Origin of the sequence: Streptomyces sp. L-9-10 (assembly GCF_004151105.1) — a bacterium.
Taxonomy (GTDB): domain Bacteria; phylum Actinomycetota; class Actinomycetes; order Streptomycetales; family Streptomycetaceae; genus Streptomyces.
In genome coordinates, this window is the sequence record NZ_PHRF01000146.1 from 112,342 (window position 1) to 170,012 (window position 57,671).

Annotated in this window: 43 protein-coding genes and 3 pseudogenes (2 of these 46 only partly in view); 19 read left to right on the forward strand and 27 right to left on the reverse strand. The window is 70.3% G+C overall.

Annotation, left to right across the window (positions count from 1 at the left end; genetic code table 11):
- Nucleotides 1-343, reverse strand: partial view of a helix-turn-helix domain-containing protein gene (locus CU044_RS30985; RefSeq protein ID WP_129772051.1) — the 5' portion only. It extends 14 nt beyond the left edge of the window; the window shows 343 of its 357 coding nt (coding positions 1-343); it begins with the start codon at nt 341-343; its stop codon lies beyond the left edge, outside the window.
- 63 nt (nt 344-406) lie between these two features.
- Between CU044_RS30985 and CU044_RS30990 the strand changes: the two genes are divergently transcribed.
- Nucleotides 407-1,273 (forward strand): NmrA family NAD(P)-binding protein, encoded by an 867-nt coding sequence (locus CU044_RS30990; RefSeq protein ID WP_129772052.1) that lies wholly within the window; start codon nt 407-409, stop codon nt 1,271-1,273.
- A 309-nt stretch (nt 1,274-1,582) separates the two neighbouring features.
- Here CU044_RS30990 and CU044_RS30995 read toward each other — a convergent pair whose 3' ends face one another.
- The 3 genes from CU044_RS30995 to CU044_RS31005 are packed head-to-tail and all read right to left on the reverse strand — an operon-like array spanning nt 1,583 to nt 15,557.
- A complete protein-coding gene (locus tag CU044_RS30995; RefSeq protein ID WP_240045960.1) occupies nt 1,583-2,353 on the reverse strand; it encodes a hypothetical protein in 771 nt (256 codons plus the stop codon).
- Entirely contained in the window at nt 2,350-4,224 is a 1,875-nt protein-coding gene (locus tag CU044_RS31000; protein ID WP_205124125.1) for a class I adenylate-forming enzyme family protein, read from the reverse strand. Before CU044_RS31000 ends, CU044_RS30995 begins: the two co-directional genes overlap by 4 nt.
- Nucleotides 4,221-15,557, reverse strand: a complete 11,337-nt coding sequence (locus CU044_RS31005) for a non-ribosomal peptide synthetase (RefSeq protein ID WP_165372017.1) — start codon at nt 15,555-15,557, stop codon at nt 4,221-4,223. The genes CU044_RS31000 and CU044_RS31005 overlap by 4 nt, the downstream gene beginning before the upstream one ends.
- A 516-nt stretch (nt 15,558-16,073) precedes the next feature.
- Here CU044_RS31005 and CU044_RS38880 point away from each other — a divergent pair.
- Nucleotides 16,074-16,475, forward strand: coding sequence for a tautomerase family protein (locus CU044_RS38880; protein WP_165372018.1), 402 nt, complete (start codon nt 16,074-16,076; stop codon nt 16,473-16,475).
- A gap of 26 nt (nt 16,476-16,501) precedes the next feature.
- Here the strand turns inward: CU044_RS38880 and CU044_RS31015 are convergent, their stop codons facing one another.
- The gene (locus tag CU044_RS31015) at nt 16,502-17,041 is read right to left on the reverse strand and encodes a TetR/AcrR family transcriptional regulator (protein WP_129772055.1); all 540 of its coding nucleotides are present in this window, start codon (nt 17,039-17,041) and stop codon (nt 16,502-16,504) included.
- Between the two features lie 294 nt (nt 17,042-17,335).
- Here CU044_RS31015 and CU044_RS31020 point away from each other — a divergent pair, with 294 nt between their 5' ends.
- Nucleotides 17,336-18,805, forward strand: a complete 1,470-nt coding sequence (locus CU044_RS31020) for an aldehyde dehydrogenase (protein ID WP_129772056.1) — start codon at nt 17,336-17,338, stop codon at nt 18,803-18,805.
- A 24-nt stretch (nt 18,806-18,829) separates the two neighbouring features.
- On the opposite strand, the gene CU044_RS31025 is transcribed toward CU044_RS31020, so the two are convergent.
- Both CU044_RS31025 and CU044_RS31030 read right to left on the reverse strand, forming a co-directional pair.
- Nucleotides 18,830-19,168: a DUF1330 domain-containing protein gene (locus tag CU044_RS31025; RefSeq protein ID WP_129772057.1), complete on the reverse strand. Its 339-nt coding sequence runs from the start codon at nt 19,166-19,168 to the stop codon at nt 18,830-18,832.
- A gap of 109 nt (nt 19,169-19,277) precedes the next feature.
- A complete protein-coding gene (locus CU044_RS31030; RefSeq protein WP_129772058.1) occupies nt 19,278-20,321 on the reverse strand; it encodes an NAD(P)-dependent alcohol dehydrogenase in 1,044 nt (347 codons plus the stop codon).
- Nucleotides 20,322-20,457: 136 nt separating this feature from the next.
- Between CU044_RS31030 and CU044_RS31035 the strand changes: the two genes are divergently transcribed.
- Nucleotides 20,458-21,381, forward strand: a complete 924-nt coding sequence (locus CU044_RS31035; protein WP_129772107.1) for a helix-turn-helix transcriptional regulator — start codon at nt 20,458-20,460, stop codon at nt 21,379-21,381.
- Nucleotides 21,382-21,467: 86 nt separating this feature from the next.
- On the opposite strand, the pseudogene CU044_RS31040 reads toward CU044_RS31035, so the two are convergent.
- Nucleotides 21,468-21,665 (reverse strand): annotated as a pseudogene (locus CU044_RS31040) (AbgT family transporter); the annotation flags it as partial.
- Nucleotides 21,666-21,672: 7 nt separating this feature from the next.
- Here CU044_RS31040 and CU044_RS31045 point away from each other — a divergent pair.
- Nucleotides 21,673-22,035 (forward strand): annotated as a pseudogene (locus CU044_RS31045) (Lrp/AsnC ligand binding domain-containing protein); the annotation flags it as partial.
- Nucleotides 22,036-22,091: 56 nt separating this feature from the next.
- Here the strand turns inward: CU044_RS31045 and CU044_RS31050 are convergent.
- Nucleotides 22,092-22,763, reverse strand: coding sequence for a TetR/AcrR family transcriptional regulator (locus tag CU044_RS31050; protein ID WP_129772060.1), 672 nt, complete (start codon nt 22,761-22,763; stop codon nt 22,092-22,094).
- Between the two features lie 335 nt (nt 22,764-23,098).
- On the opposite strand from CU044_RS31050, the gene CU044_RS31055 reads away from it, so the two are divergent.
- Genes CU044_RS31055 through CU044_RS31065 form a run of 3 tightly spaced genes read left to right on the forward strand, consistent with a single transcriptional unit; the run spans nt 23,099 to nt 25,770 of the window.
- Nucleotides 23,099-23,296 (forward strand): ferredoxin, encoded by a 198-nt coding sequence (locus CU044_RS31055; protein ID WP_129772061.1) that lies wholly within the window; start codon nt 23,099-23,101, stop codon nt 23,294-23,296.
- On the forward strand, nt 23,293-24,501 hold the full coding sequence (locus CU044_RS31060; protein ID WP_129772062.1) for an FAD-dependent oxidoreductase: 1,209 nt from the start codon (nt 23,293-23,295) through the stop codon (nt 24,499-24,501). The genes CU044_RS31055 and CU044_RS31060 overlap by 4 nt, the downstream gene beginning before the upstream one ends.
- Nucleotides 24,502-24,540: 39 nt before the next feature.
- Nucleotides 24,541-25,770 (forward strand): cytochrome P450, encoded by a 1,230-nt coding sequence (locus CU044_RS31065; protein WP_129772063.1) that lies wholly within the window; start codon nt 24,541-24,543, stop codon nt 25,768-25,770.
- Between the two features lie 152 nt (nt 25,771-25,922).
- On the opposite strand, the gene CU044_RS31070 is transcribed toward CU044_RS31065, so the two are convergent.
- Complete coding sequence (locus CU044_RS31070) at nt 25,923-26,357, reverse strand: hypothetical protein (protein WP_129772064.1); 435 nt, start codon at nt 26,355-26,357, stop codon at nt 25,923-25,925.
- Between the two features lie 266 nt (nt 26,358-26,623).
- On the opposite strand from CU044_RS31070, the gene CU044_RS31075 reads away from it, so the two are divergent.
- Nucleotides 26,624-27,832 (forward strand): phospholipase D-like domain-containing protein, encoded by a 1,209-nt coding sequence (locus CU044_RS31075; protein ID WP_129772065.1) that lies wholly within the window; start codon nt 26,624-26,626, stop codon nt 27,830-27,832.
- 43 nt (nt 27,833-27,875) lie between these two features.
- Here CU044_RS31075 and CU044_RS31080 read toward each other — a convergent pair whose 3' ends face one another.
- The gene (locus CU044_RS31080; protein WP_129772066.1) at nt 27,876-28,763 is read right to left on the reverse strand and encodes a SigB/SigF/SigG family RNA polymerase sigma factor; all 888 of its coding nucleotides are present in this window, start codon (nt 28,761-28,763) and stop codon (nt 27,876-27,878) included.
- Nucleotides 28,764-29,140: 377 nt separating this feature from the next.
- Between CU044_RS31080 and CU044_RS31085 the strand changes: the two genes are divergently transcribed.
- Nucleotides 29,141-31,951, forward strand: coding sequence for an AAA family ATPase (locus tag CU044_RS31085; RefSeq protein WP_165372019.1), 2,811 nt, complete (start codon nt 29,141-29,143; stop codon nt 31,949-31,951).
- Nucleotides 31,952-32,053: 102 nt separating this feature from the next.
- On the opposite strand, the gene CU044_RS31090 is transcribed toward CU044_RS31085, so the two are convergent.
- Nucleotides 32,054-32,479 carry an ATP-binding protein gene (locus CU044_RS31090; RefSeq protein ID WP_240045962.1) on the reverse strand — a complete coding sequence of 142 codons (426 nt, stop codon included), beginning with the start codon at nt 32,477-32,479 and terminating at the stop codon, nt 32,054-32,056.
- 395 nt (nt 32,480-32,874) lie between these two features.
- Between CU044_RS31090 and CU044_RS31095 the strand changes: the two genes are divergently transcribed.
- A complete protein-coding gene (locus tag CU044_RS31095) occupies nt 32,875-33,603 on the forward strand; it encodes an NAD(P)H-binding protein (RefSeq protein ID WP_129772069.1) in 729 nt (242 codons plus the stop codon).
- An 84-nt stretch (nt 33,604-33,687) separates the two neighbouring features.
- On the opposite strand, the gene CU044_RS31100 is transcribed toward CU044_RS31095, so the two are convergent.
- The 4 genes from CU044_RS31100 to CU044_RS31115 all read right to left on the reverse strand — a co-directional run bounded on the left by CU044_RS31100 (nt 33,688) and on the right by CU044_RS31115 (nt 36,381).
- Nucleotides 33,688-34,077, reverse strand: a complete 390-nt coding sequence (locus CU044_RS31100) for a hypothetical protein (protein ID WP_205124126.1) — start codon at nt 34,075-34,077, stop codon at nt 33,688-33,690.
- A 122-nt stretch (nt 34,078-34,199) separates the two neighbouring features.
- Nucleotides 34,200-34,772: a dihydrofolate reductase family protein gene (locus CU044_RS31105; protein ID WP_129772070.1), complete on the reverse strand. Its 573-nt coding sequence runs from the start codon at nt 34,770-34,772 to the stop codon at nt 34,200-34,202.
- A gap of 185 nt (nt 34,773-34,957) precedes the next feature.
- Nucleotides 34,958-35,695 (reverse strand): SRPBCC domain-containing protein, encoded by a 738-nt coding sequence (locus CU044_RS31110; protein WP_129772071.1) that lies wholly within the window; start codon nt 35,693-35,695, stop codon nt 34,958-34,960.
- On the reverse strand, nt 35,692-36,381 hold the full coding sequence (locus CU044_RS31115; protein WP_129772072.1) for a helix-turn-helix domain-containing protein: 690 nt from the start codon (nt 36,379-36,381) through the stop codon (nt 35,692-35,694). Before CU044_RS31115 ends, CU044_RS31110 begins: the two co-directional genes overlap by 4 nt.
- Nucleotides 36,382-36,654: 273 nt before the next feature.
- On the opposite strand from CU044_RS31115, the gene CU044_RS31120 reads away from it, so the two are divergent.
- Nucleotides 36,655-37,482, forward strand: a complete 828-nt coding sequence (locus CU044_RS31120) for an alpha/beta hydrolase (protein WP_129772073.1) — start codon at nt 36,655-36,657, stop codon at nt 37,480-37,482.
- A 32-nt stretch (nt 37,483-37,514) separates the two neighbouring features.
- Here the strand turns inward: CU044_RS31120 and CU044_RS31125 are convergent, their stop codons facing one another.
- Both CU044_RS31125 and CU044_RS31130 read right to left on the reverse strand, forming a co-directional pair.
- On the reverse strand, nt 37,515-38,756 hold the full coding sequence (locus tag CU044_RS31125) for a PP2C family protein-serine/threonine phosphatase (RefSeq protein ID WP_129772074.1): 1,242 nt from the start codon (nt 38,754-38,756) through the stop codon (nt 37,515-37,517).
- Nucleotides 38,757-39,082: 326 nt separating this feature from the next.
- A complete protein-coding gene (locus CU044_RS31130) occupies nt 39,083-39,556 on the reverse strand; it encodes a MarR family winged helix-turn-helix transcriptional regulator (RefSeq protein WP_129772075.1) in 474 nt (157 codons plus the stop codon).
- 114 nt (nt 39,557-39,670) lie between these two features.
- Between CU044_RS31130 and CU044_RS31135 the strand changes: the two genes are divergently transcribed.
- Complete coding sequence (locus CU044_RS31135; protein WP_129772076.1) at nt 39,671-40,753, forward strand: epoxide hydrolase family protein; 1,083 nt, start codon at nt 39,671-39,673, stop codon at nt 40,751-40,753.
- Between the two features lie 51 nt (nt 40,754-40,804).
- Here CU044_RS31135 and CU044_RS31140 read toward each other — a convergent pair whose 3' ends face one another.
- From CU044_RS31140 to CU044_RS31160, 5 genes are all read right to left on the reverse strand, one after another.
- Nucleotides 40,805-41,896: a polyprenyl synthetase family protein gene (locus tag CU044_RS31140; protein ID WP_240045963.1), complete on the reverse strand. Its 1,092-nt coding sequence runs from the start codon at nt 41,894-41,896 to the stop codon at nt 40,805-40,807.
- Complete coding sequence (gene ispG / locus CU044_RS31145; RefSeq protein WP_129772077.1) at nt 41,893-43,041, reverse strand: flavodoxin-dependent (E)-4-hydroxy-3-methylbut-2-enyl-diphosphate synthase; 1,149 nt, start codon at nt 43,039-43,041, stop codon at nt 41,893-41,895. Before ispG ends, CU044_RS31140 begins: the two co-directional genes overlap by 4 nt.
- On the reverse strand, nt 43,038-44,885 hold the full coding sequence (locus CU044_RS31150; RefSeq protein WP_129772078.1) for a 1-deoxy-D-xylulose-5-phosphate synthase: 1,848 nt from the start codon (nt 44,883-44,885) through the stop codon (nt 43,038-43,040). Before CU044_RS31150 ends, ispG begins: the two co-directional genes overlap by 4 nt.
- Before the next feature lie 386 nt (nt 44,886-45,271).
- Complete coding sequence (locus CU044_RS31155; RefSeq protein WP_129772079.1) at nt 45,272-49,588, reverse strand: trypsin-like peptidase domain-containing protein; 4,317 nt, start codon at nt 49,586-49,588, stop codon at nt 45,272-45,274.
- 287 nt (nt 49,589-49,875) lie between these two features.
- Nucleotides 49,876-50,760 (reverse strand): helix-turn-helix transcriptional regulator, encoded by an 885-nt coding sequence (locus CU044_RS31160; protein WP_129772080.1) that lies wholly within the window; start codon nt 50,758-50,760, stop codon nt 49,876-49,878.
- Nucleotides 50,761-50,904: 144 nt separating this feature from the next.
- Between CU044_RS31160 and CU044_RS31165 the strand changes: the two genes are divergently transcribed.
- Nucleotides 50,905-51,921: an aldo/keto reductase gene (locus CU044_RS31165; protein ID WP_129772081.1), complete on the forward strand. Its 1,017-nt coding sequence runs from the start codon at nt 50,905-50,907 to the stop codon at nt 51,919-51,921.
- Here the strand turns inward: CU044_RS31165 and CU044_RS31170 are convergent.
- On the reverse strand, nt 51,870-52,616 hold the full coding sequence (locus CU044_RS31170; RefSeq protein ID WP_345790164.1) for an AAA family ATPase: 747 nt from the start codon (nt 52,614-52,616) through the stop codon (nt 51,870-51,872). The genes CU044_RS31165 and CU044_RS31170 overlap by 52 nt on opposite strands.
- Between CU044_RS31170 and CU044_RS31175 the strand changes: the two are divergent.
- Nucleotides 52,507-53,477: pseudogene (locus tag CU044_RS31175) on the forward strand (helix-turn-helix domain-containing protein). The gene CU044_RS31170 and the pseudogene CU044_RS31175 sit on opposite strands and share 110 nt — an antisense overlap.
- Here the strand turns inward: CU044_RS31175 and CU044_RS31180 are convergent.
- Complete coding sequence (locus CU044_RS31180) at nt 53,461-53,877, reverse strand: MarR family transcriptional regulator (protein WP_129772082.1); 417 nt, start codon at nt 53,875-53,877, stop codon at nt 53,461-53,463. The pseudogene CU044_RS31175 and the gene CU044_RS31180 sit on opposite strands and share 17 nt — an antisense overlap.
- Before the next feature lie 115 nt (nt 53,878-53,992).
- Between CU044_RS31180 and CU044_RS31185 the strand changes: the two genes are divergently transcribed.
- The gene (locus CU044_RS31185; protein WP_129772083.1) at nt 53,993-54,907 is read left to right on the forward strand and encodes an alpha/beta hydrolase; all 915 of its coding nucleotides are present in this window, start codon (nt 53,993-53,995) and stop codon (nt 54,905-54,907) included.
- A 49-nt stretch (nt 54,908-54,956) separates the two neighbouring features.
- Nucleotides 54,957-55,352: a hypothetical protein gene (locus CU044_RS31190; RefSeq protein ID WP_193564116.1), complete on the forward strand. Its 396-nt coding sequence runs from the start codon at nt 54,957-54,959 to the stop codon at nt 55,350-55,352.
- 17 nt (nt 55,353-55,369) lie between these two features.
- On the opposite strand, the gene CU044_RS38885 is transcribed toward CU044_RS31190, so the two are convergent.
- On the reverse strand, nt 55,370-55,540 hold the full coding sequence (locus CU044_RS38885; RefSeq protein WP_165372020.1) for a hypothetical protein: 171 nt from the start codon (nt 55,538-55,540) through the stop codon (nt 55,370-55,372).
- Between the two features lie 210 nt (nt 55,541-55,750).
- Nucleotides 55,751-56,329, reverse strand: a complete 579-nt coding sequence (locus CU044_RS31195; protein WP_129772085.1) for a winged helix-turn-helix transcriptional regulator — start codon at nt 56,327-56,329, stop codon at nt 55,751-55,753.
- 124 nt (nt 56,330-56,453) lie between these two features.
- Between CU044_RS31195 and def the strand changes: the two genes are divergently transcribed.
- Nucleotides 56,454-57,116 carry a peptide deformylase gene (gene def, locus CU044_RS31200; RefSeq protein WP_129772111.1) on the forward strand — a complete coding sequence of 221 codons (663 nt, stop codon included), beginning with the start codon at nt 56,454-56,456 and terminating at the stop codon, nt 57,114-57,116.
- Nucleotides 57,117-57,568: 452 nt separating this feature from the next.
- On the forward strand, nt 57,569-57,671 hold the beginning of the coding sequence (locus CU044_RS31205) for a hypothetical protein (RefSeq protein WP_129772086.1). It continues 314 nt past the right edge of the window; the window shows 103 of its 417 coding nt (coding positions 1-103); the start codon lies at nt 57,569-57,571; its stop codon lies off the right edge, out of view.

Genomic DNA, 57,671 nt, shown 5'->3' on the forward strand with positions numbered 1-57,671 from the left:
CCTCTGCGTCGCCGACGACCTCGGACCGGGCATCGGGAACGGTCACGGCCCAGGCCGCCATGGCGTTCAGGACGTCGTGCAGTCCTTCGCCGAGGGGGGTGAGGCGGTACTCGACGCGTGGGGGGATCTGCGCGTAGGCGGTGCGGGTGACGATGCCGTGGGCCTCGAACTGGCGCAGTCGGCTGGTAAGGGTGTGCGGGCTGATGCCGGGCAGGGCGGCGCGCAATTCGGTGAAGCGGCGGGGACCGTGCAGGAGTTCGCGCACGATGAGGGTGGCCCACGGCCCGTTGAGCAGGGTGAGAAACCGGGCGACACCGCACTCGGGCAGGCGGGAGTTGGTCATTCTCCGACGATAGCCCATTAGTGCAGTTGATGTAACTGGTGCACTCCATGCACTAATAGGTGCATGAGTTATGTGATTCACGGCGCGACCGGCGCCCAGGGTGCCCCTGTTGCCGCGGCTCTGGCCGCTGCGGGCAAGAAGGTCATCGCTGTCACCCGCAGCGCTGACACTGATGTGAGCGGTGCCCGGGTGGTTGTCGCCGACTATGCGTCCACAGCGGAACTGACACGGGCCTACCGTGGCGCCGAGGCGGTGTTCGTTCATCTGCCACTGGCCTCGGAGGATGAGCGCCGGGCCTATGCGCGCAATATCGTCGCCGCCGTCCGTGCCGCCGGGGCGGCGCGCGTGGTGTTCTCGACCAGTGGTTCGCCGCTTGCCCCCGCTGACGGCGCCGATCCGGATGGTCGGGCCGGGAACGCCGTGGCGACGCTGGCGGGCGGCCTGGCGGACAGCGGGGTGTCCCATGCGGTGATCGCGCCCACGCTGTTCCTGGAGAACCTGCTCATGCCGTATATCGTCGAAGCGGTGCGCGAGCGGGGCGTGCTGCCCTACCCGATGCGGGCCGGCTTCCCCGTGTCATGGGCGTCACACCTGGACGTCGCCGATGTCGCGGTCGCTCTGCTGGAGCGGCCGGAGGTCACCGGAGTGGTGTCCGTAGGGCAGTCTCCGGCGATCACGGCGCCGGACCTGGCCGAGGCGTTCGGCGCCCGGCTCGGGCGGCGCGTGCGCTTCGAGGAAGTCAGCCCCGAGGACTTCCGCGCCTCCGTCGCGCCGCTCATCGGAGAGGGCGCCGCTGCCGATGTCGCGGACCTGTACAGGGCTCTCGGCATGTTCCCGGAGTATGCGATCGCCCTCGATCACTCTGCCCAGAAGCTGCTGGGCATCACCCCCCGGACCGCGAGCCGGTGGCTGGAGGACATCGGTTTCTGACCGGCCGCGTTCGCGGTCGCCGCGGCCGAGATCGGGGCGCCGGCGTCCGGGGCCCGGCCGTGGCGGCTGGTGCCGGTGGGCCGGCGGGTGAAGGCGTGGCGGACACGGCGCCCGGTGGAGCCGGACGCACTGGCCAGGCGGTCCGTGCGGGACGCGGTGCACGCACTGTGCCGTACGACGGAGGCGGCGTTCACCCCGCGCCTTCACCCCGCGCCTTCACCCCGCGCCTTCACCCTGCGCCTTCACCCTGCGAGAGACGGACCAGCCGCCCGCCCAGCCCTGAAACGTCCGCCTCCTACCGGCCGGTGGTCAGCGGGGTGCGCCGGCGTCCGGGGCCGTGGTGTCGGCGCAGGTGTCGGCCGGGCTCTTGTCCTTGGCGAGAAAGATGGTCTGCGCCATCATCCGGTACCCGGACATTTCCTCGCGCAGCGTTTCGATGGACTCCTCCGGGTGCACCGAGTCGATCACCGCGTTCGGGCCCACCGCGTTGAACTGGTGTGACACTCCTCGCGGTATCTGCATGTCCACCCAGGAGTTCGGCGGCACGATCACGTTGTGCCGGTCCCGGTGCACCCCGGCGGGCGTACCGGGCAGCGCGTCGGTGAAGGCGGTCAGCGGCCCGGTCCAACTCGGCGGCGCGGGGCGCACGGTGAGGGGCGACAGGCTCGAGACCCGGATCGTGGTCCCCGGACCGGTCATCATCCGCACGAAGCGCAGCCCGGTGTGCAGGTGCATGCGCGAGCAGAGGTCGCGTTCCGCGGTGTCGTAGAAGTCCATCAGATAGCGGTCGGCGAAGAAGCCCTCGAAGGGGGGCTCCAGCATGAACACGTGGCCTTCTTCGAACTCCTGCGCCTGCTTGAGCGCGCCGGCCGGGGCGGGGTGCTCCCGCTCCCCGTGGTGTGCCTCCCGGACCAGACCGGCGAGGGCGTCGACCACGGACAGCGCGACGTCCGGCGGCAGTCGCAGCACCGGGGTCAGCCGGTTGCGCCCGGGGTCCTGGTGCCGCCGGACGTCGAGGATCTCGTCCTCGTGGTCGGGAGACCGCTTCATGCGGCCGGTCGTCTCGGTGTCTCGGGTCATCCCGTCGCTCCAGTGGGTTCGTTCGGTGCGGAATCCGGCTGCCCTGCCCACAGGACGCCACCCAGATCATGTCGCCCGGCGCGCAGCACCGAACAGCCGGTGGTCGGGAAACCGCCCCGGCGCAGCCGGGCCAGGCGCGTCCAGCGATCGGTACGGCCGTCCTCGGCGGAACCGTCCAGGAAGGACATCAGGAGGCCCAGCGGCCAGGCGGGGTCGTCGGCCGCGGGGCCGTGCGGGAGTACGAGCAGCGAGCCGTCTCCGAAGCGGGCCTCGGTGCCCAGCGGTACCGGTGGCCCCTCGAACCCGTGGCGGGCCGCCACCTCCGCGGCGAGTTCGCCGTGCACCGCCAGGGGCCATTCGGTGAGCAGTGTCCGCCGCCACCGGGCCTTGGCCTGGGACAGCTCGGGGGCGTCCGCGCTGTGCCAGTGCTCGCGCAGGAAGTCGAAGGCGCCGAAGACGGCTTCCCCGTCATCGCGCGGGCGATCCCCGGCCCGCGAGGCCAGCACACGCAGGCCGGGATGCTCGGCCCCCGAGCGCAGCAGGGAGTGCGCGGTGGCCGCTGCGTAGCCCAGCAACCGTTCGTACCGGGCGGGGGCCAGCCGGCGCGCGACGAGGACCCGGCTCATGGCCTTGCGCCGGGGTTTGCCGGTGGACGTCGCCAGGAATCCGCCGAACTGGATCGCGGCCGGCCGCAGCGGCGTCCGCTCGTACAGTTCGCGTACGGCGGAGACAGGCTGTTCCGTGGCGATCAGCCCGATGTCCTGACCGAGCGTGGGTTCGCCCACCGCGACCGCCGCGAAGCGGCCGGACAGGCCCGCCCGGCGCCAGCCGTGTTCGAGGTCGAGCGGGTAGTGCTTCTCCCCGCCCCGGTTGATGCGCTCTCCGGCGCGGCCGCGCAGCACCAGCAGGCCGTCGCGCAGTTCGCCGAGGTCGCCGGTGCGCAGCCAGCCGTCGTCGGTGACCGTGGCGGCGGTCGCCCGGCCGTCCTGCCAGTAACCGGTCATGAGATCCGGCGTTCTGATCCACACCTCGCCGGATTCCAGGCGCAGTCCGGTGTCCGGCAGCGGCGCCCCGACCGGCGGCACGTGGTCCAGGTACTGCTCGCGGAAGCCGGCGTCGTCGAGCCGGGGCATGGTGAAGCTGAAGTTGACCGCCTCGGTCAGGCCGTAGCCCTGCCGGAGGCGTGGGCCGTACCGGCGGTGGAAGCGGCGGGCGAGATCGCTGCTCAGCGGGGCGGCCGCGGTGATCAGGTACTCCAGGCCGTCCGGCCAGTCGGGACCGGTCTCCAGCAGGTCCGCCAGCAGGGCGGGCACGATGGACGCGGTCCTGACTCCCGTGGCACTCAACGCGGCGAAGTAGGCGGCCGGGTCGAAGACGGCCTGAAGGGTCAGCGGCGCGCCGGTGAGGTGGGTGCCGAGCAGGGACATGACCAGTGCGTTGCAGTGGTACAGCGGGAGGCAGGTCCCGTGCGGACGGTCCGGTGTCAGTCCGTGCAGTGCCGCGGTCTTGGCCGCGTTGCCCAGTACCGCCCGCCGGCTGAGCATGACTCCCTTCTGCGGGCCGGTGGAGCCCGAGGTGAACATGATGAACGCGAGGCCGTCCGGGGCCGTGTCGCTGTCGAGGGCCGCGTTGGCGTCGGGCAGGCTGGTGCGGTGCAGCCCGTGGACGTCCACCAGGGCCGTCGCGGACACGCGTTCGGCGATGGCCGCCACCGCCCGGTCGGTGGAACGCGGGTGCAGCGGGACCGCGACGAGTCTCAGGTCGAAGCAGGCGAGCAGCGTGTCCGCGAGTTCGCGTCCGTTGGGCAGCCGGATCACCACCCGTGCGCCCACGGGCAGTTCGGCGAGGGCACCGGGACCGGTACGGATCAACGCAGCCTCCTCAGCAGGTCGCGGAGCAGGACTCCGACGTCGTCCACGTGCTGCGGCTGCATCACCCGGTGGTGGGCCGCGGAGGCGTGAGCGACGGTCAGGTCGCCCCCGGTGTGGGGCCGCCAGAGTTCGTGGTGGGGGACGCGGCGCGGCGTGCCCGCCGCCGCCTCGATGTACGTGGTGTCCCCCGGGTGGCGCGGTGGCCGGTAGGCCCGTGTGAGCCTGTCGTTGTGGCGCGACACCGTGATGAGGCGCCTGATGTCGTCCTCGGTGAACCGGGCGAACAGGCTCCCTTCGCGGCGCAGCAGTGACGCGACGGTGTCGAAGTCGAGGTCCGTCGCCGCGAAGCGCTCGTCGTCGAGACCGGCGGCCGTCAGCAGCACCCGGAAGACGCGCTGGTCGTCGATGGGCCGGTCCGGTCCGGTGGTGCCGCCGGCGACCGTGTCCACCAGGAACAGCGCTCCGGCCGGTTCGCCCAGTTCGTGCAGTCGGACGGCCATCGCGTGCGCCACCAGTCCGCCGAACGACCAGCCGACCAGGTGGTACGGGCCGCTGGGGCGGACCGCGCGCAGCAGGCCCACGTAACGCTCGGCCATCGCTTCGACGGAGTCGGGCAGATCGGCCACTCCCCCGGGGCCCTCGGCCTGGATGCCGTACACCGGGTGGTCCCGGTCGATGTGCCGCAGCAGACCCGAGTACAGCCAGCTGATCCCGCTGAGCGGATGGACGCAGAACACCGGTGCGGCCGGGCCGCCGGTGCGGAACGGCACCAGGTGCCCGGGTGCGCCGTCCGGCGACGCCCGGTCCAGGAGGCGGCTCAACGCGGCGGGGGTGGCCGCCTCGAAGACGTTCCGGATCGTCGGTTCCAGGCCGAGCACGGTCCGCACCCGGTCGGTCAGCCGCGCCGCCAGGAGCGAATGCCCGCCCAGTTCGAAGAAGTTGTCACCGGGGCCGACGCGGGGCAGGCCGAGCACCTCGGCGAAGAGTTCGCCCATCAGGTGCTCGCGCAGGTTCTCCGGCGGGACCACCTCGTCCTCGCCCCCGGGCGCCCAGTCCGGTTCGGGCAGCCGGTCGCGCAGCAGTTTTCCGTTGGCGCTCAGCGGAAGCCGGTCCAGCGCCAGCAGGCGGGCGGGCACCATGTGGTCCGGAAGATGCCGGGCCAGGTGCGCGCCCACCGAGGGCAGGTCGGCGTCGGCGGGTACGACGTATCCGACCAGCCGGCGGTCGTCGGCGTTCCGGTCGTGCACGGCCACCGCGGCGGCGTCGACGTCCTCGTGGCGGGCCAGTACGGCTTCGATCTCACCGAGCTCGACGCGATGACCGCGGATCTTCACCTGGTCGTCGGTCCGGCCGTGGAAGAGCAGCACCTCCCCCGCGGTCCACGACGCGAGATCGCCGGTGCGGTACATCCGGTTACCCGCGGAGCCGAAGGGGTCCGGGACGAATCGGGTCGCGGTCAGCGCCGGCCGGTGCAGATAGCCCGTGGCCACGCCCGCGCCGGCCACGTACAGTTCGCCGGTCACGCCCGGAGGTACCGGCCGCAGCCTGGCGTCGAGCACGTAGCACCGGGTGTTCCACAGCGGACGCCCGAGGGGCACCGTGGCGGTCGTCTCGCGGCCGACCGGGTGGGCGGTGGACCAGACCGTGGTCTCGGTCGGTCCGTAACAGGCCAGCAGTGACGCCGTGAGGCCGGTCAGTTCCGCGGCCAGCGGCGCGGGTACCGCTTCGCCGCCGATGACCGCGCGGATGTGGCGCAGCCGGTCCGGCCGCCGGGTCACCAGGGCCTGCCACAGCGACGGGGTCGCCTGCATCACGGTGACCCGGTGCCGGTCGAGCAGCGCGGACAGCTCGTCGGGTTCCCGCAGCGTGTCCTGGCCGGCGAGCACCATCGCCGCTCCGGTGACCAGTGGGAGGTACAGCTCGGGCTTGGACATGTCGAAGCCCGCGGGCGCGGCGGCCAGCACACGGTCGGCCGCACCGACCGCCAGCCGCTCGCGCAGGGCGAGCACCAGGTTCACCAGTGCGCTGTGGGGCACGACGACGCCCTTCGGCCGCCCGGTCGAACCCGAGGTGTAGGTCACGTACGCCGTGCCCTCCGGTACGAGCGCCGGCTGCCCGGGGCCGGCGGTGACCGTGAGCCCGCCGTCATCGCGTACCACCAGCGCGGGGCGGGCGTCCGCCAGGAGTGCCGCGATCCGTCGCGGTGGCAGTGCGGGGTCGAGGGGCAGACAGGCGGCGCCGGTCGACTGGACCGCGAGAAGGGCGGCGGGGAGGTCGGGGCCGCGCCGCAGCTCCAGTGCGACGAGGCTGCCAGGACCGGCCCCGCGGGCGCTGAGCTCGGCCGCGACGCGGTCCGCCCGCTCGGACAGCTCCCGGTAGGTGAGCACGGTCTCCCCGTGGTGGACGGCCGGTGCGTCGGGGGCGCGGAGCACGTGTGCCGCGAACAGTTCGGCCACCGTGGCCGCGGGCACGTCGTGGTCGGTGGCGTTCCGGCGCCCGGTCAGCTGCTCCCTCTCACCGGCGACGAGGATCGGCAGGTCGGAGATCAGGCGGTGCGGTTCCGCCGCGACCGCACGCAGCAGCCGTTCCAGCCGGGCGAGCAGCAGACGGGCGGAGGCGGGGGCGAACAGTTCGGTGTCGTACTCCAGCAGGCATTCGACACCGGCTTCGGCCCCGTTGTCCGCGTGGCGCTGGCGCAGGCTCCACAGCAGGTCCATGCGTGAGGCGCCGCCGTGGACGGCCACCGGCTCGGCCCGCAGCCGCGGCAGGTCGAACTCCACGGGCGGGGTGTCCTGGAAAGCCAGCATCACCTGGAACACGGGGTGGCTGGAGAGCGAGCGCGGCGGATTGACCGCCTCGACCACCTGCTCGAACGGCAGTTCCTGGTGGGCGAAGGCGTCGAGATCGGTGGTGCGGACCCGCTCCAGCAGTTCGGCGAACGTCGGGCCGCCGCCGAGGTCGGTGCGCAGCACCACGGTGTTGACGAAGCAGCCGACGGTGTGGTGCAGCGACGCGTCGTGCCGTCCGGCCACCGGGGTGCCGACGGAGATGTCCTCCCCGGCACCGAGCCGTGACAGCAGTACCGCGACCGCGGCGTGCACCACCATGAACAGGCTGGTCCCGGTGGACCGTGCGAGCCGGTTCAGCCGCGCGTGCAGCCCGGCGTCGAGGGTGAGGTCGACGGTCTCCCCGCGGTGGGCGGACACCGGCGGTCTGGCGTGGTCGGTCGGCAGCGGCAGTACCTCGGGGGCACCGCGCAGCGTTTCCGTCCAGTACGCGATCTCGGCACGGCGGTCGAGATCGCGCTGCCAGAGGGCGTAGTCCGCGTACTGCACGGGCCGGCTCGTCCACGACGGGGCCCGGTCCGTGAGGCGCGCCCGGTAGGCGGTGGACAGGTCGCGGGCCAGTGGGGCCAGTGACCAGCCGTCCGCGGCGATGTGGTGCAGCAGGATCAGCAGCACATGCCGCTCGGGGGCGGTCTCGCAGAGCAGGACCCGGACGGGGAGTTCGGTGCCGAGGTCGAAGACGTGTGCGGCGGCGTCGGCGAGCAGGCCGGGCAGCTCGCCCTCCGAGGCGGCCACTTCCTCGAACGGCGGCTCCTCCGCGGTGCGGATGTGCTGGCAGGGCTCGCCGTCGAGCTCGGTGACGGTGGTGCGCAGGCTCTCGTGCCGGTCGAGTACGTCGACGAGGGCCGCGCGAAGGTGCCTCACGGACAGCGGTCCGCTCAGCCGGACCGCGAAGGACATGTTGTAGACCGGGTTGGGGCCGGAGAGACGGCTGAAGAACCACAGTCGCCGCTGCGCGGCGGAGAGCGGGACCCGGTCCGGGCGGGCGGACGCGGCGATCCCGGCATGCGGTACGGCGGCCCGCTCCGGCAGGCGCACCGCCAGGTCGGCGACGACCGGGGCGTCGAACAGGGTGCGGATGCTCAGCTCGCAGCCGAGTTCCGCACGCAGCCGGTTGATCAGCCGGGTGGCCAGCAGCGAATGCCCGCCCAGGTCGAAGAAGCTGTCCTCCGCGCCGACCTCGGGGACCCCCAGTGTCTCGGCGAACAGCGCGCACAGGAGCCGTTCCCGCTCGTTCTCCGGCGGGCGGCTCACCGGCAGCGTGGACTCCGGTCTCGGCAGGGCCCGTCGGTCCAGCTTGCCGTTGCCGGTCAGCGGTATCCCGTCGACCGGCAGGATGAAGGAGGGGACCATGTGCGCGGGCAGGACCGTCCGGGCGTACGCGCGCAGTTCGGCCGCCGCCGGCTGCCTGCTCGTCACGACGTAGCCGAGCAGCCGGCCGCCATCGGCGTCCGCGTCGGCGAGCACCGCGGCGCGGTCCACGGCGGGGTGCCGTTCGAGGACCCGCTCGATCTCCCCGGGCTCGACCCGGTAGCCGCGGATCTTCACCTGCTGGTCCATCCGGCCCAGGTACTCCAGCGTGCCGTCGGGCCGGCGCCGCGCGAGGTCCCCGGAGCGGTACATCCGTTCGCCGGGCGCGCCGAAGGGATCGGCGACGAAACGACTCGCGGTGAGTCCGGGCCGTCCCAGATAACCCCGCGTCACCCCGGGGCCGGACACGTGGATCTCACCCGGGCAGCCCGGCGGGACGGGCCGCAGGGCGTGGTCCAGCAGGTGCAGTCGCACATCGGGCAGCGCGGTGCCGACGGTCCCGGCGGTCTCGTCGGGGTCGGTCAGCTCGGCGCAGGTCGAGTGCACGGTGGTCTCGGTGATCCCGTACATGTTGACGAGCACCGGCCGGCCGGGGCCGTGCCAGGAGCGGATGCGCGTCGGTTCCAGCTCCTCTCCGGCGAACACGACGACGCGCAGCGCGGGCAGATCCGGTGCCGTCTCCTCTTCGGCCCGCACGAGCTGGTAGAACGCCGACGGGGTCTGGCTCAGCGCGGTGACCCGCTCCCGGGCGAGCAGTTCCAGGAGTTCCCGTGGCGACCTGGCGACATCGTCCGGCACCACCACCAGGCGGCCCCCGCGGCCCAGCGCCGTCCACAGTTCCCACACCGACACGTCGAAGGCGTAGGAGTGGAACAGCGTGTGCACGTCGTCGTCACCGAAACCGAACCGGCCGTCGGCCACCGCGAGCAGCCGCCCGACGTTGTGGTGCGACACGACGACGCCCTTGGGGGCGCCGGTGGAGCCCGAGGTGTAGATCACGTAGGCGACGCCGCGGGGGTCCAGGGGCAGGCGGAGATCGTCCGCCGGGTACGCGGCGGCCGGATCGGTGCCGTCGAGCACGATCTGCGGACGGCGCGACGCGATCCGCGTGTTCGTCACGACGAGCACGGGGTCGGCGTCCGTCAGCGTCTGCCGTATCCGTTCCTCGGGATGGGCCGGGTCCAGGGGCAGGTAACCGGCCCCCGACTTCAGCACGGCCAGCACGGCGACCACGAGATCCGCGGACCGTTCCAGCGCCAGGGCCACCAGGCGTTCCGGTCCGGCGCCGCGCGCGATCAGGAGCCGCGCGAGGCGGTTCGCCCGCGCGTTGAGTTCCCCGTAGGAGAGGGTGGTGTCCCCCCAGGTGAGAGCCGGGGCCTCCGGCCGTCGGCGCACCTGTGCCTCGAACAGCGCGGGAAGCGCGACCGGGGCGGGGGCCGCTCCGGTGTCCGCCGGAATCTCCCGCTCGTCGGGCAGCAGCAGGTCGAGCTGCCCCAGTCGCGCCTCCGGGTGCGCGGTGATCCGGCGCAGCAGTACGCCGAGGCGGTCGAGCAGCCGCCGGGCTCCCTCCTCGTCGAGCAGGTCGGCGCTGTGGTCGAGGCGGAACCGCAGGCGGTCGCCCGGCATGGCGATCAGCGTGAGCGGGTAGTGCGTGCCGTCGCGCCCCTGGACGTCCCGGAGGTCCAGGCCGGGTACGAGCTGACGCAGTTCGTTCTCGTCGACCGGGTAGTTCTCGAACACCACGACGGTGTCGAACAGTTCGGCGTGCCCCGCGATCGACCGCAGTCGCGTCAGGTCGGCGTGCTGGTGGTCCAGCATGGACAGCTGCTGGGCCCGCAGTCCGGCGAGGGACTCGGTGACCGACCGGTACGGGTCGAGGCGGACCCGCACCGGGATGGTGTTGATCAGCAGGCCGACGATGTGCTCCGAACCGGGCAGCTCCGCCGGTCTGCCGGAGACCGTCGCGCCGAACACCACGTCGTCCCGTCCGGTCAGGGCGCCGAGCAGCACCGCCCACGCCAGCTGGACGACGACGTTGGCGGTCAGCCCGTGCCGGCGTGCCACGGCGCCGACGCGTGCGCTCGTGGCGTCGTCCAGCTCGGCGGTCAGCCGGTGGCGGGCCGCGGCCGAACCGCGCCGCCCGGCCCCGCCGACCAGTGTCGGACCGTCCACGGAGGACAGCAGCGCGCGCCAGGCGGCCTCGTCCGCGCGGGAGTCCCGGGTGGACAGCCAGTCGAGGAAGTCGCGGTACGGCGTCGCGGGCGGGAGTGTGCGGCCGGCGTAGAGCGAGAACAGCTCCCTGATCAGGATCGGCATCGACCAGCCGTCCAGCAGGAGGTGGTGCGTGGTCAGTACGAAGGTGTGCCGCTCGTCGGCCCTGTGTTGCAGGGCCCCGCGGACCAGTGGGGGGTCGGCGAGGTCGAACCGCCTTCTGCGGTCGGTGTCGAGGAAGCGTTCGAGGTCCTCGTGCGCGGGTATCTCCTGCCATTCCACGGTGGAGCCGGGGACGACCACCTGGACGGGACGTCCCGACGGGCTGTGCCGGACACCGGCGGAGAGCTGGGGGTGGCGCAGCAGCAGGCGGTGGAGTGCGTCGCGCAGCAGGGCGCGGTCCAGTGGTCCGCCGAGTTCGAAGACGAACTGGACGAGGTAGGGGTCGGCGCCGTCGTGGTCGTAGAGCGAGTGGAACAGCAGTCCCTGCGCCAGCGGGGGCAGCGGCAGTTCGCCGGTCGTCCGGGCGCGGCCCCGGTGCGCCAGCGCCGCCAGCACGTCGGACCACTGCCGCGCGAGCCCGGCGACCCGCGCCTCGTCGAGCAGTCCGCCCGGCCAGGACCAGTTCGCGACCAGTCGGGGGCCGTCGGGGTGGTCGGCGAGCACCACGTCCAGTTCCACGGGGTGGCTCATCGCCGGCCCGCCGCCGGTGGGGGCACCGATGACCGTGGCGTCGGCACCGGCCGCGGCGTCGGCCCTCACCGCCCAGTCGCCGCCACCGCCGACGTCGAAACGGCCCAGGTAGTTGAAGGCGAACTGCGGTGACGGCCGGGCGGCCAGCGCCGGTGCGCTCTGCGGGTTGAGGTGGCGCAGCAGACCGTAGGCCAGTCCGGCGCGCGGGGCGTCCCGTACACAGGCCCGGACCATGGCCACCGCACCGTCGAGTTCGGCCGGATGCGTCCGCGCGTCGGCCCAGGAGCAGCCCGGGTCGAGCACCACGGGGAACAGGGTGGTGAACCAGCCGACGGTGCGGGACAGGTCCAGGCCGTCGGCGAACTCCTCGCGGCCGTGGCCTTCGAGGTCCACCAGCAGCGCGTCCGGTCCGTCCCGCCAGTCGGCGGCGGCCAGGGCGAACGCGGTCAGCAGCAGTTCGTGCACCGAGCAGCCGAAGGCCGCGGTCGCGTCGGTCACCAGGCGCGCGGTGAGCGTGCCTGGCAGGGTGACGGAGTGCCGGCGCCGGGTGTCCTCGGTGTCCACCGCGGCGTCCAGCGCGCGGTCGGCGACGGGGGGATCGTCGGGCGTCTCCCGCCATCGGGGGAACGCGTCGAGCACGGACGTGTGGTGGGCGTACCGGGCCAGTGCCCGCGCCCATTGCGGGAAGGAGGTTCCCGTCGGTTGCAGCCGCGGTGTCCGCCCGTGCCGGACGGCTTCCCAAGCGGCCCGGAGGTCTTCCCGGATGATGCGCCAGGAGACGCCGTCGACACCGAGGTGGTGCGCGGTGAGGGTCAGCTCGCCCGGTTCCGCCGGTCCGGCGTCCCGCCAGCTCGCGTGCACCACCCGCCCGTCCTCCGGGGTGAGTGCCGTATCCGGCCGGTTCAGCTCGACCGCGACGTGGGGCAGCACCTCCAGAGCCCACAGTCCGCCCACCGTGGTGAGCGAAAACCGCAGCATGCCGTGGTGGTCGACCAGGGCCTGCACCACCGCGCGCATCCGCGCCTCGGTCATGCCCGCCGGAGTGCGCACGGTCAGGGACTGCACGAAGCCGTCGATCGGGCCGCCGCGTTCGCGCAGCCAGTGCATGATGGGCGTCAGCGGGACGGTGGGATCCTCCGCGTCGCCCGGCGTGACCCGGGGCCCGGGGCCCGGCCCGGCCTGGACGCCGGCGGCGAGGGCCGAGACGGTGGGCGTGCGGAACACGTCGGGGGTGCTGATGGCCAGACCGGCCCGCCGTGCCGCTCCGGCGAGCTGGATCGCCTTGATGCTGTCGCCGCCGAGCCGGAAGAAGTCCTGGTCGAGCGGAACGCTCTCCAGGCCGAGGATCTCGCCGAACAGCTCGGCCAGCCGGTGTTCCACGGGGGTGCGAGGAGCATCGGCGGCCTCCGTGCTCCCGGTGTCCGGAGCGGGCAGCGCGGCCCGGTCGAGCTTGCCGTTGCCGGTCAGCGGCAGCCGGTCCATCCGCACCACGGCCGAAGGCGCCATGTACGGGGGCAGCCGGCCCGCCACGCTGCCGAGCAGTGCCGCCGTGTCGCCCGAGGCCGCCACGTAGGAGACCAGCCGCCGCACCCCCGGCCGGTCCTCGCGCAGGATGGTCGCGGCCTGCCGCACGCCGGGCTCGGCCAGCAGCGCGGCGTCGATCTCGCCGAGTTCGATCCGGAAGCCGCGGAGTTTGATCTGTCCGTCGGCGCGTCCGGCGAACTCCAGCCGTCCGTCGCGGTTCCAGCGGGCCAGGTCGCCCGTGCGGTAGACGCGGGCGCCGGGCGGGCCGGACGGATCGGCCACGAAGCGCTCGGCGGTCGCGGCCGCGCGTCCGAGATAGCCGCGTGCGACCCCGGCGCCCCCGAGGTACAACTCCCCCACCACGCCGGGCGGTACGGGCCGCAGCGCGTCGTCGAGCAGCAGCACCCGCTTGCCGTCCAGCGGTGCGCCGATGGGGACCGTGCCGGTGTCCTCGGGCACGTCCTCGACGGCGAACCTGGTCGCGAAGACCGTGGTCTCGGTGGGTCCGTACCCGTTGACGACGGTCAGTTCCGGCAGCGCGGACCGTACGGCGCGCACCGCCGCGGGCGACACCACGTCGCCGCCGGTCCAGATCTGGCGCAGTCCGGCCAGGCAGGCGGGGTCCTCGGTGGCGATGGCGTTGAACAGCCCGGCGGTCAGCCACAGTCCGGTGATGCCGGTGACGGCCGTGATCCGGGACAGTCCGGCGGGGTCCAGCCGGCCCGGCGGGGCCACGATCACCTCACCGCCGGTCAGCAGTGGCACCCACAGTTCCAGGTTGAACGCGTCGAAGGCGTGCGGGGAGTGCAGCAGCACCCGGTCCGCGCCGCCTTCGGACCACCACCGGTCGGCGGCGAGCCCGGCGAGATCGCCCTGGGTGATCGCGACGCCCTTGGGCCGTCCCGTGGAGCCGGACGTGAACATGACGGACGCCGTCGTGTCCGGCGTGACCCGTGGCCGCGCGTCCCCGGTACCCGACGCGCGTACGTCGAGCCGGCGCACACCGCGGTCAGCGGCCGACGCGACGATCCGGTCCTCCGCGGTCGTGTGGTCGGTGAGCAGCAGCCGGGCTCCCGCGTCGGACAGGACCGCGTCCTGCCGGGCGAGCGCGTCGTCGCGTTGCAGGGGCACGTAGGCCGCGCCGGCCTTCACTACGCCGAGCGCCGCGACGACCAGGTCCACCGACCGTTCCAGCAGCAGCGCGACGGTGTGCTCGGGGCCCGCGCCGGCCGAGGCGATCGCGGCGGCCAGCGCCGAACTGCGCAGGTCCAGTTCGCGGTAGGTCAGCCGCTCACCGGTCTCGGCCGACCGCACCGCGAACGCGTCGGGCGAGCGGCGTACCTGTTCGGCGAACCGCCCCGCGGCCGTGCCGGTGGACGAGGACGGCGTACGGTCGCCCGTGCCCAAAGCCGCGCTGTGCCGGCGTTCCCTCGCGGTGGTCGCGGCGATCCGGGCCACGGGTGTGTCCCTGTCCGCCTCGGCCACCTGCCACAGCACGTGCAGGAAGCGGTCGGCGACGTCACGCAGCAACTCCTCGCTGTGATTGGCGGGATTGGCGTCGAAGTCCAGGCGCAGCCCTCCGTCGCCGCGGTCGTAGGCGACGATCGAGAGGTCCTCCGACGGCGGTGCCTGGAGGTTGTGGACGCTCGCCTTCGTCGGGCCGAACCGCAGCGGCCGGTCGAACCGCTGGATGTTGAGAACGGGCCCGAAGAACCTCCGGCCGTCCTCGGGACAGCCCAGCTCCCGGCGCAGGCGCTCGCCCCGGTAGCGCTGGTGACGGAGCGTCAGCCGCAGCTCGTCGGCGATCTGGGCGATCAGCCCGCCGACGGTGTCCGCCGGATCGGTGTGCAACCGCAGCGGGAGGACGTTGGCCGACATCGCGGGCACGGTACGGGCGAGTTCGGCCGGGCGGCCGGCGACCGGAAGGCTCAGTACGACATCTCGGCTCCCGGTCACCGCGTGCAGGTGGATCGCGGTCACGGCGGTGAGCAGCCGGGTCCAGCGGTGCCCGAGCCGTTGCGCGCCGGCGCGCAGCCCGGTGAACTCCTCCGCCGACAACCGTCTGGTCAGCCGCAGTGAACGGTCCGCGGCCGGGGCCGGACGGGTACCGAGGCTCAGGAAGTCCGGCCGTCCGGCCATCCGCTCCAGCCACCAGTCCCGGTCCGCGGTGCGTTCTGCGGCTTCCCGGTAGGCGGCCTCGGCGTGCACGAGGCGGCCGAGTCCGCTCCAGCCGCTTTCGGGAACAGCGCGCCCCTCGTACAGACAGGTGTAGACGTCGGCGACGCGTTCGGCGAACAGCGCCATGCCCGCGCCGTCGAGAGCGATGTGGTGGACCCGGTGGAACACCAGCGTGCGGTCGTCGGTGACGCGCAGTACGGCCCCCAGGAACAACGGGCCGTCGTCGCTGCCGCCGGCCGCGTCCATGCTCGCCCGCATCCACTCCACGGCCGCGGCCTCCTGGCCGGACGTCGCCCGGAGGTCGATCACGTCGATGAGGTGCTCCGGGACCGGGAAAAGCCGTTGTCCGGGCGAAGCGGACGTTGATTCGGTGATGCGGACGTTGATCGCCTCGCAGTCCGCCGCGGCTCTACCGACCGCGGCGGCCAGGAGACCGGCGTCGACGGTCCCGTCCAGGACGAGATACTCCGCCCACTGATAGGCGCCGGGCCGGCCGAGTCCGGCGCGCTCTGCGAGCCAGACCCCCAACTGGGCATCGGAAAGTTGCAGTTCAGGGCCGTTTTCGGGCATGAGACGAACATCCCCATCGGTCATGCTGGCTTGGTGTCGGCAACTGCCGTCGGACGCGGCCGGATTGATCTCGGGAGTCGACCACTCCATAGAAACAGCAGGCCATGAAACAGTAAAGGACGGGTAATATGATCCATCTCACGATTACGTGAGGCCGCGTCAGAAAACCTGGTGCGCAAAGCACGGAGACGCGAAGAGCGTTTCCTGGAGCAGGATTTCCCGGAGAGGGCCCGTGGTGTCCAGCCGGCCGAAACGGTCCGGGTGTCGAGATAAAGACCGCGCATGGCCGGATCGCCGCCCCGGGCCTGGCGGGATCTGGTGTGCGACGCGGCGGAACACCGGCGGGGCTCTCGACCACCGACCGGCGTCCAGGTGTCCTCCGGACGCGGCCCTGGCCGCGGACCATGCGGGCCGCGACAGAATTCACAGAGGCGTGGCGCGGTCGACGCGATAGAATTTCGGTGGAATCCGGAGAAGAATTCAGGCAGAAGACTTTGCGCGACCCAAGGGAACTTTATGCCGCTCTTCACCATCACGATGCGTTCCGGGAGGACGGTGGCAGAGAAGAACGCGATATCCGCCGCCATCCATGAAGCAAGCGTCAGTGCCGGTTATCCCGAGGACGATCACTTCCAGAGGTTCATCTCTTCGGAAGAAGCCGACCTTCGCATCAGCCCTCGCTACCCCGACCTGCCCGAGCCTCGCAGCGAGCACGTCCTGATGATCGAGGCCGTGTTGTCGTCGGGGACCGAGAAGGAGAGGAAGCGCTTGCTCCTCTCCGCGATCGTGACTCACCTACAGGCGGCAGGAACCGATCCGAACGACGTCATGGTCTTCTTCGGCGAGTTCGACCGCGCCAACAGTTCCTTCGGCGGCGGCCGTTTCGCCCTGCCTGTCGGCGTCCGGCCGAAAAAGTAAGGCCCACCGCCGGAAACGCGTGCGTCTCAACCGACGCCGTGGAGGAATGAGGTCACCACGAGGTCCGCGGCCGGGCCCGGTTCGATGTCGACGAACACATGGGCCATGTTGTCGACCAGGGTGCCCAGCAGCGCCATCGCCCATCCGGGAGGCAGGTCCTGCCGGATCAGTCCCTCGTCGGCCGCTCGCCGCAGAAACACCGCCAGCCGTGCGCGCTGCCCCTCGGCTCGCCGTTCGGCCTCGGGCTCCTCCTTCATCATCCGGCGAATGTCCAACGGCCAGCGCCGACTGACCGGGATGATCAACTCGACGTACCGGTGCAGCGCGATCGCCACCGGTGCTCCGGTCAGGCGTGCCGCATCGAGGACCACCTCGGAGGCGTCGAGCTTCGCCGCGTAGACGGCGGACAGAAGCGCCTCCCTGTTCGCGAACCGGCGGTAGACCGTGCGCCGATCGACCCCCGCCTCCGCGGCGATCGCGGCCATGGTCGTCGCCGGGTCCTGTGCGAGCAGCCGCGCCCCTGTGTGCAGGACCGCGTCCAGGTTGCGAGCCGCGTCGGCTCTCATGTCAGCGAGCACCTTCCGTAGGTCCAGGACACCTCTGGACGCGCCGCCCGGAAGCGCGTCCATGGAGACAGTCGGCGGTCAACCACTTGCCTCCGCCCCACTATAGGGCACACGAAAATCGCACCTCTTGCCTTAACTGTCACACCGACGTAGCGTTTAAGGCGGAGGTGGCACCTGGCCGCTCGGAGGTCGCCCGCGTGGCCCGCCCCGACCACAACAGGCCATGGCCCCCACCTGCCGGACCACAGGACCACAGGAGCGACCCGCTCTCCGGACCAGAAAGAAGACAGCCGCATGATCGTGCACGACAAGCTCTACATCGGCGGTGTCTGGACCGACCCGAGTGACACCACCCGGCTCGACATCCGCTCCCCCCACGACCGGTCGCTCGTCGGCCGGTCCGTCCAGGCTCTCCCGGCCGATATCGACCGCGCGGTCGCGGCGGCGCGACGGGCGTTCGACGAGGGCCCCTGGGGACAGACGACCCCGCGGCGGCGTCAGGACCTGATCGTCCGCCTCAACCAGCTCCGCGAGGCGCGCGGCGACGAGATCGCCGCGCTGATCACCACCGAGCGCGGCAATCCGCTGTGGTTCAACAAGGCAGGCCAGGGCGGACTGACACGACAGGCCCTCGGCTACCTCAAAGGCGCCCGTGAGTTCGGCTGGGAGGAGGAACTCGACTCCTCCGTCCCCGACGCCGCCTTCCGCAGCGTCGTACGACGCGAGGCCATCGGAGTCGTCGCCGCCGTCATTCCGTGGAACTCACCGTTCTCGGCGGCGCTGGCGAAGCTGATCCCGGCGCTGCTCGCCGGCAACACCGTGGTCCTGAAGGCCTCGCCCGAGAACTCCCTGAGCATGATGCTGCTGGCCGGCCTCTTCGACGAACTGGGACTTCCCGAGGGGGTGGTGAGCATCCTGCCGGCCGGCCGTGAGACCAGCGAGTACCTGGTCGCACACCCCGGCATCGACAAGGTGGCGTTCACCGGCTCCACCGGCGCCGGGCGCGACATCGCCGCCGTCGCCGGCCGGCAGCTCAAGCGGGTCAGCCTGGAACTGGGCGGTAAGTCCGCGGCGATCATCCTGCCCGACGCGGACCTGAACGAGGCCGTGCCCGCGTTGCGGTTCTCCTCGCTCGGCAACAACGGCGAGGCGTGCATCGCGCAGACCCGGGTACTGGCGCCGCGCAGCCGCTACGAGGAGGTGGTGACCGCCCTCAAGGACCTGCTGGAGGGTCTGAAGGTCGGCGACCCGTCCGAGGAGGACACCTTCATCGGTCCGCTCGTCCGCGCCGAACAGCAGGAGCGTGTGCGGTCCTACATCCGGCTGGGCGTCGAGGAAGGCGCCCGCCTGGTCACCGGCGGACCCGAGTCCCCGGCCGGTCTGGAACAGGGCAACTACGTCAAGCCGACCCTGTTCGCCGACGTCGACAACAGTATGCGGATCGCGCGCGAGGAGATCTTCGGTCCTGTCCTGGTGGTGATCCCCTTCGAGGACGAGGACGACGCCGTCCGCATCGCGAACGACTCCGCGTACGGCCTCAGCGGCGGCGTGTGGACGGCCGACCTGGAGCGCGGCCTCGGGATAGCCCGCCGGATCCGTACCGGCACCTTCACGGTCAACGGCGCACCCATCGGGTTCGACGGCCCGTTCGGCGGTTACAAGACCAGCGGCACCGGACGCGAGTACGGAGCGGTCGGCCTGGCCGAGTACGTCGAGCACAAGACGATCACGATCCCGGCGAACGGCACGAAGGAAACCTCGTGACGCGAAGCGCACGGTCCCCCGGGCCTATGCGCTGCGCATGACCGCCGCCGTGCGCGACGCGTCGTAGTCCGCCGGCACTCCCTCCAGGAAGACCAGTTCGCCGGGGATGTGATCGGCGCGCAGAGGCAGGATCTCCTGGTAGGCGGGGGACGCGTACCAGTCGTGGGCGTGCGCCAAGTCGGGGAACCCGACCACGACCAGGTCGCCGAGCCGCTCCCCCTCCACCCACTCGCCGGGCTTGCCGTGCGAGAGGAAGCGCCCACCGTACGGCTCGAAGGTGCCCTGCACGCGCTCGATGTACTCCAGCACGTCGGGGTGCACCGGCGGCGTGGGGCGCAGAACGGCTATGGCGTAGGCGGTCATGGACGAGCCCTCCTCGGGATCCGGCGGATACGGGGGATCCTGCCGGAGCCCGGGGAGGGCGTCGATTACCCGTCTGGTAAAGCCGCGCTGCTCAGATCGTCGCCGCGGCTCAGATCGTCGCTGTGTCGATCACGAAGCGGTAGCGCACGTCCGAGGCGAGCACCCGCTCGTACGCCTCGTTGATCTGGCTCGCCTCGATCAGCTCGATCTCGGCACCGAGGCTGTGCTCGGCACAGAAGTCGAGCATCTCCTGGGTCTCGGCGATCCCGCCGATCGCCGAACCGGCGAGGGTCTTGTTGCCGCCGATCAAGGAGAACAGGTTCAGGGCGACGGGCTCCTCGGGAGCGCCGACGTTCACCAGGGCGCCGCCTGTCTTCAGCAGACTCAGGTACGCGCCGAAGTCCATAGGCGCCGACACCGTGGAGAGGATGATGTCGAAGGCACCGGCCAGGTTCTCGAAGGTGGCCGGGTCGCTGGTGGCGAAGTAGTGGTCGGCGCCCAGCTTCAGGCCGTCGTCCTTCTTGCGCAGCGACTGGGAGAGGACCGTGACCTCGGCGCCGAGGGCGTGCGCGATCTTGACGGCCATGTGGCCGAGACCGCCCAGGCCGATCACGGCGACCTTCTTGCCAGGCGCCGCGCCCCAGTGCTTGAGCGGGGAGTACGTGGTGATGCCGGCGCAGAGCAGCGGCGCGGCCACGTCCAGTGACAGCCCGTCCGGAATGCGGACGGTGAAGTTCTCGTCGACGACGACCTTCTGTGAGTAGCCGCCGTAGGTGGGCTCGCCGTCGTGGCCGACGCCGTTGTACGTGGCGACGTTGCCGCGCAGGCAGTGCTGCTCCTGCCCGGCCTTGCAGTTCTCGCACTCGCGGCAGGAGTCGACCATGCAGCCGACGCCGACCCGGTCGCCGACCTTGAATTTCGTCACGCCGGAGCCGACCTCGGCGACGACGCCGGCGATCTCGTGACCGGGCACCATCGGGAAGATGGCCTCGCCCCAGCCCTCGCGGGCCTGGTGGATGTCGGAGTGGCAGATGCCGGCGAACTCGATGTCGATCAGAACGTCGGACTCGCCGACCGTCCGGCGCTCGATGGTGGTGCGCTCCAGCGGCGCCTTGGCGCTGGAGGCGGCATATGCGGCAACAGTCGTGGTCATGTCCTCCAGGATGCCTCTGCGCGCCCTGTTCACCCAGGTCACCGCTTTGCGTACGTCCAGTGGTCCTACTACTGACGGGGTCAGCCTCCTGGTCGTACGACCGGGAATACTTGAGGGCATGGACGACACCCCCGCCATGGACGACACTCCCGCCCCGGACGACGGACAGACAACCCTCGCCGACGGCCTCGACCGCCGGGCCGAGCTCAGCGAATTCCTGCGCACCCGGCGGGCCCGACTCAAGCCGGAAGACGTGGGAATCCCCGCGCACGGGCGGCACAGGCGTGTACCGGGGCTGCGGCGCGAGGAGCTGGCACAGCTGGCCGGGGTCTCGGTGGCCTACTACACACGCCTGGAACAGGGCAATGGGCGCAATGTGTCGGCGGAGGTGCTCGACTCGATCGCGCGCGCCCTGCGCCTGACCGACACCGAGCACGCGCACCTCACCCACCTCGCCAAGCCGAAGCAGCAGCGCAGGAAGTACCGGACGCCCAAGCGGCAGCAGGTGCGGGTGGCCCTGCACCAGCTGCTGGAGTCGATGGAGGGCGTGCCCGCGTACATCGGCGGGGCACGCTCGGAGATCCTTGCCTGGAACCGCATGGCGGCGGCGCTGTTCGGCGACTGGGGCAGGCTGCCGCCCACGGAGCGCAACTGGGCACGGCTGACCTTCCTCTCCCCCGACTACCGCGAACTGTTCCTGGACTGGGACTCCAAAGCGTCCGACATGGTCAGCTATCTGCGGCTGTACGCGGGCCAGCACCCCGAGGACCCGGACCTGTCGGCGCTCGTGGGTGAACTCTCCGTCAAGAGCGAGGAGTTCAGGCGGCTGTGGGCCACGCACGACGTGAAGGAGAAGGGCCACGGCACGAAGCGGATGCGGCATCCGCTGGTCGGCGACCTCACCCTCGCGTACGAGACGCTGCATCTCCCCGACGACGACGAACAGTTCCTGTGCGTGTACCACGCGGAGCCGGGTTCCCCTTCGGCGGAGGCTCTGCGCCTCCTCGCGAGCTGGGGTACGGACACGGTCCGGGCGGACAGCCGGACATCACACCCCTGAAACCCCGCGGTGCGGTCCCGGGGGAGCAGCGGGCCTGGCGGAGTTGAAGCGCGGGTGCCGCTCCGTCGGCCGCTGTCCGGCGGATATCAGCCGCCGTGCGTGTCCGGCGCGTCCAGGCCGATCTCCGCACCCGGGCCGAGCGGGAGCCCGAACCCGTAGAAGATCCCCAGGATCGCCGGCCATACCGCCAGGAACGGTACGACGAAGACGGCGAGCCGCGAGATGAGCGTGCCGAGGCGGGCGTCGGGTTCGTAGCGGCGGAGCATGGCGAGCAGCAGGAAGAGGCTGTGGCTCCGCTGCGACCTGGCCAGACCGCTGTCCGGCTGGCCGCTCTCCGCCGTGTACTTCGCGTCCGTACCCGCGCCGCATCTCGACGAGACCGTCCACCTGCTCTCCACGGTCCCGGAGGTACGGTCGTGCTCGATCACCGCCGGCCCGCACAATGTGGTGCTCGACGTCTGGCTGCGCAGCCTGGCCGATGTGCACACCTTCGAGGCCCATCTCGCCCAGCGGCTCCCGCGCCTGACCGTCAACGACCGCTCGGTGGTCCTGCGCACCACGAAACACATGGGCCGGCTGCTCGACCGGGACGGGGCGTGCGTGGGTGTCGTCCCCCTGCCCCACTACACGGACGGGCCGCCCCGTACCGCGTGATCCGTGAAGGGACACACCGGCCGGCGCTGGACACCCGGGTTCGCGGGTCGGGGTGCTCAGCCTTCGGCTTCGGCGGTCCGGCTCTCCCCGGTGACGAGACCTTCGGGCAGTTGCTCGTACACCCCCTCGTCGCGCTGCGACGGAGGAGGAGGGAGGGGGCTGGCTCCGGCAGGGCGCAGGGAATCCAGGACGAGCACGATGTAGCGGCGCCAGCCCTCGGTTTCGGGGTCCATGTTCCACAGGACGCTGATGAGCATCCCCATGATTCTTTCCATGTCGCTGGGGACGAGATCCGCGCGGATGACACCGGCCTTCTGCCCGCGCTGGACGAGCAGCGTCTGTGCGTCGGTGAAGGGAGCGGTGACTTCCTTGGTGAAAGCACCGGAGTTGTGGACCGCGGCTACGGTGTTGCGTTCGCGGGCCACTAATGACAAAGCCGCTTCGAGCAGGGTGACCAGGCCCTGCCGTGGGTCCTCGTCGCTCAGGGCCTGTTCGATGGCCGGGGAGAACTGCTCGGTCATGCTCTGCTTGAGCGCGGCATTGACCAGCGCTTCCTTGTTCGGGAAGCGGCGATACAACGTGGCGATGCCCACACCGGCGCGACGGGCGATGTCTTCGAGCATCGCGTCGGGGCCGATCTCGGCGTACACCTCCCGCGCGGCTCTCAGGATCTTCTCGGAATTGCGCGCGGCGTCGGCGCGCAGGTGCCGTGTGGCATCAGTCGCCATGGCGTGAACGATAGCAGCCGATAGTTGACTATCACTAGCCACCGGCGCTGACTCCGGGAGAAGCGGGAGTCACACGGCGCTTGCATGATCTTGCGCAGCGCCGGTCCGTTTTGAATCGAATTCACCCATTCACACCGATCCGGTATCCGATAGTTGACTATCAATACATCGTGGGGTTGACTGTCCATCAAGCGATAGCTGGCTATCGCTTTGTGTTTCCGTTGTACGGCTCGCTCTCGGCGGGCTCGTTGGTCGGCAGGTCCACGCCTGTTCGTCGTCCTCTGATGCGGTTCCGGAGGCGACGCGGGGCGTGGCCCGTATGGAGGAGGTTCCGAATGAAGGTAGAAGTCGACGCTCCCAAGTGCGTTGCTTCCGGGCAGTGCGTGCTGCTCGCGCCCGAGGTCTTCGATCAGCGCGACGAGGACGGCGTGGTCGTACTGCTGGACGCGACGCCCGCGGCGGAGTCGCACGACATGGTCCGCGAGTCGGCGATGGTCTGTCCGGCCGCGGCCATTCACGTGGCGGAGTCGTGAACCGGATCACGATCGTCGGGGCCTCGGCGGGCGGGCTGGCAACCGCGGAGGCGCTGCGCAGGTCCGGGTACGAGGGCACGATCACGCTCATCGGCGACGAGCCGCATCTGCCCTACGACCGTCCCCCGCTGTCGAAGCGGATCCTGGCCGGAACGGATCAGCCGAGCGGGCTCGCCCTGCGCCGGACGGAGGACATCCACGCCCTGGGACTGGACCTGCGTCTCGGGGTGAGGGCGACCGGGCTGGACATGGCCGCCAGGACAGTGGCACTGGCTGACGGAACCCACGTTCCGTACGAAGGACTCGTCGTGGCGACGGGCGTACGCCCTCGCCGTCTGCCGGGATGCGACAACGTGACCGGATCGCACACGCTGCGCACTCTGGAAGACGCTCTGGCACTCAAGGCGCGGCTCCTCCCGGGGCGTCGGCTGGTGATCGTCGGAGCCGGTTTCGTCGGAGCCGAGGTGGCGGCCGTGGCGCGGGGGCTCGGGGTGGAGGTGACGGTGCTGGAATCGGCCCCGGTCCCCATGGCCCAGGCCATCGGCGATCATGCCGGCCGGCTGCTGGCCCAAGCACATCTCGACCACGGCGTGCACCTGCGCACGGCGGTCACGGTCGACGGGATCCTGAGCACCGACGGGCACGTCACAGGGGTGGCCCTGACCGACGGCGGTGTGATTCCGGCCGACGACGTGCTGATCGCGATCGGCTCACTCCCCAACACCGAGTGGCTCCACGGCAGCGGACTCACCCTCGACAACGGACTGGTGTGTGACGAGTTCAGCGCCGCCGGTCCCGGCGTGTACGGGGTCGGGGATGTGGCGAGCTGGCGCAACCCGTTGTTCGGTACCGCGATGCGAATCGAGCACCGCACCAACGCCGCTGAGCAGGCCATGGCCGTCGTGCGCAATCTCCTTGCCCCGGAACGGGGTTCGCGCCGGCCGTTCGCCCCGGTGCCGTATTTCTGGTCCGACCAGTACGGCATGAAGGCCCAGGCGTACGGATTCCTGCGCGGTCACGACGAAGCTGTCGTCATGGAGGAGGACGCCTCGCGGCAGCGCTTTCTCATCGCCTACCGCCGAGAAGACCGTCTGGTCGGTGTACTGGCGGCCGGTATGCCGCCGAGGACCTTGCATGCCTGGCGGGCGCTGATCGCGTCCGGCTGCCCCTGGGCGGAAGCCACCAGCGGCGCGGTCGCCGTCTAGTTTCCCCTTTCCCACCCCCCATCACCACTGGAGAGTTCAGTGAGTTCGACCGACACAACGCCCCACACCCCCGACGAAGCGATATCCGACTTCCCCGGTACGCGTTCCGCGCGCTGCCCCTTCGACCCGCCCGCCGAGCAAGCCGACTGGCTCAAGAGCCCTGGGCTGCAGCGCGCGAAGCTGCGCGGTGAACCGGTGTGGGTGGTGAGCCGGTTCGCCGACATCCGGCAGGCCCTGAACGATCCCCGGATCAGCGCGGACAGTGCTCGCCCCGGCTTCCCGCAGGCCCAGGAGTCGTCGAGCCAGGGCGCGCCGCAATCCTTCCCGCGGATGGACGACCCGGAGCACGCCCGGCTGCGCCGCATGCTCAGCGGCGACTTCACCGTCAAGAAGGTGGACCAGCTGCGCCCCAGGATCGAGGAAATGGTCGACGGCATCCTCGAAGAGATGATCGGTCAGGGACAGCCGGCCGACCTGATCCAGGGGTACGCGTACCCCGTGCCCTCCATGATGATCTCCATGCTGCTCGGCGTGCCCTATGCCGAGCACGAGTTCTTCCAGCATCACAGCAGCACCCTCGTCTCCCACCTCTCCTCGGACGAGGAGAGGAAAGCGGCCAGCGGTGCACTCTTCGGCTATCTGCTCGAACTGGTGTCGAGCAAGGAGCAGGAGCCGACGGACGACATCATCAGCCGGCTGGTCCACGAGCGCGTCGCCGCCGGCGAGATCAGCCGGGAGACCGTGGCGACGACCGCGCTGACGCTGCTGTTCGCCGGGCATGAGACCACGTCCACCATGATCGGCCTGAGCACCCTGGCCCTCCTGCAGAACCCCGACCAGCTCGCCCGGATCCGTGCCACCGACGACCCGGCACTGATCGCGAACGCGGTCGAGGAACTGCTGCGCTACCTGACCATCGTCCAGGACCTCGTCCTGCGGGTGGCGACCGAGGACGTCACCATAGGCGGGCAGCTCATCCGGGCCGGTGAAGGCATGCTCATGAATCTACCCGCCGGCAACCGTGACGGGACCTTCTTCGACCGGCCCGATGCGTTCGACATCGACCGCAACACCCGCGGTCACCTGGCCTTCGGCTACGGCATCCACCAGTGCATAGGGCAGTCGCTGGCACGCGCCGAGCTCCAGATCGCACTGTCCGCGCTGCTGCGCAGACTCCCGGGGCTGCGGCTGGCGGTGCCCATGGAACAGGTGGAGTTCCGGACGGACGGCAGCACCTACGGCCTGAACGCACTGCCCGTCGCCTGGTAACCGTTCCGGCTGGCGCCCGCGTGCGGCAGCCGCCGTCGGCCAAGCATGACGACGGAACCGAAGACCTCCTGTGCGGTGTGGTCCTGGACAGCTCCACCGCACCGGAGGCCTTCACCGTGATCGAGACTCGCGAGTCTCGGCCACGCTTGTGATCAATACGCCTGGGGCTTGCCCAGGGACCAGCCCGATACGTCCGCGAGTCGGCCACGCCAGAGCCGTGATATCACCGGGGCATCCGAGGTGAGGTACGTCACGTCCCGGAGGTGGATCCACTGGGGCAGGCCGTGGGGCCCGCCCTCCCCTTGCAGTTCACCCATGACCTGGTCCACCGCCTCGGGAAGCCTCGCGAGCAATCCCGCCGCATCACCCTCCACCCGTCGCAGGTCTCGTGCCCACTCCGTCTTCCACGCCTCATGCGCGATCAGATCTCCGTACAGAACCCCGCCGGGGGTGTGCAAGGTGATCGGCAGTTTCGCCTTGGGATCCTCCCCCACCAGACGGATCAGCAACTGCAGTTGGAGATCGGGAACGGGTGCCGTCACCATCGGTGTGGCGCCCTGGAGGGCCTGCTCCGCAGCGTCCGTCATGATCTTCCCTTCGCCGAACGGCGGTCCTGGGTTTGCGTGCGCCGAGCCGGTACCGAGCCGGGCGAGCCCAGCCTAACCGTGCGTGCCGAGCCCTTCGCCGGAGGCGGGTCACCAGAGGCACTGCCCGGCCCCGCACACGTCGACACCACGCGGAATAACCGGAATTGTCCACCTGGGGGCCGGACCGTGGCCGAGTAGTGTCGGCCTGTCCGGCGGGCGGCTCCCGTCATAGCAAGTCCTTCACTCCGTATCCGGGACGGTTCAGCATGACCAGCACACACGCTCAGCGGCAGCCGGCCCCGGCCACCGAAGGGGTGCGAGAGGAACGCGTCCAGCGGATCCGGCGTCGTCTGGAGCGGCTGATAGGGGTTGCCGCGACCGAGGGAAATGCCGTGGTGGTGCTCCGCAATGGCGATGAGATCTTCGCGTCGATGCTGGAGGCAATACGTGACGCGGCACATACCGTGGACATGATGACCTTCGTCTACTGGCAAGGTGCCATAGCACGGGAGTTCGCTCAGGCGCTGGCCGAGCGGGCCCGCTCGGGAGTACGGGTACGGCTGCTGCTGGACGGCTTCGGCAGCAGGCTGATCGAGAAGGACCAGCTTGCCGATATGGAACGGGCCGGGGTGCGGATCGCCTGGTTCCGAAGGCCCGTCACCCTCTCGCTGTTCAAGCAGAATCACCGCTGTCACCGCAAGGTCCTGGTGGTCGACGAGGAGACGGGGTTCACCGGTGGTGTGGGCATCGCCGAGGAGTGGTGCGGCGACGCCCGCGACGAGAACGAGTGGCGCGACTCGCACGTCCGGGTACGTGGCCCCGCCGTGGACGGGCTCGCGGCGGCGTTCGTCCAGAACTGGGCCGAGTGTCACACGGAGTTGTTCGACGACCGAGACCGATTCATCACGCACCGCCCGCACGGCGACGCGGTGGTGCAGGTGGTACGCGGATCGGCGAGCTTCGGCTGGCAGGACATGCAGACGCTGATACGCGTGATGCTGGAGTCCGCCGAGGAACGCGTGCGGGTCGCCACCGCGTACTTCTCCCCCGACGCCTACTTCATCGAGCTGCTGTGCGCGACCGCGCGCCGCGGGGTGGAGGTGGAGATCCTCCTCCCGGGACCGCACACCGACAAGCGCGTTTCCCAGCTCGCCGGACAGCATTACTACGAGGATTTGACCGCGTGCGGCGTCAGGATCCACCAGTACCAGCCGACCATGATGCACGCCAAGGTCATCACGGTCGACCACGTCGCCTCGCTGATCGGTTCGACCAACTTCAACCGCCGTTCGCTCGACCACGACGAAGAGGTCATGCTCGCCGTCCTGGACGAAACGTTCACGGCGACCCTCGACGGGCATTTCGACGAAGATCTCGCGGTGAGCGAACTGATAGACGCGGGCCGCTGGAAGAGGCGTTCCGTGGCGCAACGCGCCCGAGAGGCGTCCGTGCAGCTCATCCGCCGTTACCTGTGAGCGGGTTGTTCCGACGTGGGTGCGCGGAGCCCGCCTGGGCGGGTCATTCCTGAGCGAGCAGTCCGCTCCGGAGTTTGCCGAGGATTCGGTTCAGCAGGCGGGAGACATGCATCTGCGAATAGCCGAGCCGGTCACCGATCTGGGACTGGGTCAGTTCCTGGCCGAAGCGCAGTTCAAGGAGGAGGCGATCCCGGTCGTCCAGCTGATCCAGCAGCGGGGCCAGGCTCTGGAAGTCCTCGACCAGTTCCATCGCGGGATCGCAGGCGCCAAGGATGTCGGCGTAGGTACGAACCGAGTTGTTGCTCGTGCCGTCGTCACCGCCCTCGACCGGCATGTCGAGAGAGCCGGCGTTGTAGCCGTTGGCGGCGACCAGCCCCTCGATGATCTCCTCCTCGTCACGCCCGAGGAGTTCGGCGAGTTCCGCGACGGTGGGCTCACGATCCAGCAGGAGAGCCAATTGCTCCTTAGCCTTCGCAAGTTCGACGCGGAGTTCCTGGAGGCGCCTCGGCACATGAACGGCCCAGGTGGTGTCCCGGAAGAAGCGCTTGATCTCACCGACGATGTAGGGGACCGCGAAAGAGGTGAACTCGACCTCGCGCGACAGGTCGAACCGATCGATCGCCTTGATCAGCCCGATCGTACCGACCTGGAGGATGTCCTCCATCTCGTCGGCGCCCCTGCCACGGAACCGGCCCGCCGCGAACCGGACCAGCGACTGGTTCATCTCTATCAGCGTGTTACGCGCGTACTGATGCTCCCGCGTCCCCTCCTCCAGCACCTGGAGCCGGTCGAAGAACAGCTTCGACAGCTCCCGCGCGTCGCGCGGAGCGACCTTCCCCGCGTCCTCGATCCACGGCAACTCACCCACCCGGTCCGGGAACGTCGACACCTGGTCCGTGACCTGGCTGGTGAACGATACGGCTCTCGACATGATGTGGTCCCTCCCAGTTGCGGCGGCTCCGCGCGGTGGCGTCTTCCCCGGTCTGCGCGAGATCACGCCTCACGGCCAGTCGCGGTTTATATTGCCGCGGCCCGGACCGAGCCCCCACCGCATGGCCCTGACCAGGCCATGCGGTGGGCTGGGGCCGAGGGGGCTAAAGTTGTGGATGGGAGAAAGATGTCGTCTGACGGTGCGGCCTACGGCCGCGACAGGCCGGGACACGGCGCGGTACGCGCGAGCGCGGGTCGGTCTCAGGATGTCGGTGTCCGGACGATGGCGGCGCTTGCACGGCAAGGGGGCTTTCCCCTTGACGCCGCGGGCCCCCAGGGCGCTGACGTTCGTCCCGCCGACGAGGGATGGGTGCGGTAATGGCTGCCGCCGACGACACCGCGTTCGTGGGACGCACCGCTGAGCTGGAGCGCATGCATCAGTGTCTGCGAACAGCACGGTCCGGCAAGGCGTCGAGCGTGCTGATCCAGGGCACGGCGGGTATCGGGAAGAGCGCACTGGTCCGCCGCTGGCTGGCAGGGCTCGCGCCCGAGGACCTCCCCGTACTCCGAGCCGCGTGCGACACCTCCGAGGAGGACCTGGCGTTCGGCGTGATCGGGCAGCTGACTTCCCGCGTACCGGCGGCCCTCCTCGACCGGTTTCCCCTGCTCACGGGGACGGTCCCGGCGGCGGAACCCTTCCAGGTGGGTGCCGAGCTGCTGGGACTGCTCGGCGAGCTGCAGAGCGGCGGTCCGGTGCTGATCGTCGTCGACGACGTCCAGTGGGCCGACCGGCCCTCGGCGCAGGTTCTGGGCTTCGTGCTGCGCCGTCTGGAGGCCGACGCGGTCCTCAGCGTGCTGCTCGCCCGTAGCGGCCCGGAGCCCGGCGAGGCCGGAGGCCTGGACCTGCATCGCCTGACCGCCGGAATGCCGCACAGCTGCGAGCTGACTCTGACCGGGCTGGAGATCACCGAAGTGGCCGAGCTGGCCGCGCTGGCGTACGGCCATCCCGTCGGCCGCGGAACAGCCGAGCGGCTCCGGAACCACACCGACGGCCACGCCCTGTACCTCCGGACCCTGCTCGCGGAGGTTCCGTGGGACTCGGTGGCTCGCGGGCGGGACGCCCTGCCCGTGCCGACATCCCTGGTGCAGGCGCTACGACGCCAGCTGGACGGCCTGCCCGCTCCGGCGCGGAGCCTGGTCGAGGGCATCGCCGTACTGGGCGGGCCCGCGCCCCTTGCCACGGCTGCCCGCGTCACCTCCGTCACAGAACCCGACGCGGCGCTCGAACCCCTGCTGGCGCAGGGAATCGTGCGCTGGTGGCCCAACCAGCCGTCCACCCCGGTGTCGACAGCCCACGCGCTACAGCGTGAGGCCATCGTGGACGCGATCCCGCCCCGTCGGCTGCGGGCACTGCACGCGGCCGCGGCCGGCCTCGTCGACCGCGCCGCCTCCTGGTCGCACAGGGTCGCGGCCACGCACGGTCCCGACACGCGGCTCGCCCGCGAACTCGAACGGGCCGCCGGCGAGTACCACGCGACCGGAGAGCCCGTACGGGCCGCCACGCTTCTGCTGTGGGCGTCGGAGGTGGCGCACTCGCGCGGGGAGCGGGAACGCCTGCTGCTCACCGCGGCCGCACGCCTGCTGTGGGCTCAGCAGTACGTACGCGTGGAACCGCTCCTGCCCCGGATAGAAGCTGCGGAACCGAGCCCGTTGCGAAGCCTGGTGCTGGGCGGCTACGGAACACCCCGAGGTGCTCCCGAGGTCGTGGACCTGCTCACCGAGGCGCTGGAGCCGGAACCGGCTCGGGAACCGGAACGTGAACGGGAACCGGAAGCCGTTCCCGCCGGGGCCGGAGCGGAGTTCGTGCCGGCCATGGCCGGCACCTGGCTCGGTATCAGGCACGTCCTGGACGGCCACGGCGCGAGGGCCGTGCCGCTGCTTCGGGATGTGCTGGCGAGCGACCGTCTGGAGCCACAACTCGCGCCGTGGGCGGCCGGCACCCTCGGGCTGGCCCACAGTTTCTGCGCCGGAGCGCGCGTGGCCCTGCGCGAGTACGACACCCTCGCACCGACCGGCAGTCCGCGCTCCGCCGCGGAGCAGGCCATCCAGCGCGCCTATCGCGGGATGCTCCAGATGTGGGCCGGGGATCTGTCCGACGCACAGAACGAACTGACCGTCGCTCTGGACGCGGCCCACGTCAACGGCTGCGCCGTGACCGCGGAGTTCACCTACGCCAACCTCGCGGTCTCCCAGTACTTCCTGGGCCACTGGGACGAGGCCGCGATCAGCGCCGACCACGCTCTGGTCATCGCGGAGGCCGAGGAGAAGCCCTGGGCATTGTCGTACGCCTGTTCCGTGGCGGCCTGGGTGCCCGCGGGCCGCGGACAGTGGCGGCGAGCGCGGGAACTGGTCCAGCGCTCGTACCAGTGGTCCAGGGCGTTCTCGCCGGGTTTCGCCGCCTTCGGGGAGGCCGTGCTGGCACAGGCCCGGGGCGACCATCCCGCCGTGCTCGCCGCGCTGCGGACGGTCCTTCGGGCCCGCCCCGACTCGGGACCGCTGGCCTTTCAGACGTGGTGGCGTCCCCTGCACGTCGAGGCCTTGATCGCCGGCGGTGACCTGGACGGCGCCACTGAGGCCCTGGCCCACCTGACGGCGCTGGGCGAGGACGCTCCGTCACTCCGCATGTCCGTGATGTGGCTCTCGGGTCTGCTGGCGCGGGCACGCGGAGAGAACAAACGGGCCCGTGACCTGTTCGAGGAGGGCCTCGGCCTTTCCGTCTCCTCCGACGATCCGCCGCTGCACCGGGCGATGCTCGCGCACAGCCACGGCCGGTTGCTGGCCCAGGCCGGGGAGCACCACCGGGCGGGGGCGTGTTTCACCCAGGCCCGCGACCTCTTCACGGCGCTGGGAGCGCAGCCGTTCCTCACGCGCTACCACGACGACTTCGCGGACCGGCCCTCCGGCCGCGACCCCGCGGCCGGTATGTCCCTCTCCGGGCTGACCGACCGCGAGCGCGACATATCCCTGCTCATCGGCCGCGGACTCACCAACCGGGAGATCGCTTCCAAGCTGTTCATCAGCAGCAAGACGGTTGAGTACCACCTCAGCCACGTGTACCAGAAGCTGTCCCTCTCCGGGCGCCGCCAACTCCGGAACATGGTGCAGCGGGACAGCCCCGTCAGCACCTGAACGCCGAGGGTGCGGTGTCGAAAGCACGGGCGCGGCCAGGACGGGCCGGGGACGCTGCGGCCAGGGCCGCCCGACCCCGCCCACTGCGCCGCAGCCCGCGCTTCACCGCCCCATCGGAAGCGTCACCCGGATCGCCTTGCCCCGGGCACTGGTCGCCACCGCCCAGTCGTCGATCAGTTCCGCGACGAGGCCGAGCCCGAATCCGCCAGAGGCCCCCCGCTCCTCGGGCGGCACCAGATGCGGGATCCTCATGCTCCGGTCCCCCACTTCGAGCAGAAGGCTTCCGCCCTTGAGGACCATCCCCAGGTAGCGAGGGCCCGCCGTGTGCCGGCAGGCATTGGTCACCAGCTCGGACACCACCAGCAGGGCGTCCTCCGCCTGCTCACGCGGTTCTCCGTCCGGTCCCGTCAGGAGCCCTCCTTGGTCGAGGAACTCTGTCAGGACACCGCGGGCGCAGCGAGCGGCTTGAAGGCGGCCGGCCAGAGAGACGGTGCGGCCGGTGACCGCACGGACAGATTCGAGCGTCATGAGCTTCGCCATCATTGCCTGCGACTCGCTTCCTCAAGCTGCGGTTGGTGACCCATCCAAAATCTCGGAGGAGCGCTCGCTGTCCACTCTGGCACGGCACGGCCGTCTGACCTTCAGGGAAAATCCCTATGATCGACCCCAAAGCGATTCATTACGTGACGAGACCATGTCGTCACTCTGCGCGGCATTCCCGCCAGGGCGGGGACACCCCGCTTCCCTCAGGCAGACCCTGCTTCCGTCTCCGGCAGGGCCTCGCGCAGGCGGCCGAGGAACGCTCGCGCCGCAGGGCTCGCGGGCAGCACATGGGTCGAATGCGCGACCTTGATCTCCCACCGAACGCCCTCATGGTGATCATGTGTCATATTGCGGACACATCTCACGATGAAAGGCATGTCATGAAGTTCGCGGTCATCGGCGGCACCGGGCTGATCGGGTCACAGGTCGTCAGCAATCTCAACGCCGCGGGGCACGAGGCGGTACCGCACTCACACTCCACCGGAGTCGACATCATCAGCGGTCAGGGACTGGACGAGGCGGTGGCGGGAGCCGACGTCGTCGTCAACCTGACGAACTCCCCGACCTTCGACGAAGCCTCCCCGGCCTTCTTCCGGACGTCGATGGACAACCTTCTGGCCGCGGCCCACAAGGGCGGCGTCGGCCACGTCGTCATCCTCTCGATCGTCGGTGCGGACCAGGTGCCGGAGCTGGACTACTACCGGGCCAAGGTGCTCCAGGAGGACATCCTCGCGGCCGGGCCGATCCCCTACTCGATCGTCCGGGCGACGCAGTTCATGGAGTTCGTGGACGACGTACTCTCCTGGACCGCCGACGGCGACACCGTCCGGTTGCCCGCCACGCCGATCCAGCCGATCGCCTCCAAGGACGTGGCCGACGCGGTGGCGGAGGTCGCCGCGGGTGCCCCGCTGAATGGCATGCGCGACGTCGCCGGCCCCGAGGTCTTCGCCCTGGACGAGCTGGGCCGTGTCACTCTCTCCCACAAGGGCGACGGCCGCACCGTTGTCACCGACCCCACCGCCGGCATGTTCGCCGTCGTCAAGGGCGACGTCCTCACCGACAAGGACGCCCAGCTCGCCCCCACCCGCTACGCCGACTGGCTCTCCTGAACGGCACGTGCCTCCGGCTTCCGGTTCGGCCGGTGAAGAGCACATGCGGCTGGTGCTGTTCTCCGACGAGGCACCAACCGCTTCTCAAGCCAGCACCAGGCACACCATGAACGGCACGGGGACGAGCAGGCCGGCCGTCAGCCAGACTCCGGTGCGCCGTCCGCGACGGCGCGGGAGGACGACGTCGACCAGAAACACCAGTGCCAGCATGAACAGGCCGGTCACCGCCAGGAGAAACATCACGACACCCGCATGATCGAGGGTCGTGTAGTTGCAGTTGGTGACACCGGGTTTGACGACGTCCTCCACCTGCCGACAGTCCATCGGCAGGTACTCGGTCAGCAGCCACCACAACAGATAGAGCGGCACGATCGCGGGCACACCGAGCGCGAGGTTCACCAAGCCGGGTACCCAGAGACCGCCCCTCGCCCGGACCGTGTGCCCGGCATGGTCATCCGTTTCGTACACAGCCATCGTCGCCCTACCCTGCTCGTGCCTCGCCGGTTCACGGCGTAGACGGTCCATTCCTGTCTCCTGGTTCCGCGACGTGGCCGGCGGACGGCTTACCGACGGACGACGTGCCGGCGGACGACGTGTCAGCGGACGACGTCGAAGACGTTCTTCTGCAGGCCGTTGGCGTACGCCTCGTACTCCACCAGCTTCAGGTTCTGGGTGTCCTTGTCCGTGGTGCTGAACAGGCGCTTGCCCGCGCCGAGGAGCAGCGGGAAGACGAGCAGGTGGTAGCGGTCGATCAGGCCCGCGTCGGACAGGGCGTGGTTGAGGGAGGCGCTGCCGTGCACGATGATCGGGCCTCCCTCGGTCTCCTTCAGGGCGGCGACCTCGTCGAGCGAGCGCAGGATCGTGGTCTCGCCCCAGTTCGGGACCAGGTCGTCGTCGGTGAGGGTGGTGGAGACGACGTACTTCGGCATCGTCTTGTAGTCGGCGAATTCCGCCATGTCCGGCCACACCGGGCTGAACGCCTCGTAGCTGACCCGGCCCAGCAGGAGCGCGGTGGACTCCTCCTGCTCCCGCCCCTTGATTTCGAAGGCCTCGGGGACGAACTCGACGTTCTTGAAGGTCCATCCGGAGTTGCGGTAGCCCGGTTCGCCACCAGGGGCCTCCACGACGCCGTCGAGTGAGATGAAGGCGGTGCTGATCAGGGTGCGCATGAGATTTCCTTGGTGTCGTGTGTGCGATTGCCCGCTGCCGCTTCGGCCATGTCGGAGGCGGCAGGGACCTGACGATGCTGCATCCCGGAGAACCTGTGAGGCAGGTCTTCCGGTGGTATCGGGAACTGGTGCGGATCCCGCGGACGGGCGGCCCGGCCCGTACGGAGGGCGTCAGCCTGCTGAGGTCAGCCGAGGAGTCCGGTCAGCCACTGCTGCCAGGCGGCCTCGGCCTGCTCCGTGTCCGGCCCGAACAGGTGGTGGAACATCAGCGCCACGCCGGAGCCGTGATGGAAGGTGTAGAGCCCGTCGCTGGTGCGGACCTCCACGCGCTCGTCGTCGGACCAGACCACTTCGCCGTCCAGCGGCGGCAGGCCGGCCGGCTCGGCATGCGCCCGCGCTCCCACGATGACAGGCTCCGGCAGCGACAGTCCACGGATGAGTGCCGCTCTGATCTCCCGCTCCGGCCGCCCGCCTGTGGGCGCGACGACGAAGACGGGAACGCCGACGCGTCCGGGAAAGTGCGTCAGGTACTCGCGGAGTGTGTGGAGGTGGAAGGGCCAGCCACGGCGCAGGGCATCGTACTCGTCCTGCCAGTCGTCACCGAGCAGGCCGCTGTGGACGACGCGGAGGACGGTGCCGGCGCCGTCCCGCCCCTCGATCAGGTACTCGAAGGCCATGAACCGGCCGTCCTCGGCGGCGGGCGTGCGGGTGGCGAAGCGTTCGCCGGGCTCGTAGGCGGTGATCACCGCCTCCTCCCGGTGGCCTCCGGTGCTCATGGCGGCGATGCCGCCCTCATGCGATTCCACCTCGTTGCGGCCCATGAACCAGGAGTCGATCCCCGGACCTGTCGCGATCGCCTCCCAGACCTGTTCCGGGCTCGCCGGGAGGATCGTCTCCAGCTCGATCTCGAACGGATGCGTCATGGTGCGTTTTCCTGTCTTGCCTCGGGTTCGGTCTCGCGTGTTGCCCCGGATGTTCCCCCGGACCGCTGTCGCGGGCCGGACGCACTCTCCTCAGGGCCGCCGGGCTGTGGTGCGGGGATCTGGTGGAGGCCGGCCACCACTCGGTGATTCCGGCCTCCCGGGGCGGACTCGTCGTGGTAGCGGCCGACAAGGGCCGCCACCGCCTGGGCCAGTTCGTCGGCGAAGGCCGTCCGGTCGGCCGCGGAGGCGAACCGCACCTCGGCGTCGATACCGAAGGTGGCGATGCGCCGCTTCGCCCGAGCGGCGCCGGTCAGCAGTGTGCCGACCTCCTGCACCAGCCGGGAACCCAGCGCCAGCAGCCAGCGGGCGGAGAGCTGGTCGGGAGACCGGGAAGGATCGGGGCTGACGGCCGCCAGGGCGCTGGGAGAGATCACATAGGAAGCGGCGGTGGCGCGGTAGACCCGTTCGGTGATGCTGCCCTTGCGGCGTTCCTCGGCGAGCTCGACCAGCCCGTGTCGCTCCAGTTCCTTGAGGTGGTAGTTGGCCTTCTGCCTGGGCAGCCCCAGGCGGACGGCCAGCATGGCGGCCGAGCCGGGCTCGGCCAGGGCGGCGAGGATCCGGGACCGTATCGGATCCAAGGACGCCTCGGCCGCGGCGGGTTCTTCGATCACAGCGACATCCAGCACCGGTCCAGGATCCGACCGACGAAAGATTTTGTCAAGACAGATTTTCTTGTCGGTACGCCCTGACACTGGAGCTGCCGCCGGCACTGCCGCCGGCGCCGGCCTGGCCGCTCGGGCCAGGCCGCGAGCGCCCGCCTACCGGTTGCCGATCCCCTGCGCGACTGCCAGCCTGAAACGAAAGCCCCGCGCCTCGCGGTCATGTGCGCGGAGAGGTGTCAGGCGCTGCTCATCGGCCTACGCAGGGCGTTCCGGACCAGTGAGAAAAGGAACCGCAGCATGCCTTTCATTACCGCCAAAGACGGAACGGAAATCTTCTACAAAGACTGGGGATCCGGCCGGCCCGTGGTGTTCTCCCACGGCTGGCCACTGACCGCCGACGCGTGGGATCCGCAACTGAAACTCATGGCGGACAACGGTTTCCGCGCGATTGCCCATGACCGGCGCGGGGGCGGACGCTCCGGCCAGACCTGGGACGGAAACAACCTCGACACGTACGCCGACGACCTGGCGTCACTCATCGAGGCCCTCGACCTGCGCGACGCCGTCCTGGTCGGCCATTCGACCGGCGGCGGCGAGGTCACCCGCTACCTCGGCACATACGGTTCCGGCCGGGTCGCCAAGGCCGTACTGCTCAGTGCGATCCCACCGCTGATGCTGAAAACGGACGCGAACCCCGAAGGACTTCCGATCGAGGTCTTCGACGAAATCCGAGCCGGCGTCGCCAAGGACCGCTCGCAGTTCTACAAGGACCTCAGCGCCGCTTTCTACGGCGCGAACCGCGACGGATCGACCGTCACGCAGGGGACTCGTGACGAGTTCTGGCTCTGGGCGATGTCGGTGGGTATCAAGGGCGCCTACGACTGCGTCAAGGCGTTCTCCGAGACCGACCTCACCGAAGATCTGAAGAGAATCGATGTACCCACTCTGATCGCGCAGGGCGACGACGACCAGATCGTCCCGATCGTCGCCTCCGGGAACAAGTCGTCCACGTTGGTCAAGGACGCGACCTTCAAGGTCTATCCCGGAGCCCCCCACGGCCTGTCGATGGTCCCCGTATACGCCGAGCAGTTCAACAAGGACCTGCTCGACTTCGCGCGGAGCTGACTCTCACGTATCTGGACGGGGTGGTTGCCGGCTCAGTCCAGAACGGCGAGATGGTCGGCGTCGCCTCCGCGCCACTCGATGAGGAACATGGTCGCGTCGTCGCTGGTGGTGCCGCCTCGTTCCTGTTTCAGAGCATGGGAGAGCGCGCGCACCACCGCCCGCACCGCGGTCTGCTCACGGACGACGCGGTTGGTCCACTCGATGAGCTGTTCCTCCCCGAACTGTTCCCCGCCGGCCTGGTGCTCCTCGATCAGACCGTCGGTGAAACACAGCAGCCGGTCTCCGGGGCGCAGCACCCGCTCGGTCACTTTCGGCTGCTCACCACCGAAGCCGACCGGCAAGGTCGTCGGGCTCTCCAGCCGGTCCACCACGGCGCCGTCACGGATCAGCAGCGGCGCCGGGTGGCCGGCGTTGACCCACTGCAGCCGGCCCGTGCCGATGTTCAGGCACATCATCTGCGCGGTGACGAAGTGGTCATGGCCGAACTGCTCGTTGATGGCCTTGTCCATGAACGCGTACACCTGGGACAGGCCGGTGTTGGCCCGTCGCGTGTGGCGGTAGGCGCCGATGGCCACCGTCGCCATGGTCGCCGCGTCCAGACCGTGGCCCATCGCGTCGATCATGGCAACATGCAGGATGTCGCCGTTGAGGGCGTAGTCGAAACTGTCGCCGGCCACGTCGTAGGCGGGCTCCAGGATCCCGGCCACCTCAACCTGCGGAACGGTCATCGACAGCGGAGGCAGCAACGACCACTGGATCTCGGCGGCCACGCTCATCGGGGCCCTGCGACGGGCCTGGAAGAACAGATCGGTGTAGGCGTCCTTGGTGACGATCATGTCGGCGACCAGACCGGCGAGTCTGCGCAGCAGCCGCCGGTCGTCGTCATCGACGCTGTCCAGGGTGACGGCCATCGCCCCGATCTGGTCACTGCCGTCGAGCAACGGCAGATACATCCGCACCGCGCCCTCCCCCGGCACCTCCACCGTTCTGCGCCGCAGGAACGCTTCGCCCGCGGGCGAGCCCTCGACCGGCTCCGGGTCACCGACCGTCAGCCCTCGGCCCGGCAGCGGCACCATCAGCATCTGTTCGTAGTCCTGCAAGAGGATCGACAGATCCCGGCCGCCGACCCTGGCCACTTCTTCCGCGACGAGCGGGGCGATCAACTGCGGCGGCATCTCGTGCGCGCGGTCCAGCAGCACACCCAGCAACCGCTCGCCGAACCCCTCCGACCGGTCCACCCCGAACGTGCCCGGCCTCTGGACGCCTTCGGTCATCGCTGCCCGCGTCCCTTCGTACCGCGGCATGTCGTACCGCGGCAGGGGAATTCAGTGGGCGGTCGTGTCCTTGAAACGGTCGCCGGGCGACCCGGCGGGGCACTGGTCCGGTGGAAGGCGGGGGCCGGGGCGGGCTGGAACGGCGCGAACGCAGTGGTCATACCTGTTCAACGAGCGTCGGCCGACGGGACTGCACCCCCGAACGAGTGACCGACGGGCAGCTCACGGGGCGCGCGGGACCGTCGTGCGGTCCGTCCGGTCTTCGGCGGGAGCTCGCCCGAGGCGTTGGAGTCGCGGGAGTCGGACTCGTCGACCGGGTCGGGCACTCAGCTCCACGGCTCTTCGGCGGTGCCTGTTCGGCGGTTGTGGTGGTCCAACAGCCTGGACAGCAGTTCCGTCAACCGCTGTCGCTCCTCGGGTGACAGCGGGGCCAGCAGCTCGTCCTGGGACTCGTCGAGCCGCTTCTCCAGTCGTCGCAGCTGCCGCTTGCCCGCTGCGGTCAACGAGATGATGTTGCGCCGCCGATCGACGGGGTCCGGGGTGCGCTCGACCAGTTTGCGATCGGCGAGCTCGTTGATCGTCGCGACCATGTCGCTGACATGGATACCGCTCCCGCGGCTCAGCGCGGCCTGGCTGGCCGGGCCGAACGCCTCCAGCGTCGCCAGCAGACGGTAGTGGTAGCCGCGGGCGCGGACGGACGAGAACCCGTCGGCCACCAGGCGGTGCGCGTGGTGGGCGGTCTGGGTGAGCAGCCAGCTGGGCAGGCCCTCCCACTTCGCGGGCGTCTCCTCGGATGGCATGGGGCAAGTCTAACTAATCGTTGGACGCATCAACGATTACGGGTATCGTTGGTCGAGCAAACGTTGGTGGCACAAACGTTTAGGCGACGAATGAAACCCTCCGGAGTTGAGACCATGATCGAACCGTTCCGTATCGACATCCCCCAGGCCGACCTCGACGACCTGAACGACCGGCTCTCCCGTACCCGTTGGCCCAACGAGGTCGGCGACGCCGGATGGGACTACGGCTTCCCGCTGGCGCGGCTCAAGGAACTGGCCGAGCACTGGCGCACCGGCTACGACTGGCGCGAGCACGAGGCCAGGCTCAACGGGCTTCCGCACTTCACCACCGAGATCGATGGCCAGAACATCCACTTCGTCCACGTCCGCTCACCGAAACCGGACGCGCTCGCGCTGATCCTCACCCACGGCTGGCCCGGTTCGTTCCTGGAGTTCCTCGACGTGATCGAGCCACTGTCGCGCGACTTCCACCTGGTGATTCCGTCCATCCCGGGGTACGGCTTCTCCGGTCCGACCCACGAGCGCGGCTGGGACATCACCCGGGTCGCGCGGGCCTGGGCCGAGCTGATGCGCCGTCTCGGGTACGGGCGCTACGGCGCGCAGGGCGGCGACTTCGGCTCGGGCATCTCCACGGCGCTCGGCGCGGTGGCACCCGAGCGGGTCGTCGGGGTACATGTCAACTACCTGCCGACCCGGCCGGTGCCGGACGCCGGCATCGAACTGTCCGAAACGGATGAGGCCCGGCTGGACAAGGTCAGACAGCTGATGGCGAATCGTCCGCCGTACCAGGCTCTGCAGGCCAGCACCCCACAGACCATCGGCTACGCGCTGACCGACTCGCCGGTCGGCCAACTGGCCTGGATCGCCGAGCGCTTCGCACAGTGGACGGACCCTCGCTCGCAGATCAGTGACGAGCGTATGCTCACCGACATCTCGCTGTACTGGCTGACCGCCACCGCGGCTTCCTCGGCGCGACTGCACCGCGAGACCCCGCGGCGGATCGAGCCGTGCCCGGTACCGGTCGGCGTGGCGGTGTTCGCGCACGACATCACGCAGTCGGTGCGACCGCTGGCCGAGCGGCTGTACGACATCAGGCACTGGTCGGAGTTCGAGCGCGGCGGCCACTTCGCCGCGATGGAGGTGCCGGAGCTGCTCGCCGAGGACGTCCGGGACTTCTTCCTCACCCACCTCACGTAGGCCCAGCTGTTGTCGGTCAGGACACGACGGTCCCTTTACGCGAGCCATGGGTCAGGAGGTTCGGGTGACCACGGCGGTCGCCATGGTCCTCAGAACGGTGACGGCCGCGGGCCGGAGGGGTGCGTGGTGGAGGGCGGCCAGCGCTTGCTCGTATCGTTCACTGATCAGGTTCTCGACGGTGGCCCGCGCCCCGGTGTCGGTGAGGACCTGGCGCATCTCCGAGGCCTGGGTGGAAGTGAGGGCCTGGTTGCCGAGGCCGTCGTGCAGGACCCGTGCCTGTGCTGGAGTGGCGCGCTGGAACGCGGTGGCGGCCAGTACGGTGTGTTTGCCTTCGCGGAAGTCGTCCAGGACGGACTTTCCGGTGCGCTCGGGTGCTCCGTACACGCCCAGCAGGTCGTCGCGCAGCTGGAACGCCTCGCCCAGCGGCAGGGCGTACGCGGACAGTGCCGCGAGCAGCGTCGGGTCGGCTCCGGCGAGGTGCGCACCGAGCTGCAAGGGGCGCTCGCAGGTGTACTTGGCCGTCTTGTAGCGGATGACGCGCCGCGCCGTACGGGGGTCGGGGAGGGCGGGGAAGGCCGGTCCCGCGTTGACGAGGTCGAGGTACTGTCCGACGAGAGTTTCGGTGCGCAGGGTGTTGAGCAGGGGCCAGGCCCGGCCGAGATGCCCGTCGGCGTGGCAGGGATCGGTGGGGCAGAGGAGTTCGTAGGACCAGCCCAGTGCGAGGTCGCCCAGGAGGATCGCGGCGTTGATGCCGAGGGTGTCGGCGTCGTCCCGTTCCGGGTGGCGAGCGGCGAGACAGCGGTGAGCGGTGGGTTTTCCCCGCCGGGTCTCCGAGGCGTCCATGATGTCGTCGTGGATCAGCGCGAAGAGGTGGAACAGTTCCAGTGAGGCCGCCACCCGCCAGAGCGCCGGCGACGGCGGCCGGTCGCTCACCGCCTGCCAGCCGAGGACGCACAGCACGGGCCGGATCCGTTTGCCTCCGGCGGCGATCATGTCGCGTAACAGGGTGGTGAACAGGGTGATCTCGGGCAGGTCGGTCGCGTTGCGGGTCTGCTCGTCGAGGAACTCGTACAGCAGCGTCTCGACGACCGCGGGTACGCGTTCGGGATCCAGGGACGAATATGACGTCGTCGCGGCGATCACGGGGTACCTCCCAGGTCGGTGAGTTTCAGGGCCTCTTCCAGGAGGGCTTCGACGATCCGGCTCTCGGGGACGGTGCGGATGGCTTTGCCCTGGGCGAAGATCTGGCCCTTGCCATTGCCGGACGAGACGCCGAGGTCGGCCTCGCGGGATTCGCCGGGCCCGTTGACGACGCAGCCCATGACCGCGATGCGCAAGGGGTGGGGGAAGCCGTCGAAGGCCGCCTCGACCTGCGCGGCCAGTTTGTGGATGTCGACTTGCAGCCTGCCGCAGCCGGGGCAGGAGACGATCTCCAGTTTGCGCGGGCGCAGTCCGAGTGAGGACAGGATGTGGCAGCCGGCCTTGACCTGTTCGACCGGGTCGGTGGACAGGGAGACACGGATGGTGTCGCCGATGCCCTCGCTGAGGAGGATCCCGAACGCGACCGCTGTCTTGATCGATCCCTGCATCGCGGTGCCCGCTTCGGTGACGCCCAGGTGCAGCGGGTAGTCACACCGTTCGGCGAGCTGCCGGTAGGCGGCGATGACCGTGAGCGGGTCGTGGTGCTTCACCGCGATCTTCAGTTCCTGGAAGCCGTGTTCCTCGAACAGACCGCACTCCCACAGCGCGGACTCCACCAGCGCTTCGGGGGTGGCCTTCCCGTGTTTGGCGAGGAGCCGCGGATCGAGGGAGCCGGCGTTGACACCGATACGGATCGGCACTCCAGCGGCCGTGGCGGCGAGGGAGATCTCGGCGATCTTGTCGTCGAACTTCTTGATGTTGCCGGGATTCACGCGGACCGCGGCGCAGCCGGCGTCGATGGCCTGGAAGACATAGCGGGGCTGGAAGTGGATGTCCGCGATCACCGGGATCGGAGACTTCGCCACGATCCGGGGAAGGACGTCGGCGTCGTCCTGCGAGGGCACGGCCACCCGGATGATGTCGCAGCCCGCGGCGGTGACTTCGGCGATCTGCCGCAGGGTGGCGTCCACGTCGGCGGTCGGGGTGGTGGTCATCGTCTGCACCGTGATCGGTGCGCCTCCACCGACGGCGACGCCGCCCACCTGGATCTGCCGCGTGGGGCGGCGCACCGGTTCCGGTGAAGGGCGGGCTTCCGTGGTGGGGCGTCGGCCGGGCAGGGCGGGGCTGGGGAGATCGACGGCGGTCATCGGCGGTTCCCGTCGGGAGCAGGGACGTGGGGGGTGTACAGCGGTTTGCCCGCGCGGGCGCGCAGCACGGCGTGGATGATCTGGGCGGTGCTCAGGCCCGCTTCGGTGAGGAGGGGGTCGCGGCCACCGTGGGGGAGGAACGCGGTGGGCAGACCGAGGGTGTGCACAGGCGTGGTGACGGCGTGATCGCGTACCGCTTGGGACAGGAGACCGCCGGCGCCGTTGGCGCGCAGGCTGTCCTCGACGGTGACGACGAGCCGGTGCGTGGACGCCAGGTGCAGGAGTTCGGGCGCGATGGGGAGCCCCCAGCGGGGGTCGGCGACCGTGACCCCGACGCCCCGCGTGGTCAGGGCCGCGGCCGCCTCCAGGCACGGACCGGCGAGTGGGCCGTGAGCGACGAGCAGGACGTCGCGGATCCCGGAGGCGGACAGGACGTCGACGGGGCCCTCTCTGCGCAGGGCCGCGATGTTGTCGCCGACCGTGGCTTTGGGGAACCGCACCGCGGTCGGGCCGTCCCGGTGGCCGACCGCTTCGCGCAGCAGCTCGCGCAGCTGCGCGGCGTCGCGCGGGACGGCCAGACGCAGGCCGGGAACGGCCGCCAGGAGCGCGGGATCCCACATACCGTGATGCGACGGTCCATCGGGGCCGGTGATGCCGGCCCGGTCCAGGACGAACGTCACCGCCAACCGGTGCAACGCGACATCCATCAGCACCTGGTCGAAGGCCCGGTTCAGGAAGGTGGCATAGACGGCGACGACCGGGTGCAGGCCCGCCATCGCCATCCCCGCGGCGGAGGCCACGGCGTGCTGCTCGGCGATCCCCACGTCGAAGAACCGGCCGGGGAACCGCTCCCCGAAGGGGGCCAGACCGGTGGGCCCGCCCATCGCGGCCGTGATCGCCACCAAGTCCGTACGCTCCGAACCCAGTTCTCCCAGCGCTTCGGAGAACACGCTGGTCCAGGACGGACGCGCCGGACCGGGGGAAGGTACGGAGGGCCCGACCGCGTGCAACCGGTCCGCCGCGTCCTCTTCGGCCGGCGTGTGGCCTCTGCCCTTGGCCGTGACCGCGTGCACCACCACGGGACGGCGCAACGCTCTCGCCCGGACCAGCGTCTTCCCCAGCGCCTCGGTGTCGTGGCCGTCCACCGGGCCGACGTACGCGAGCCCCAGGCCGGTGAACACATTGCGGCACACCGCCGCCTCGCCTCCGGCCCGCAACTCCGCGAGATGTGTCGCGATGCCGCCGGTCGTGGGGGCGTAGGACCGCCCGTTGTCGTTGAGGACCACGATCACCGGACGCTCCTGCGCGGCGCCGAGGTTGTTCAACGCCTCCCAGGCCATGCCGCCGGTCAGAGCGCCGTCTCCCACCACTGCCACGACGCACCCCGTGTCTCCGGACAAGAGGCGGGCCTTGGCGATGCCGTCGGCGTAGGACAGGGCGGTGGAGGCGTGGGAGTTCTCGATCCAGTCATGCGGGGATTCGGCCCGTGAGGGGTATCCGGACAAGCCGCCCGCCTGCCGCAGGCCGTCGAAATCCTCGCGGCGGCCGGTCAGCAGCTTGTGGACGTACGCCTGATGCCCGGTGTCGAACAGGACGACGTCGCCGGCTTCGACGTCGAAGACCCGGTGCACCGCCAGCGTCAGCTCCACCACCCCGAGGTTCGAACCGAGATGGCCGCCCGTCGCGGTCACCTTGTCGATCAGGAAGTCCCGGATCTCCGCGGCGAGTTGCCCCAGCCGGGCCGCCGGCAGGCGGCGGACGTCGCGAGGCGTGGCGACCGATTCCAGGAGCCGGCCCGCCGGTCCGGACGACTGGAGGGTGTGGGGTGCGGCGGTGGTGACCATGGGTGTGTGCCTTTCACCCGGGGGCTGGGGACGAACGAGGTTCCGCGCAGACCCGGGACGGGCGACCATGCTGGGCATGCTCCTGACAGCATGAGGTCATAGGTCCCCCGCGTGTACAGGTGGCATATGACCAGCGCGCGAGGGCTGCCACGACCTACGAAGTGCGCCACAGCGCAGCCGGGACTCCCCGCAACCGGCCTTCACGCCCCGCGGTGGCCGTGCTCACCGACTGACCGCGCGCGTGGGCGACCCCGGCAGCGGCGGAACACTTCAGACCGGCGACTCGACCTGACGCGCCCTCTCCAGGCGGTGCCCCCGTCCGGGGACACTGCCGACAGACCCGGCAACAGCACTGTCCCGCCCGGCAGTCCCGGTCCCCCGCCGGCTCAGTCGCAGACCCCGTCCGTCCTGCTGCCCGGCGGAGCCAGGTCCTTCTCCCCCGACGAGAGGCCGCGCCCCGCTGTCGCGCACAGCTTCTCCAGCCATCGCTCCGGATCGAGTTCGAGGATGTGGCCGTCCGACCCGTCGACCAGACCCATGAACGCGCCGTCCGCGGTGAGATCGGCGGTCGCGCCGTACCCCGGTGTGAAGCGGTAGCGCTCGGTGCCGCCGCGGACATCCCAGGCGGTGTACTCGTTCAGCGTGCTCTGGGTGCTCAGAGTGGACTCCGAGGAGAAGGCGCTGAGCCATTGGACCCCCCGGTACGCCAGCGGCTCGAGCCACTTGTCCTCGCCCTCCTTGTCCATGTCCCACACCCGTACGCCGCCGTCGTAGTCCAGCACCGCGAGGAGCCGTCCCGTCGGGTCGAAGCCCAACTGCTTGACGACACCGAACTCCCTGCTGTCGATCGAACCGACCTCCCGGCCTTCTTCGAAGTCCCAGATCACGATGTCGTACTTCCCGGCGGGTGTGCGCACCGCCGCCTGCCCGTGCCCCGGGCGGGCCACCGCCCAGGTGCCGGCGGCCGCGAACGAGACCTCGACCGACTCCTGGGCCCTGGGCCGGTAGGCCGTGCCCGCTTCCCGGCCCCGCGCCAGGTCCCATCGCACGACGTACGACAACGCCGAGATCACCACATGCTCCGGGCCGTCGAAGGTGATGTTGACCCACGCCGGCGTGCGCCCGGAACGCGGGTCCGGGGCCGTGGGATCGATGTCCGGCGGTCGCGGCAGATCGATCGCGTCCCGCTCTTTCAGCGTGCTCCCGTCCATTTCCCAGACCAGGACGGTGCGGCCGTCCGCCGCCGGTGTGAGGACCCGTGTGCCGTCCGGGCTGTACGCGCCGTACTGGGCGGCCAGCGGACGGGACGGCCGCACGGCGGCCAGCAGTCTGTGCGTCCGCAGGTCCCACAGGCGCAGCCCCTCACCGTTGGCGTCGACGCTGATGACACGGTTGTGGTCGGCGTCGACGGTCCTGATCCGGGCGGTGAGCATGGCGCTGTCGAACGCGGACGGCTCCGGAACCCGTGCCACCATGACCGTCGCCCCGACCCCGACCACGGCCCGGAGCTTCTCGGGCGGGCCGGTGAGCGCCACGGCGGGCAACTGTGAGCTGCCCGTGAACGATTCGTCCTGCTGTGCGGGCGCGGGCAGGTCAAGGGTGCTGGGGCGCCCCGCGACCAGGTCGAGGACCAGGAACCGGAACCGGCCGAGCGAGGTACCGAAGCGCTGTACCGGGTTGATGAGGAAACGCCCGGACCGGTCCAGGCGCGGCACGTACAGCGGGCAGACCAGGCCCAGTTGCCGCGTGCTGTACTGATGGCGCACTTTCGGCGTACCGGTCAGGTCCCAGGACTGCAGGAACCCTTCCGGGGTGCACCGCACCAGCGTCCGGCCGTCGCCGCTGACCGTGACGGCGCCGGTCCGGTCCGCTCCCCACGTCGCCGAGTCCCGTTGGCCGTTACCGAGGTTCCAGCGGACCAGGCGGCCCTCGGCCCCTTCGGCCGCGCCTTCCTGAGTGATCCGGCCGATCACTGTGTCCTCCGGTCCGAACCACGCCTCGGCCGTCTCCCATCCGTCCGGTGCGCGCAGCGCCTTGCCCACGCGCCGGCCGCTCCGGGACTCCCAGGCCAGGACCCCTTCGCCGGGCAGTGCGGCGAGGACTCTGCGCCCGGTGCCGTCGAAGCGGAGGTCGGCGGCGGCGCGAGCGTTCTTCCGTACGGCGTCGCCGTCCCGCAGGACCACCGTGCGCCAGTCGCCTTCGTCTCCATCTCCCTCCCCGTCCCCGTCCCCGTGCTCCGGAGGGATTCCCAGGGACACCTTCCCGTTGGTGGACGCCCGCGCGGAGATGCGGCCGTCGGGCGAGAGCGTGACGATTCTCGATCCTGACGGCAGTCCGCGCTCGTGCACCTCGTCCGTGCCGAGCGTCAGACCGACGACGTCACCGGAGGTCATGCCCACGTTGATCCGCTTGCCGTCCTCGCTCATCGCGACATCGCGGACCGGAGCGTGGTTGTCCCACACCACCCGCTCCACGTGGCGCAGCCGAAGATACTGCCTGATCAACGCGGTCCTGGCCTCCGGCTCCTGGGCCGTCCGATAGGCCGCCCCCGAGAACAGCGCCGATGTCACCACCGACACGTCGTCGAGCTGTTCGGCCCGTACCGCCAACTGCTCGGACGCCGCCCGCCGCAGTTGTCCGTCGAGCTCCGCGTTGCGCGACAAGAAGAGCCCGGAGGCGACCACGGCGAGCACCGTCAGGACGGCGAGTCCGCCGATGAACCAGCGCTTCTGCCGCACCCGCCGCCGGACACGCTCCTCGCGCGCCGCCCGCCTCGCGACCGAGCGGTCGATGAACTGCCGCTCCGTTCCGGTCAGTTCGGGCCCCCGAAGCTCCATCCACTGTTCCGCCTCCGTGAGCGGCTCGCCTTCCAGGAGCTGCTCACGTTCCACGTCGTGCCGCAACTCCGCCCGCCAGGCCAGGAATTTCCGGTCCTGCCGCACCCGCTCCTCGAGCCGCTTCCAGGCGCCGATCAGTGCCTCGTGTGCCAGTTCGACGGTCACCGCGTCCCCGTCACCGCCCCGCAGTACGAGCAGCCGCCGCTCGGCGAGCGCGGTCGCGATCCGCCACCGCTCCGCGCCCGCCTCGTCCCGGCTCAGGGCGTTGCGCATCGGGGCCTCGCCGCCCGGCAGAAACCGGACGAGATCGGTGAGCAGCCGCATGGCCTCGGTCTCGTCGGCCTCGCGGACGCACTGCCCCCAGACGGTCTCGGCGTACCGTCCCAACGCGCCCTGGACGCCTCCGACTTCACGGTACGTGGCGAATCTCAGCCGCCCCACGGCCTGCCCGTCCCACAGCTGCGCCATGACGAAGCCCAGCAGTGGCAGCGCGCCGGGACCGTCTCCCGCGTCGTCGAGCATCCGTTCCGCGAGCCCGTCGTCGTACGTCACGGCAGGCGTCGCCTCAAGCGGGCGGCGGATCACCTGCTCCAGCTGCGCGCGGGACATCGGGGGGAGAAACCGCACCTGGCCGCGGCCGAGTGCCGGGCCGAGCAGCGGATGGCTGAGGGCCACGTCCGTGAAGTCCGACCTGAGGGTGACACACACCCGCAGTCCGTCGGGCTGGTGCACGGGAAACAGCAGCCGTACGGCCTCCTCGACCTCGTGGTCCGGTCCGGCGAGCAGTTCTTCGCCTTGATCGAGCAGGACGAGCAGCCGCCGCTCCCGCTCCCCGCCGGTCATGCGCAGGGCGTCCATGAGGCCGCGCTCGGCGAGGAGTTCCTCCAGCTGCCGCACCTCCTGGGCCCGTGCGGCTCCGCGCAGCCGGGGACGTACGGCCGTTACCAGCTCCGAGGCGAGGGCCGCCCGCAGGGAGACGCCCTCACCCGGGCGCACCACCAGCACGGCATGGCCCCGCTCGCGCAGCCGCGGCACCACGCCTGCGCGGGCGAGCGAGGACTTGCCGCAGCCGGAGGGACCGACGAGGGTGACGCACGGGTGTGAGCCGGCGAGCAGCGCGGTGACGTCGGCGATGTCGTCCTGCCGCCCGAAGTAGACGTCCGCGTCGGCCTCTTGGAAGGTGGACAGGCCGCGGAACGGGGACGCGGGGCGGACCACGGGCGCCAGTTCGGGCAGTTCACCGACCAGCGTGCGGGTGGGTATCAGAAAGCTCTGCCGGACTCCCCCGGGCTGGATCACGACGACCATGCCGGCCACGGCCCGCAGTTGTTCGTCCCAGACCGGGCTGCCGCTGAACCCCTCCTCGACGGGTACGCCGTGCGGATCCGCCTGGGACAGCTGCACCCAGCCCTCCGCGGTGCCGCCGCGCAGCCTTCCGTAGTGCCAGACGCCGCCCGGGGAGCGGCGCGGGAAGCCCGGCACGCGTACGTCGTGGCCCCATACCCGCTCGGTGTCGGCCATGTTCAGCGGGCGGGCCCCGGGTATCGGCGTACGCAGCCGGAGGACCGCGATGTCGCCGGTCTGGTCCGCCCGTACCGGAACCCAGCGCTCGACCTCCGCCGCGCTGCAGCCGTCGGCGAAGGGCAGGTCGACGAAGACCTCGGTGCCCGCGACCACTTCGTCCTCGCGGGGCCGGTCAAGGGCGTCGTTCACCACATGGGCGCAGGTCAGCACCAGTTCGGGGGCGACGAGAAAGCCGGCGCCCGCGATCTCGCCGCCGGGGCCCGTGACCCGGACCACGGCCGCGGCCAGTGCCTCTTCGGGGCTTCGCGACCCTGCCCCCGTGCCCGTCTCCGCAGCCGTCACCGCGACCTCCGCCCCCGTGTGACCCCTGATGGGTCAACTCCCCTGCCGAGTATTCCCGTTGAGGTCCGCGCGGTCACTTCTGTTCCGGATCGGGATGACCGCGGAGCCGGGCTACTTCAGCTCCATCGCCCGAACCCCTCCCCACCACTCAACGGGACGCCACCGCATGAGTGGCCGTGGCAGGTTCCGTCGCGCCGGCCGGCCCACATCACGCGCGGGCGCGGACGAGAACACGGATGGCGTGTGGGTGTCGTGTCTGGCGGACTCCGGCGTCGTGGTGAGCGGCTTCAGGGCCGTGGGGCGTCCGGTTGCGCGGCTGGTGCCGGGTGCCGCGAGGACCGGGACCGGTCGGCAAGCAGCTTCAGGTGTTCCGCGGAGGGGGACCCTGGTTCGGCGGTGGAGACGCCCAGGGTCTGCTCGGGGTCGTCGGCGGCGGTGAAGGCTTCGTAGCCCAGGACGAGGTCTCCGACGACGGGGTGGCGGAAGCGCTTGGTGCCGTGGGTGCGCTGGAACACGTCGTGGCCGGCCCACCAGTGGCGAAAATCCGCGTCCTGGACGGAGAGTTCGCCGACGAGCCCGGCCAGGGCGGGGTCATGCGGGTGGCGTCCTGCGTACAGGCGAAGTGAGGCGACGATGCCGCGGGCGGCGTCTTCCCAGTCGGCGTACAGGGTCCGGAAGTGGTCGTCGAGGAAGATCAGGCGGGCCATGTTGCGGCTGTGGGCGGGCAGGGCCTCGAAGTCCGTGTACAGGGCGCAGGCGAGGTGGTTGGCGGCCAGGACGTCCATGCGGCGCCCGTAGACGAGGGCGGGGACGTCGGTGAGGCTGTCCAGGAGCAGCCGCAGACCGGGGCGGACGTGCTGCGGGGGCAGCGGGCGGGGACGGGTGCGGGCCGGTTTGGCGACCCGGAACAGGTGGGCGCTTTCCAGATCGTTCAGGCGCAGGGCGCGGGCGATCGCGTCCAGGACGGATGCGGAGACGTTGAGGTGGCGTCCGCGCTCCAGGCGGATGTAGTAGTCGACGCTGACGCCGGCGAGCTGGGCGACCTCCTCGCGCCGTAGGCCCGGCACGCGGCGGGCGCCGGGCTGGGGTGCCAGGCCCGCCTCCTCTGGGGTGATCTTCGCGCGGCGCGAGCGGAGAAAGTCCCGCAGCTCGCTGTTCGGTTCCTGGGCCATGCCACCACCGTAGACCGGGGTGGCCCGGGGAGCAGCTGCGCCAAAGGGGGTCTGTCGGACCCCCGGTCAGAGTGGGTCTCCCGCCCCGGCCGTGAGCGGTGCTCGTCTGGTGGAAGAGCAAGCACGCACCTGGAGGCACCCCTGATGAAGCGCAGGATTCTCGGCGGCACCGGCATGTCGGTGAGCGAATACGCGCTCGGCACGATGATGTTCGGCGCGATGGGCAACACCGACCACGACGAGTCGGTCCGCATGATCCACACGGCGCTGGACGCCGGGATCAACCTCATCGACACCGCCGACGTGTACTCCGGCGGCGAATCGGAGGTGATCGTGGCCAAGGCACTCAAGGGCCGGCGCGACGATGTCGTCCTGGCCACCAAGTTCGGGCTGGCGATGGGCGAGGACCCCAATCGGGGCGGCGGCTCGGCCCGCTGGATCCGCCGCGCGGTGGAGGACAGCCTGCGCCGCCTGGACACCGACCATGTCGACCTGTACCAGATGCACCGCCCGGACCCGCACACCGACATCGACGAGACCCTCGGCGCCCTGTCGGACCTGGTCCGAGCCGGGAAGGCCCGTGCCATCGGCGGCTCGTTCTTCTCCCCCGAGGAGATCGTCGAGGCCCAGTGGACGGCTGAGCGGCGCGGTCACCACCGTTTCCGCACCGAGCAGCCGCCGTACTCGATCCTCACCCGCGGTGTGGAGAGCCGGGTGCTGCCCACGGCCCGGCGATACGGCATGGGCGTGCTGACCTTCGGCCCGCTCAACTCCGGCTGGCTCTCGGGCCGCGCGGATCCCACCACCGGGCACCGCGGTGCAGGGGCGGGGGCGAAGATGTTCGATCTCACCCAGCCGGGCGTACAGGCCAAGGCCGACGCCGTGCGCAAACTGACCGCTCTGGCCGCTGAGGCCGGCCTGCCGCTGCCTCATCTGGCCACCGCCTTCGTCCGTGCCCATCCGGCGGTCACCGCGGTACTCATCGGCCCGCGCCGCCCCGAACAGCTGACCGACCTCCTCGCCGCGGCCGGCGCAGAACTCGGCGACGACATCCTCGACCGCATCGACGAGATCGTCCCGCCCGGCGCCGACGTGAATCCCGGCGACTTCTACATCGACCCCACCCCGCCGATCACCGACAAACGCCTGCGCCGCCGCTGACCGTGGTCAGCAGACGGTTGTCCAGGAGGTGCGGCCGGTCCGTGCCGGCCGGCGGGATCGTAGGCGCCCTCAGTCCAGGCCCGGTCCAGGATCTCGTCGACCGTCTCGTCGACGGTCTGCGACGAGGTGTCGAGCCAGAGCCCGATCCTGGGCGTGCTGTCCCGCAGCACCTTGTCCAGATCACGCGGCTGCCAGTCCGGCCCGTATCCCGACTTGGCCCGCTTCTTCTCGCGCTCCGCGACGGCGTCCGGGTCGGGCGAGAGCACGACGACGGCCAGCGGACGGCTGGTGATGGACTCGGTGATCTCGGCCAGGTGCTCACCCAGCAGGATGTCCTGGACGACGGCCGTGAATCCGGCGCGGCAGTACGCGTCGGCGGACGCGGCGGCGAGCTGGTGCCGCAGTCTGAGCTGGGTGAGGGCCTGCGGCGGCGGATCGGCGGTCATGTGCACCTGGCCGTTGACGATCATGCGGCGGAAAAGGTCACCGCGCACATGAACGGAACGGGGCAAACGCTCGGCGAGTGCCTGCGCGACGGTCGATTTCCCCGCTGCGGTGACGTCCGATCCGACCGCTGGAGGCGCGGTGGCCGAGCCCGTCCGTGTGCGCAGACTGACCGACCAGGAGGGGCAGAAGCTGCAGCAGATCGTGCGCCGGGGCAGCAGCAGTTCGGTTCGCCACCGGCGGGCGATGATGCTGCTGGCCTCGGCCGGCGGGAACCGGGTGCCGGTGATCGCCCAGCTGGTGCAGGCCGCCGAGGACACCGTGCGCGATGTGATCCAGCGCTTCAACGAGATCGGCCTGGCCTGCCTGGACCCTCAGTGGGCGGGAGGCCGTCCCCGCCAACTCAGCCCTGACGACGAGGACTTCGTCGTCCAGACGGCCACCACCCGCCCCGCCAAGCTCGGCCGGCCCTTCACCCGCTGGTCGCTGGTCGCTGGTCGCTGCGCAAGCTCGTTGCCTACCTGCGGAAAGTCCACGGCCGGGTGATCCGCATCGGCCGCGAGGCGTTACGTGGTTTGCCCGCCCGCCGCGGTGTCACCTTCCAGCGCACCAAGACCTGGAAGGAATCACCCGACCCCGAGCGCGAGGCGAAGCTGGACCGGATCGAGGAGGTCCTTGACCGCACCCCGGACCGGGTGTTCGCCTTCGACGAGTTCGGCCCGCTCGGAATCCGGCCCACCGCAGGCTCGTGCTGGGCCGGACAGAAGCATCCCGACCGGCTGCCGGCCACCTATCACCGCACCCACGGAGTACGCCATTTCCACGGCCGCTACTCGGTCGGCGACGACCGCCTGTGGGGTGTCAACCGCCGCAGGAAAGGTGTCGCGAACACGCTGGCCGCGCTGAAGTCGATCCGCGCCGCCCGGCCCGACGGCGCACCGATCTACGTGATCATGGACAACGCCCGTCACCGTGACGTCCTGGCCGCAGAACGCGAGGAACGCGCCCGCATCCGAAGCGAGAAGGGCATCCGCTGGGGCGGGCGCCAGCGGGCAAGGCATTCACCGGGAAGGCCAACCGCCCGTCATCATGGCCTCATTTTGGCGACGTGAGCATCTCCAGAAGGATGCGCTGCAGATCGGTGCGGTCCTGCGGGGTGATCCTCGCCAGCCTGCGGTCGAACTCCGCCGCGAGCGCTGAGAGCGCGCGGTCCCGCGCCGCCTCGCCCTCGGCAGTCAGGATGAGCCGATGCCGCCGCAGGTCCTCGTCGTCGATCTCGCGCCGCATGAAACCCTTTGCGACGAGGTTGCGGACGTAGACCGTCACGCTCGCTTTGGGGATCATCAGCGCCGCCGCGAGTTCGGCAGGGTACGGCGACGCGGCCACCTCGGCCAGCACGAAGAACTCCTTCGTCTCCAGCCCGAGCTCGGCCAGTTCAGCGCTGCAGGCATCCATTACCACGCTCAGCAGACGCTGGTTCAGCGTCCACAGCTGCGCCCCGTCAACCGCCACGCAAGCCCCTCCGTCCGTCCAGGTGGTACAGTTCTGAATTAGTTCCAAATTGTATCAGAGAGTGTTTCGTACTGCACAGTTATGGAACAAACATTTACGCGAAAGGCGCCATCAGATGCTTCAGCACATCACGATCCCGCGCGGACCGATCGATCTCGCGGCCGACCTCCACCTGCCCGACAGCATCGACGATGCGGCGCCGCTGCGCGCCGTGGTGCTCTCCACACCCGGCAGCAGCGTGAAGGAGCAGATCGGCGCGAACTACGCATCCCGTCTCGCCGCCCGCGGCGTCGCGGCGCTCGTGTTCGACCCCGCCCACCAAGGTCAAAGCGGCGGAGAGCCCCGCGACCTCGAAGACCCCTACCGCCGCGGCGAGGACATCTCCTATGCGATCGACGCGCTCCGCACGATCCCCGGCATCGCCCCGGAACGCATCGGCGTCCTCGGCATCTGCGCCGGCGGAGGCTACGCAGTGCACACCGCCCGCACGGACCATCGCATCAAAGCGGTCGGCACGATCGTCCCAGGCAACATGGGCACGTCGTTCCGCAGCTTCCAGCCGGATGGCGCGGCGGCCGCACTCGACACCATGGCCGACGCTCGCATCGAAGAGACCCGCTCCGGCGAGCTGACCCGCGTGAACTGGCTGCCCGACACCTTGGAAGAAGCCACAGCAGCCGGGCTGACCGATATCGACACGACCCAGGCAGTCACCTACTACCGCACCGAGCGGGGCAGGAACAAACACTCCACGAACCGCCGCCTCTCGCGCGGCGACTCGCTGCTGCTGGGCTACGACGCCTATCACCTGGTCGACCAGCTCATGACCCAACCGCTGCAGGTCATCCTCGCCGGACGCACCGGCAACACCGGCTCCTACGAGTCCGGCATGCAGTTGTGGAAGCTGGCACCCAACCCGGTCGACCTCATGGTGATCGACAGCGCCGGCCACTACGAGATGTACGACGAGCCCGAGTACGTCGACGCCGCCGTCGACCGGCTCGTCAACTTTTACCTGAACAACCTGTAGATCATCCAACCCGGTGAACCAATGCGGTCACGGCACTACTGAAACCGCGGTGGGAGAGCTGTTGCACCAGCGCGGCTGGCGAACGGCTTTCACAGTCTCTGAAAGGGTGAACGCGTGGGCCACCCTGGTGAGCGCCATCGAGCAAGGCTACGGCGACGACATCTACGAGTACACCAACGACCTGTACGGCCGAAACTGGCTGCACGAGGCATGGCTCCTGCTGGACGAACACATCGTCCAGCTCTGGACCCCGCGGATCAAAGCCCTGGACGACCGGTACAAGGCTGCGACCATCGACGACGACGGCCAAGCACTCGACCAGTTCCACAGGCTGCCCGGCCCCGACCTGTGGTGGTGGCGGCGACACCCCCGCATCCTCACCAAAGACCTCGGGCGCTCGCTTCGCTCGGCTGGCGCCATCGGCACCGACCCGGACACAACATGACCCTCAGCCTCCTGAGATTACGGGACAGCCCTTATCAGCCCGACGAGGGCGGCGATGTCGAAGGCCGCGTCGTCCGCAGGGAAGCGGAAACCGGAGCCTCGCAGTCGCTCGATGGCGCCGGCCCGGCGGAGCGACGAGGTGTACTTCGTCGCCCTGAGCGACTTCAAGTCCGACTTGTTGCCCGGCACAAGTGAATCCTCTCCGTGGTCTCGGGAATCGATGTCGAGGTGGAGCGGCGTCGGAGAGCGCGCCGCCCGTCTTGCTGAATCAACGGTCCGCGGTTTTCTGCCATTTATGGCGTGGACCAATCGTTAGGGCGCTTCCGGACATGCGCGTACGCTCGCTCAAGGCCATCACGTCACAGATCGCTGTTCCGGAACGCCAGTTCGCGCCGTGCCTCAGCTCTGATCCGCGTCGTCCGTTCCGTGGGGAAGCAGAGGAAACAGCCGGGTGATGAGGGCCACCGGTCGGGCGCTGTCGGGCCGGGCCAGGGGGCGTTGTTCGCGGTCCTGGTAGGGCGCGAGCGCCCGTCGGATCGTCTCCGCGACCCGGCTCATCTCTTCGGGTGTCAGGTAGGCGACAGCGCTGAAGGCTTCGTCGTCGCGCCACTCGGCCGGCGCCCGGTCTCGCTGGGTCAGCCATCGTTGCCAGCTCTCGTCCTCCAGCCCTCGGGCCAGGTCACCGAACCGCTCCCCCGTGGACGCGTCGGCAGCGGGGCCCGGCTGCCTCAGGCGCCAGGGGCGGGCGCGGCCCCCGCGGTGAGGGGCTTCTTCGATGTATCCGTGGCGTGCGAGTTGCCGTAGGTGAAATGAACAGAGCCCGGAGCTGTGACCCAGCCGGGAGGCGGCTTCGGTCGCCGTGACCGTGCCGACTTCGGCGAGCAGGTCCAGCAGGGCTGTGCGGACCTCGTGCTCGCGCAGTCCGTCGCCCGTGTCGCGCGTTTGGTCGCGGGGAGTGTTGAGGTCATCTTCAGTCACTTTGCAAACTCTGCTACTTTGCAAAGGACTTGGCAAGCGGTTCTTGCCACAGGGCCACGGGCGCTCGCATCGGGCCGCGGTGATGTCCGCGGTCTCTGTGGTGTACGCAGAAGGGGAGACAGTGATGTCCGTTCGTCACGAGCGGTCCCGTTCCACCGACCGGCGAGTCCGTGTTCAGGGACGCCCGGTTGACTCCTATCCGGCTCTGCCGCCGGAGGCGGAGCGGGGGTCGGTGCGCCGGGTCACGGTGGTGGGTGAGGAGATTCTGAGCCGTTCGTGCCAGGAGGTGACCGCGTTCGGCTCCCCCGAGTTGTCGGCGCTGATCGACGACATGTTCCTGACGATGTATGTGGCCGACGGTGCCGGTCTGGCTGCCAACCAGGTTGACGTCGGCCTTCGGCTGTTCGTGTACGACTGCCCTGACGACTTCGGCATTCGGCATGTGGGCCATCTCATCAACCCGGTTCTGGACCTGCCCGATCCGGGAAGCCGCCGGCTCATTGACGACATCGAGGGCTGCCTGTCCGTGCCCGGTGCCGGCATGGCGGTTCCCCGCACCGATCGTGCCGTCGCACGGGGGCTCGACAAGGACGGCGCCCCCATCGTCATCGAGGGAACGGGCTACTTCGCCCGGTGTCTGCAACACGAGACCGATCACCTCTCCGGCCACACCTATCTCGATCGCCTCTCCAAGCGGGATCGCAGAGACGCGCTGCGACAGATGGCGGACCGCCGTGACGACGTCTTCGCCCAACGCGCGATCAAGGCGGCCGGCCTGGGGCAGTGAGTGAGGGGCCTTGGCCCCGGATCCCGGAGACTTGAAACGTGTATGCCGAGGATCTGAGAATGGACGGCGCGGACTCGGCCACCCACGCCGCTGAAGGCGGAGAACGCGGCCCCGTGACGGAGGCCGCGGCCTCGACCCGGTTGCGCGGGACGCTCGGTGTTCCGGTGGCACTCGTCCGAGGAGGCCGGGGTAGGCCGGTGAGCGGGCGGCCGAACGGTGTGACCGCAGCGGGGGCAGGGCACTTGGTCAGGGGTTTCGGCGCAGCCGGGTGCACGGATTCGAGGTGACCCGTGGGCAGGGGGAGCGGCCGGTTGCCGAAGGGACAGCGGCGGCTCCGGGTGCTCTTCTTCGTGAGGGAGCCGTTTCGGTTCCCGCCTTCGTGGGTCCGGGTGACCCGGCCGTCCGTGCCGGATCCTGTGGACTCACCCTTCTCTCCGGACAGGGGTTTCCGTATGAAGCTTCACCACATCGCCATCGCCTCCCTCGCCACCGCCTCCCTCATGGTCGGGGGTACGGCCGTGGCGTGGGCCGGCACAGGCACTGCCGCCACGCCTT

Coding starts and splice junctions, on each gene's coding strand:
- def (WP_129772111.1), top strand. CDS start 56,454: ATGTCCGTTCGTCACGAGCGGTCCCGTTCCACCGACCGGCGAGTCCGT.
- CU044_RS31095 (WP_129772069.1), top strand. CDS start 32,875: ATGAAGTTCGCGGTCATCGGCGGCACCGGGCTGATCGGGTCACAGGTC.
- CU044_RS31035 (WP_129772107.1), top strand. CDS start 20,458: ATGGACGACACTCCCGCCCCGGACGACGGACAGACAACCCTCGCCGAC.
- CU044_RS31055 (WP_129772061.1), top strand. CDS start 23,099: ATGAAGGTAGAAGTCGACGCTCCCAAGTGCGTTGCTTCCGGGCAGTGC.
- CU044_RS31050 (WP_129772060.1), bottom strand. CDS start 22,763: ATGGCGACTGATGCCACACGGCACCTGCGCGCCGACGCCGCGCGCAAT.
- CU044_RS31130 (WP_129772075.1), bottom strand. CDS start 39,556: ATGCCATCCGAGGAGACGCCCGCGAAGTGGGAGGGCCTGCCCAGCTGG.
- CU044_RS31005 (WP_165372017.1), bottom strand. CDS start 15,557: ATGCCCGAAAACGGCCCTGAACTGCAACTTTCCGATGCCCAGTTGGGG.
- CU044_RS31150 (WP_129772078.1), bottom strand. CDS start 44,885: ATGGTCACCACCGCCGCACCCCACACCCTCCAGTCGTCCGGACCGGCG.
- CU044_RS31085 (WP_165372019.1), top strand. CDS start 29,141: ATGGCTGCCGCCGACGACACCGCGTTCGTGGGACGCACCGCTGAGCTG.
- CU044_RS30990 (WP_129772052.1), top strand. CDS start 407: ATGAGTTATGTGATTCACGGCGCGACCGGCGCCCAGGGTGCCCCTGTT.
- CU044_RS38880 (WP_165372018.1), top strand. CDS start 16,074: ATGCCGCTCTTCACCATCACGATGCGTTCCGGGAGGACGGTGGCAGAG.
- CU044_RS31080 (WP_129772066.1), bottom strand. CDS start 28,763: ATGTCGAGAGCCGTATCGTTCACCAGCCAGGTCACGGACCAGGTGTCG.
- CU044_RS31165 (WP_129772081.1), top strand. CDS start 50,905: ATGAAGCGCAGGATTCTCGGCGGCACCGGCATGTCGGTGAGCGAATAC.
- ispG (WP_129772077.1), bottom strand. CDS start 43,041: ATGACCGCCGTCGATCTCCCCAGCCCCGCCCTGCCCGGCCGACGCCCC.
- CU044_RS31120 (WP_129772073.1), top strand. CDS start 36,655: ATGCCTTTCATTACCGCCAAAGACGGAACGGAAATCTTCTACAAAGAC.
- CU044_RS31090 (WP_240045962.1), bottom strand. CDS start 32,479: ATGACGCTCGAATCTGTCCGTGCGGTCACCGGCCGCACCGTCTCTCTG.
- CU044_RS31030 (WP_129772058.1), bottom strand. CDS start 20,321: ATGACCACGACTGTTGCCGCATATGCCGCCTCCAGCGCCAAGGCGCCG.
- CU044_RS31135 (WP_129772076.1), top strand. CDS start 39,671: ATGATCGAACCGTTCCGTATCGACATCCCCCAGGCCGACCTCGACGAC.
- CU044_RS31110 (WP_129772071.1), bottom strand. CDS start 35,695: ATGACGCATCCGTTCGAGATCGAGCTGGAGACGATCCTCCCGGCGAGC.
- CU044_RS31070 (WP_129772064.1), bottom strand. CDS start 26,357: ATGACGGACGCTGCGGAGCAGGCCCTCCAGGGCGCCACACCGATGGTG.
- CU044_RS31100 (WP_205124126.1), bottom strand. CDS start 34,077: ATGGCTGTGTACGAAACGGATGACCATGCCGGGCACACGGTCCGGGCG.
- CU044_RS31025 (WP_129772057.1), bottom strand. CDS start 19,168: ATGACCGCCTACGCCATAGCCGTTCTGCGCCCCACGCCGCCGGTGCAC.
- CU044_RS31075 (WP_129772065.1), top strand. CDS start 26,624: ATGACCAGCACACACGCTCAGCGGCAGCCGGCCCCGGCCACCGAAGGG.
- CU044_RS31160 (WP_129772080.1), bottom strand. CDS start 50,760: ATGGCCCAGGAACCGAACAGCGAGCTGCGGGACTTTCTCCGCTCGCGC.
- CU044_RS31185 (WP_129772083.1), top strand. CDS start 53,993: ATGCTTCAGCACATCACGATCCCGCGCGGACCGATCGATCTCGCGGCC.
- CU044_RS31125 (WP_129772074.1), bottom strand. CDS start 38,756: ATGACCGAAGGCGTCCAGAGGCCGGGCACGTTCGGGGTGGACCGGTCG.
- CU044_RS30995 (WP_240045960.1), bottom strand. CDS start 2,353: ATGACCCGAGACACCGAGACGACCGGCCGCATGAAGCGGTCTCCCGAC.
- CU044_RS31105 (WP_129772070.1), bottom strand. CDS start 34,772: ATGCGCACCCTGATCAGCACCGCCTTCATCTCACTCGACGGCGTCGTG.
- CU044_RS31020 (WP_129772056.1), top strand. CDS start 17,336: ATGATCGTGCACGACAAGCTCTACATCGGCGGTGTCTGGACCGACCCG.
- CU044_RS31015 (WP_129772055.1), bottom strand. CDS start 17,041: ATGAGAGCCGACGCGGCTCGCAACCTGGACGCGGTCCTGCACACAGGG.